The 54,803-nt window shown below is 71.8% G+C and carries 56 protein-coding genes, 1 tRNA gene and 1 riboswitch (2 of these 58 cut by a window edge); of the genes, 27 read left to right on the top strand and 30 right to left on the bottom strand.

All coding sequences use genetic code 11. The features are described from left to right. From ispD to ACZ4NB_RS16250, 6 genes are all read left to right on the top strand, one after another. A protein-coding gene (gene ispD, locus ACZ4NB_RS16275; RefSeq protein ID WP_467661976.1) for a 2-C-methyl-D-erythritol 4-phosphate cytidylyltransferase crosses the window boundary here: on the top strand, positions 1-684 show its 3' portion. It extends 63 nt beyond the left edge of the window; only the last 684 of its 747 coding nucleotides appear in the window; the start codon falls outside the window, past its left edge; its stop codon occupies positions 682-684. Continuing rightward, entirely contained in the window at positions 677-1,198 is a 522-nt protein-coding gene (gene ispF / locus ACZ4NB_RS16270; RefSeq protein WP_467662172.1) for a 2-C-methyl-D-erythritol 2,4-cyclodiphosphate synthase, read from the top strand. The genes ispD and ispF overlap by 8 nt, the downstream gene beginning before the upstream one ends. 151 nt (positions 1,199-1,349) lie before the next feature. Then, positions 1,350-1,754, top strand: a complete 405-nt coding sequence (locus ACZ4NB_RS16265; RefSeq protein ID WP_467661974.1) for a PPOX class F420-dependent oxidoreductase — start codon at positions 1,350-1,352, stop codon at positions 1,752-1,754. Between the two features lie 110 nt (positions 1,755-1,864). Continuing rightward, on the top strand, positions 1,865-3,256 hold the full coding sequence (gene cysS / locus ACZ4NB_RS16260) for a cysteine--tRNA ligase (RefSeq protein ID WP_467661972.1): 1,392 nt from the start codon (positions 1,865-1,867) through the stop codon (positions 3,254-3,256). A gap of 128 nt (positions 3,257-3,384) precedes the next feature. Then, positions 3,385-4,338, top strand: coding sequence for a 23S rRNA (guanosine(2251)-2'-O)-methyltransferase RlmB (gene rlmB / locus ACZ4NB_RS16255; RefSeq protein WP_467661970.1), 954 nt, complete (start codon positions 3,385-3,387; stop codon positions 4,336-4,338). Between the two features lie 193 nt (positions 4,339-4,531). Continuing rightward, entirely contained in the window at positions 4,532-6,151 is a 1,620-nt protein-coding gene (locus ACZ4NB_RS16250; protein WP_467661968.1) for a DoxX family protein, read from the top strand. Positions 6,152-6,834: 683 nt separating this feature from the next. Here ACZ4NB_RS16250 and ACZ4NB_RS16245 read toward each other — a convergent pair. The 3 genes from ACZ4NB_RS16245 to ACZ4NB_RS16235 all read right to left on the bottom strand — a co-directional run bounded on the left by ACZ4NB_RS16245 (position 6,835) and on the right by ACZ4NB_RS16235 (position 9,556). Then, positions 6,835-7,563, bottom strand: a complete 729-nt coding sequence (locus ACZ4NB_RS16245; RefSeq protein WP_467661966.1) for a nucleotidyltransferase family protein — start codon at positions 7,561-7,563, stop codon at positions 6,835-6,837. A 30-nt stretch (positions 7,564-7,593) separates the two neighbouring features. Then, positions 7,594-8,010, bottom strand: a complete 417-nt coding sequence (locus ACZ4NB_RS16240; RefSeq protein ID WP_393488341.1) for a hypothetical protein — start codon at positions 8,008-8,010, stop codon at positions 7,594-7,596. A 409-nt stretch (positions 8,011-8,419) separates the two neighbouring features. After that, positions 8,420-9,556, bottom strand: coding sequence for an ABC transporter ATP-binding protein (locus ACZ4NB_RS16235; protein ID WP_467661964.1), 1,137 nt, complete (start codon positions 9,554-9,556; stop codon positions 8,420-8,422). Between the two features lie 179 nt (positions 9,557-9,735). On the opposite strand from ACZ4NB_RS16235, the gene ACZ4NB_RS16230 reads away from it, so the two are divergent. Beyond that, positions 9,736-9,809, top strand: a tRNA-Thr gene (locus ACZ4NB_RS16230). On the opposite strand, the gene ACZ4NB_RS16225 is transcribed toward ACZ4NB_RS16230, so the two are convergent. Further along, entirely contained in the window at positions 9,810-10,322 is a 513-nt protein-coding gene (locus tag ACZ4NB_RS16225; protein ID WP_467661962.1) for a tyrosine-type recombinase/integrase, read from the bottom strand. Positions 10,323-10,349: 27 nt separating this feature from the next. On the opposite strand from ACZ4NB_RS16225, the gene ACZ4NB_RS16220 reads away from it, so the two are divergent. Next, entirely contained in the window at positions 10,350-10,529 is a 180-nt protein-coding gene (locus ACZ4NB_RS16220) for a DUF3631 domain-containing protein (protein ID WP_467661960.1), read from the top strand. A gap of 585 nt (positions 10,530-11,114) precedes the next feature. Here ACZ4NB_RS16220 and ACZ4NB_RS16215 read toward each other — a convergent pair. The 3 genes from ACZ4NB_RS16215 to ACZ4NB_RS16205 form a co-directional block, all read right to left on the bottom strand. Then, positions 11,115-11,549, bottom strand: coding sequence for a DUF2267 domain-containing protein (locus tag ACZ4NB_RS16215; RefSeq protein WP_467661958.1), 435 nt, complete (start codon positions 11,547-11,549; stop codon positions 11,115-11,117). A gap of 78 nt (positions 11,550-11,627) precedes the next feature. Further along, entirely contained in the window at positions 11,628-12,023 is a 396-nt protein-coding gene (locus tag ACZ4NB_RS16210) for a DUF2267 domain-containing protein (RefSeq protein ID WP_467661956.1), read from the bottom strand. Positions 12,024-12,120: 97 nt separating this feature from the next. Beyond that, complete coding sequence (locus tag ACZ4NB_RS16205) at positions 12,121-12,552, bottom strand: Hsp20/alpha crystallin family protein (RefSeq protein WP_467661954.1); 432 nt, start codon at positions 12,550-12,552, stop codon at positions 12,121-12,123. Positions 12,553-12,679: 127 nt separating this feature from the next. Here ACZ4NB_RS16205 and ACZ4NB_RS16200 point away from each other — a divergent pair, with 127 nt between their 5' ends. Next, entirely contained in the window at positions 12,680-13,333 is a 654-nt protein-coding gene (locus tag ACZ4NB_RS16200; RefSeq protein WP_467661952.1) for a type III effector protein, read from the top strand. 875 nt (positions 13,334-14,208) lie between these two features. On the opposite strand, the gene ACZ4NB_RS16195 is transcribed toward ACZ4NB_RS16200, so the two are convergent. Then, on the bottom strand, positions 14,209-14,535 hold the full coding sequence (locus ACZ4NB_RS16195; protein WP_467661950.1) for a MerR family transcriptional regulator: 327 nt from the start codon (positions 14,533-14,535) through the stop codon (positions 14,209-14,211). A 778-nt stretch (positions 14,536-15,313) separates the two neighbouring features. On the opposite strand from ACZ4NB_RS16195, the gene ACZ4NB_RS16190 reads away from it, so the two are divergent. Continuing rightward, positions 15,314-15,523, top strand: coding sequence for a DUF5994 family protein (locus ACZ4NB_RS16190; RefSeq protein WP_467661948.1), 210 nt, complete (start codon positions 15,314-15,316; stop codon positions 15,521-15,523). 233 nt (positions 15,524-15,756) lie between these two features. Next, complete coding sequence (locus ACZ4NB_RS16185; protein ID WP_467661946.1) at positions 15,757-16,017, top strand: hypothetical protein; 261 nt, start codon at positions 15,757-15,759, stop codon at positions 16,015-16,017. Positions 16,018-16,286: 269 nt separating this feature from the next. Here ACZ4NB_RS16185 and ACZ4NB_RS16180 read toward each other — a convergent pair whose 3' ends face one another. From ACZ4NB_RS16180 to ACZ4NB_RS16155, 6 genes are all read right to left on the bottom strand, one after another. Next, on the bottom strand, positions 16,287-16,595 hold the full coding sequence (locus ACZ4NB_RS16180) for an SCO5918 family protein (RefSeq protein WP_467661944.1): 309 nt from the start codon (positions 16,593-16,595) through the stop codon (positions 16,287-16,289). 60 nt (positions 16,596-16,655) lie between these two features. Next, on the bottom strand, positions 16,656-17,045 hold the full coding sequence (locus tag ACZ4NB_RS16175) for a CBS domain-containing protein (RefSeq protein WP_467661942.1): 390 nt from the start codon (positions 17,043-17,045) through the stop codon (positions 16,656-16,658). A 60-nt stretch (positions 17,046-17,105) separates the two neighbouring features. After that, complete coding sequence (locus tag ACZ4NB_RS16170; protein WP_467661940.1) at positions 17,106-18,620, bottom strand: DEAD/DEAH box helicase; 1,515 nt, start codon at positions 18,618-18,620, stop codon at positions 17,106-17,108. Positions 18,621-18,899: 279 nt separating this feature from the next. Then, positions 18,900-19,103, bottom strand: coding sequence for a cold-shock protein (locus ACZ4NB_RS16165; RefSeq protein ID WP_030809828.1), 204 nt, complete (start codon positions 19,101-19,103; stop codon positions 18,900-18,902). 622 nt (positions 19,104-19,725) lie between these two features. After that, complete coding sequence (locus ACZ4NB_RS16160; RefSeq protein WP_467661938.1) at positions 19,726-21,099, bottom strand: alkaline phosphatase; 1,374 nt, start codon at positions 21,097-21,099, stop codon at positions 19,726-19,728. 334 nt (positions 21,100-21,433) lie between these two features. After that, positions 21,434-21,907, bottom strand: a complete 474-nt coding sequence (locus ACZ4NB_RS16155) for a hypothetical protein (protein WP_467661936.1) — start codon at positions 21,905-21,907, stop codon at positions 21,434-21,436. 454 nt (positions 21,908-22,361) lie between these two features. Between ACZ4NB_RS16155 and ACZ4NB_RS16150 the strand changes: the two genes are divergently transcribed. Continuing rightward, positions 22,362-23,465, top strand: coding sequence for a M24 family metallopeptidase (locus ACZ4NB_RS16150; protein ID WP_467661934.1), 1,104 nt, complete (start codon positions 22,362-22,364; stop codon positions 23,463-23,465). Between the two features lie 107 nt (positions 23,466-23,572). Here the strand turns inward: ACZ4NB_RS16150 and ACZ4NB_RS16145 are convergent, their stop codons facing one another. After that, positions 23,573-24,586 (bottom strand): zinc-binding dehydrogenase, encoded by a 1,014-nt coding sequence (locus ACZ4NB_RS16145; protein WP_467661932.1) that lies wholly within the window; start codon positions 24,584-24,586, stop codon positions 23,573-23,575. 383 nt (positions 24,587-24,969) lie between these two features. Here ACZ4NB_RS16145 and ACZ4NB_RS16140 point away from each other — a divergent pair, with 383 nt between their 5' ends. Continuing rightward, positions 24,970-25,638 carry a pentapeptide repeat-containing protein gene (locus tag ACZ4NB_RS16140; RefSeq protein WP_467661930.1) on the top strand — a complete coding sequence of 223 codons (669 nt, stop codon included), beginning with the start codon at positions 24,970-24,972 and terminating at the stop codon, positions 25,636-25,638. Positions 25,639-25,719: 81 nt separating this feature from the next. Here the strand turns inward: ACZ4NB_RS16140 and ACZ4NB_RS16135 are convergent, their stop codons facing one another. The 3 genes from ACZ4NB_RS16135 to ACZ4NB_RS16125 form a co-directional block, all read right to left on the bottom strand. Then, complete coding sequence (locus ACZ4NB_RS16135; RefSeq protein ID WP_467661928.1) at positions 25,720-26,217, bottom strand: hypothetical protein; 498 nt, start codon at positions 26,215-26,217, stop codon at positions 25,720-25,722. 155 nt (positions 26,218-26,372) lie between these two features. Beyond that, positions 26,373-27,128 (bottom strand): response regulator, encoded by a 756-nt coding sequence (locus ACZ4NB_RS16130; RefSeq protein WP_467661926.1) that lies wholly within the window; start codon positions 27,126-27,128, stop codon positions 26,373-26,375. Beyond that, positions 27,125-28,336: a sensor histidine kinase gene (locus ACZ4NB_RS16125; RefSeq protein ID WP_467662171.1), complete on the bottom strand. Its 1,212-nt coding sequence runs from the start codon at positions 28,334-28,336 to the stop codon at positions 27,125-27,127. Before ACZ4NB_RS16125 ends, ACZ4NB_RS16130 begins: the two co-directional genes overlap by 4 nt. 351 nt (positions 28,337-28,687) lie before the next feature. Here ACZ4NB_RS16125 and ACZ4NB_RS16120 point away from each other — a divergent pair, with 351 nt between their 5' ends. Beyond that, positions 28,688-29,281: a GlcG/HbpS family heme-binding protein gene (locus ACZ4NB_RS16120; protein ID WP_467662169.1), complete on the top strand. Its 594-nt coding sequence runs from the start codon at positions 28,688-28,690 to the stop codon at positions 29,279-29,281. A 464-nt stretch (positions 29,282-29,745) separates the two neighbouring features. On the opposite strand, the gene map is transcribed toward ACZ4NB_RS16120, so the two are convergent. Then, positions 29,746-30,513: a type I methionyl aminopeptidase gene (map, locus tag ACZ4NB_RS16115; RefSeq protein ID WP_467661924.1), complete on the bottom strand. Its 768-nt coding sequence runs from the start codon at positions 30,511-30,513 to the stop codon at positions 29,746-29,748. A gap of 88 nt (positions 30,514-30,601) precedes the next feature. Between map and ACZ4NB_RS16110 the strand changes: the two genes are divergently transcribed. Next, entirely contained in the window at positions 30,602-30,874 is a 273-nt protein-coding gene (locus ACZ4NB_RS16110) for a helix-turn-helix domain-containing protein (RefSeq protein WP_467661922.1), read from the top strand. 244 nt (positions 30,875-31,118) lie between these two features. Here the strand turns inward: ACZ4NB_RS16110 and ACZ4NB_RS16105 are convergent, their stop codons facing one another. After that, positions 31,119-31,694, bottom strand: coding sequence for a TerD family protein (locus ACZ4NB_RS16105; protein WP_393488317.1), 576 nt, complete (start codon positions 31,692-31,694; stop codon positions 31,119-31,121). 205 nt (positions 31,695-31,899) lie between these two features. Between ACZ4NB_RS16105 and arfB the strand changes: the two genes are divergently transcribed. Next, positions 31,900-32,328: an alternative ribosome rescue aminoacyl-tRNA hydrolase ArfB gene (arfB, locus tag ACZ4NB_RS16100; protein ID WP_399148637.1), complete on the top strand. Its 429-nt coding sequence runs from the start codon at positions 31,900-31,902 to the stop codon at positions 32,326-32,328. Positions 32,329-32,497: 169 nt separating this feature from the next. Here the strand turns inward: arfB and ACZ4NB_RS16095 are convergent, their stop codons facing one another. Continuing rightward, positions 32,498-33,112, bottom strand: a complete 615-nt coding sequence (locus ACZ4NB_RS16095; RefSeq protein ID WP_467661920.1) for a flavin reductase family protein — start codon at positions 33,110-33,112, stop codon at positions 32,498-32,500. Positions 33,113-33,449: 337 nt separating this feature from the next. Between ACZ4NB_RS16095 and cdgB the strand changes: the two genes are divergently transcribed. The 3 genes from cdgB to ACZ4NB_RS16080 all read left to right on the top strand — a co-directional run bounded on the left by cdgB (position 33,450) and on the right by ACZ4NB_RS16080 (position 36,755). Then, entirely contained in the window at positions 33,450-35,114 is a 1,665-nt protein-coding gene (cdgB, locus tag ACZ4NB_RS16090; protein WP_467661918.1) for a diguanylate cyclase CdgB, read from the top strand. A gap of 266 nt (positions 35,115-35,380) precedes the next feature. Further along, on the top strand, positions 35,381-36,292 hold the full coding sequence (locus ACZ4NB_RS16085; protein WP_467661916.1) for a CBM35 domain-containing protein: 912 nt from the start codon (positions 35,381-35,383) through the stop codon (positions 36,290-36,292). 127 nt (positions 36,293-36,419) lie between these two features. After that, positions 36,420-36,755, top strand: a complete 336-nt coding sequence (locus ACZ4NB_RS16080) for a peptidase inhibitor family I36 protein (RefSeq protein WP_467661914.1) — start codon at positions 36,420-36,422, stop codon at positions 36,753-36,755. Between the two features lie 54 nt (positions 36,756-36,809). On the opposite strand, the gene ACZ4NB_RS16075 is transcribed toward ACZ4NB_RS16080, so the two are convergent. From ACZ4NB_RS16075 to ACZ4NB_RS16065, 3 genes are all read right to left on the bottom strand, one after another. Continuing rightward, positions 36,810-37,736, bottom strand: coding sequence for a 1-phosphofructokinase family hexose kinase (locus tag ACZ4NB_RS16075; protein WP_467661912.1), 927 nt, complete (start codon positions 37,734-37,736; stop codon positions 36,810-36,812). Between the two features lie 197 nt (positions 37,737-37,933). Then, positions 37,934-39,154: an N-acetylglucosamine-6-phosphate deacetylase gene (gene nagA, locus ACZ4NB_RS16070; RefSeq protein ID WP_467661910.1), complete on the bottom strand. Its 1,221-nt coding sequence runs from the start codon at positions 39,152-39,154 to the stop codon at positions 37,934-37,936. Continuing rightward, positions 39,154-40,110: an ROK family protein gene (locus ACZ4NB_RS16065; RefSeq protein WP_467661908.1), complete on the bottom strand. Its 957-nt coding sequence runs from the start codon at positions 40,108-40,110 to the stop codon at positions 39,154-39,156. Before ACZ4NB_RS16065 ends, nagA begins: the two co-directional genes overlap by 1 nt. A gap of 347 nt (positions 40,111-40,457) precedes the next feature. On the opposite strand from ACZ4NB_RS16065, the gene ACZ4NB_RS16060 reads away from it, so the two are divergent. The 3 genes from ACZ4NB_RS16060 (at position 40,458) to otsB (ending at position 43,289) form a co-directional block, all read left to right on the top strand. Further along, positions 40,458-41,726: an extracellular solute-binding protein gene (locus tag ACZ4NB_RS16060; RefSeq protein WP_467661906.1), complete on the top strand. Its 1,269-nt coding sequence runs from the start codon at positions 40,458-40,460 to the stop codon at positions 41,724-41,726. A 231-nt stretch (positions 41,727-41,957) separates the two neighbouring features. Beyond that, entirely contained in the window at positions 41,958-42,281 is a 324-nt protein-coding gene (locus tag ACZ4NB_RS16055; protein WP_467662167.1) for a DUF3263 domain-containing protein, read from the top strand. Between the two features lie 93 nt (positions 42,282-42,374). Continuing rightward, positions 42,375-43,289, top strand: a complete 915-nt coding sequence (gene otsB / locus ACZ4NB_RS16050) for a trehalose-phosphatase (protein ID WP_467661904.1) — start codon at positions 42,375-42,377, stop codon at positions 43,287-43,289. A gap of 211 nt (positions 43,290-43,500) precedes the next feature. Here otsB and ACZ4NB_RS16045 read toward each other — a convergent pair whose 3' ends face one another. The 3 genes from ACZ4NB_RS16045 to ACZ4NB_RS16035 all read right to left on the bottom strand — a co-directional run bounded on the left by ACZ4NB_RS16045 (position 43,501) and on the right by ACZ4NB_RS16035 (position 47,061). Continuing rightward, complete coding sequence (locus ACZ4NB_RS16045) at positions 43,501-44,370, bottom strand: polysaccharide deacetylase family protein (protein WP_467661902.1); 870 nt, start codon at positions 44,368-44,370, stop codon at positions 43,501-43,503. Positions 44,371-44,616: 246 nt separating this feature from the next. After that, positions 44,617-46,056: an alpha,alpha-trehalose-phosphate synthase (UDP-forming) gene (locus ACZ4NB_RS16040; RefSeq protein WP_467661900.1), complete on the bottom strand. Its 1,440-nt coding sequence runs from the start codon at positions 46,054-46,056 to the stop codon at positions 44,617-44,619. A 48-nt stretch (positions 46,057-46,104) separates the two neighbouring features. Beyond that, on the bottom strand, positions 46,105-47,061 hold the full coding sequence (locus ACZ4NB_RS16035) for a glucosyl-3-phosphoglycerate synthase (RefSeq protein WP_467661898.1): 957 nt from the start codon (positions 47,059-47,061) through the stop codon (positions 46,105-46,107). Positions 47,062-47,260: 199 nt separating this feature from the next. Next, positions 47,261-47,410: riboswitch (SAM riboswitch) on the top strand. Here ACZ4NB_RS16035 and thrC point away from each other — a divergent pair. The 4 genes from thrC to groL all read left to right on the top strand — a co-directional run bounded on the left by thrC (position 47,404) and on the right by groL (position 51,754). Then, entirely contained in the window at positions 47,404-48,720 is a 1,317-nt protein-coding gene (thrC, locus tag ACZ4NB_RS16030; protein ID WP_467661896.1) for a threonine synthase, read from the top strand. Its footprint overlaps the riboswitch before it by 7 nt. Before the next feature lie 58 nt (positions 48,721-48,778). Then, on the top strand, positions 48,779-49,057 hold the full coding sequence (locus ACZ4NB_RS16025; protein WP_016578817.1) for a MoaD/ThiS family protein: 279 nt from the start codon (positions 48,779-48,781) through the stop codon (positions 49,055-49,057). 481 nt (positions 49,058-49,538) lie between these two features. Then, the gene (locus tag ACZ4NB_RS16020) at positions 49,539-49,742 is read left to right on the top strand and encodes a cold-shock protein (RefSeq protein WP_010035953.1); all 204 of its coding nucleotides are present in this window, start codon (positions 49,539-49,541) and stop codon (positions 49,740-49,742) included. A 389-nt stretch (positions 49,743-50,131) separates the two neighbouring features. Further along, entirely contained in the window at positions 50,132-51,754 is a 1,623-nt protein-coding gene (gene groL, locus ACZ4NB_RS16015) for a chaperonin GroEL (RefSeq protein ID WP_384424997.1), read from the top strand. A gap of 155 nt (positions 51,755-51,909) precedes the next feature. On the opposite strand, the gene ACZ4NB_RS16010 is transcribed toward groL, so the two are convergent. Continuing rightward, the gene (locus ACZ4NB_RS16010) at positions 51,910-52,227 is read right to left on the bottom strand and encodes a hypothetical protein (protein ID WP_467661894.1); all 318 of its coding nucleotides are present in this window, start codon (positions 52,225-52,227) and stop codon (positions 51,910-51,912) included. Then, positions 52,224-52,649, bottom strand: a complete 426-nt coding sequence (locus ACZ4NB_RS16005) for a hypothetical protein (RefSeq protein WP_467661892.1) — start codon at positions 52,647-52,649, stop codon at positions 52,224-52,226. The genes ACZ4NB_RS16010 and ACZ4NB_RS16005 overlap by 4 nt, the downstream gene beginning before the upstream one ends. Positions 52,650-52,931: 282 nt before the next feature. On the opposite strand from ACZ4NB_RS16005, the gene ACZ4NB_RS16000 reads away from it, so the two are divergent. After that, the gene (locus tag ACZ4NB_RS16000) at positions 52,932-53,384 is read left to right on the top strand and encodes a hypothetical protein (RefSeq protein ID WP_467661890.1); all 453 of its coding nucleotides are present in this window, start codon (positions 52,932-52,934) and stop codon (positions 53,382-53,384) included. A gap of 5 nt (positions 53,385-53,389) precedes the next feature. Here the strand turns inward: ACZ4NB_RS16000 and ACZ4NB_RS15995 are convergent, their stop codons facing one another. Continuing rightward, positions 53,390-54,803, bottom strand: partial view of an ATP-binding protein gene (locus tag ACZ4NB_RS15995; RefSeq protein WP_467661888.1) — the 3' portion only. Its footprint extends 509 nt past the window's final position; only the last 1,414 of its 1,923 coding nucleotides appear in the window; its start codon lies off the right edge, out of view; it ends in the stop codon at positions 53,390-53,392.

The raw sequence follows: 54,803 nt of genomic DNA, 5'->3' as shown, positions 1-54,803 counted from the left end.
CGGCTCGGTCCCGGCACCCCCAAGGCGCTGCGGACGCTGGGCGGCACGCCCATGCTGGTGCACGCCGTGCGCGCGATGGCCGCCTCCCGCGCCGTCTCGCTGATCGTCGTGGTCGCCCCGCCCGACGGCGCCACCGAGGTCGACCGCCTGCTGCACGAGTACCCGCTCGCCGACCGCACCGACCTCGTGGTCGTCCCCGGCGGCCGAACCCGCCAGGAGTCCGTACGGCTCGGTCTGGCGGCGCTGCCGCAGGACGTCGACGTGGTGCTGGTGCACGACGCCGCCCGCCCGCTGGTCCCGGTCGACACCGTCGACGCGGTGATCGCGGCCGTCCGCGCCGGTGCGCCGGCCGTCGTGCCCGCACTGCCGCTCGCCGACACCGTCAAGCAGGTCGAGCCGCAGCCCCAGGGCGCCCCCGAGCCGGTCGTCGGCACCCCGGAGCGGGCGCTGCTGCGCGCGGTACAGACCCCGCAGGGCTTCGACCCGGCGACCCTGCTCAAGGCGCATGACACCGTCGTCGAGGGCGAGGGCGCCACCGACGATGCCGGGCTGGTCGAACGGCTCGGCACGCCCGTCGTGGTCGTCCCCGGCCACGAGGAGGCGTTCAAGGTGACCCGGCCGCTGGACCTGGTCCTGGCCGAGGCCGTACTCGCCCGTAGGAGGGCCACCGATGGCTATGTCTGAGCCGGCTTCCGAGCCGACCCCCGCCGGCGGGCCGGCCGGCATCCCCCTCGTCGGCATCGGCACCGACGTGCACGCCTTCGAGCGGGGCCGCGAGCTGTGGTGCGCCGGGCTGCTGTGGGAGGGCGAGGAGTACGGCCTGGCCGGCCACAGCGACGGCGACGTGGCCGCGCACGCCGCCTGCGACGCGCTCTTCTCGGCGGCCGGCGTCGGCGACCTGGGCGCGCACTTCGGCACCGGCCGCCCCGAGTGGTCCGGCGCCTCCGGGGTGACGCTGCTGGCCGAGGCCGCGCGGATCGTCCGGGCCGAGGGTTTCGCGATCGGCAATGTCGCGGTGCAGGTCATCGGCGTGCGCCCGAAGGTCGGCAAGCGGCGCGACGAGGCGCAGAAGGCGCTGTCGGCGGCCGTCGGCGCACCGGTGTCGGTCTCCGGGACGACCTCGGACGGGCTGGGCCTGACCGGCCGCGCCGAGGGGCTGGCGGCGGTCGCCACCGCGATCGTCTTCCGTACCGCCTGAGCGCCTACGGCCCCGGTGCGGCCCGCAGCGGCGGGCGCGGCGCCCGGCTTTCCCACCCGTACGGCGCGGGAATGCCGGGCGCGGCACGGGCGTTGAGGGAGGATCGCGGTATTCGCGTCCCCCGTCGACGGCCCGCAAGGAAGGACCCCCCGTGACCGCCACACTGTCCGACGACCTCCACAAGCTCCTCGACGCGCCGGTGTTCGTGACCCTGGCGACGATCCAGCCCGACGGCAGTCCGCAGGTCTCGCCAGTGTGGGTGAAGCGGGACGGCGACGATCTGCTGATCTCGACGACGGTCGGCCGCCGCAAGGAGGCCAACATCCGCCGCGACCCGCGCGTCTCGGTCGTCGTCCAGCCCTTCGACGCCCCGTACACCTACGCGGAGATCCGCGGCACCGCCACCCTCACCACCGACGGCGGCCCGGAGCTGATCGACGAGCTGTCCCGCAAGTACACCGGAAAGCCCTACGCGGACTTCAACCCGGCATCGGCCGACGACGACCCGCGGGTGGTCGTCCGGATCACCCCGCGCAAGGTGATCGGCAGTATCTGACCGGCGCCCTCCGGGTGGTGGGATCCGGCAAATCAGACGGTTTCGGCCGATCCGCGACCCCGTGGCCGATGCGTCGCGGGGCACTGCCCGGTTCCGACTACCCTGGTTCCGTGACGATTCGCCTGTACGACACCAGCGCCCGGCAGATTCGCGACTTCACCCCGCTCACGCCGGGCTGCGTCTCGATCTACCTCTGTGGTGCGACCGTGCAGGCCGCCCCGCACATCGGGCACATCAGGTCGGGGCTGAACTTCGACATCATGCGCCGCTGGTTCGAGTACCGCGGCTACGACGTGACGTTCGTGCGCAATGTCACGGACATCGACGACAAGATCATCGCGAAGTCGGAGGAGCAGGGCCGCCCCTGGTGGTCGATCGGCTACGAGAACGAGGTCGCCTTCAACACGGCGTACGACTCCCTCGGCTGCCTGCGCCCGACCTACGAACCGCGCGCCACCGGCCACATCCCCGAGATGATCGAGATGATGCGCGGCCTGATCGAGCGCGGCCACGCCTACGCCGCCGACGGCAACGTCTACTTCGACGTCAGGTCCTTCCCCGGCTATCTCCAGCTGTCCAACCAGGAGTTGGACAACCTGCGCCAGCCGTCCGGCGAGGGCGAGACCGGCAAGCGGGACCCGCGCGACTTCGCCATGTGGAAGGCCGCCAAGGAGGGCGAGCCCAGCTGGGAGACCCCCTGGGGCCGCGGCCGCCCCGGCTGGCATCTGGAGTGCTCGGCGATGGCCCACAAGTACCTGGGCTCCGCCTTCGACATCCACGGCGGCGGCGTCGACCTGGTCTTCCCGCACCACGAGAACGAGATCGCCCAGGCCAAGGCGTTCGGCGACGACTTCGCCGCGTACTGGGCGCACAACGCCTGGGTGACCATGAGCGGCGAGAAGATGTCCAAGTCGCTGGGCAACTCCGTGCTCGTCTCCGAGATGGTCCGGCGCTGGCGCCCGATCGTCCTGCGCTACTACCTGGGCACCCCGCACTACCGCTCGATGATCGAGTACAGCGAGGAAGCGCTGCGCGAGGCCGAGTCCGCGTTCGCGCGGATCGAGGGCTTCGTCCAGCGCGTCGTCGAGAAGGCCGGCGTCGTCGAGCCCGCGCCCGAGGTGCCGCTCGCCTTCGCCGAGGCGATGGACGACGATCTGGGCGTCCCGCAGGCGCTGGCGATCGTGCACACCACCGTCCGGCAGGGCAACGCCGCGCTGACCGCCGACGACAAGGAGTCCGCGGTGGCCCGGCTGGCCGAGCTGCGGGCGATGCTCGGCGTGCTGGGCCTGGACCCGCTCGACGAGCGCTGGGCCGGTGGCACGGACCGCGGCGAGGACCTGCACGGCGTCGTGGACTCCCTCGTGCGCCTCGTCCTCGAACAGCGCCAGGCCGCCCGCTCCCGCAAGGACTACGCCACCGCGGACGCCATCCGCGACCAGCTCCAGCAGTCGGGACTGTCGATCGAGGACACCCCGTCGGGCCCGCGCTGGTCGCTGTCCTGACCCCCGTCGCGCCCGTGGGCGGCCACCCGGATTCGCCCTTCCCGGTGGCCGCGGGCGACACTCATTCCATACGTACGTACCCACTCCACGTCGCGAGACGTCGAGAGCAGTGAAGAAACAGGTGACCCATGGCCGGCAACAGCCAGCGCAGGAACCGCCGCACGTCCAACAAGAAGGGCGCGCAGGTCGGCAGCGGCGGTAAGCGGCGCCGGTCCCTGGAGGGCAAGGGCCCGACTCCGCCCGCCTCCGCTCGTAAGGGACACGTCAAGAACCGGATGGCCAACGCCAAGGCCAAGCAGGCCGCGGCCCGCCGCCCGGCCCCGCGGCGCGGCGGCGCCAAGGGCACCGCGGAGCTGGTCGTCGGCCGCAACCCGGTCGTCGAGGCGCTGCGCGAGGGCGTGCCCGCCACGACCCTGTACGTCCAGCAGTTCATCGACACCGACGAGCGGGTGCGCGAGGCGCTCCAGCTCGCCAACGAGCGCGGGCTGAACCTCATGGAGGCGCCCCGTCCCGAGCTGGACCGCATGACCAACGGCCTCAACCACCAGGGCTTGGTCGCGCAGATCCCCCCGTACGAGTACGCCCACCCCGAGGACCTGGCGGCCGCCGCCTTCGACGCCGGCGAGGACCCGCTGATCGTCGCCCTGGACGGGGTCACCGACCCGCGCAACCTGGGCGCCGTCGTCCGCTCCGTCTCCGCCTTCGGCGGCCACGGCGTGGTCGTGCCCGAGCGCCGCGCGGCCGGAATGACCGCCGGCGCCTGGAAGACCTCGGCGGGCACCGCGGCCCGTACGCCGGTCGCCCGCGCCACCAACCTCACCCGCGCCCTGGAGTCGTACCAGAAGGCCGGTCTGACGGTCGTCGGCCTGGCCGCGGACGGCGAGCTGGAGCTGCAGGACGTCGAGGCGCTGGACGGCCCGGTCGTCATCGTCGTCGGCAGCGAGGGCAAGGGCCTGTCGCGGCTGGTCGGCGAGACCTGCGATCTGCGCGTGCGGATCCCGATGCCGGGCGGCGCGGAGTCGCTGAACGCCGGTGTCGCGGCCGGTGTCGTGCTGTGGGAGGCGGCGCGGCGGCGCGCCTGATCGGCGATGCCCCGGGGCGGCCGGTGCGGGTGCGCGACACCCGCGCCACACCTCGGGGCAAAACCTGACCCTCCGTACGCCCTGCCCGTATCCCGTGATCTTTTGACGGGTCTCGGACAGATCGGCCCGGTCAAGGCAGTGTCTTAAACGCGGGTCACTCGGTTAGATGAGCGTGGACACCAGAACACCCCGCATGCCTACGGGGGGACGCTCGCCGGGCTTCGATGACGAGCCGGGCCTGAGCTCGGTCAAGGTGCCGTGCGATCCCGCGCAGGTCATCGTCAACCACGCCAGCTTCCGCGTACAGCTCGGCGCGCCCGCGCCGGGCCACGTCACGGCCGACGCCGCGCGCATCCCCGCCACCCGGGGCCCGGCCACCGGCGGCAGACGCCGGGCGCCGGTGGTGTGGAGCGGCCGCACCGAACCGGGCGGCGCGGCCGGCGCCACCACCCAACTCCTGCACGCGGTGCGCAACGCGGGCATCGGCCTCGACGGCGGCCAGAGCGAGGACGTCGGCACGACCCAGGTCCTGCCCCGGGTCCGCCTCGACGACCCGCCCCCCGCCCAGACCGTGATCGGCCAGCGCGGCCCCGCCGAACCCGACACCGCCCTGCTGCGCGGCGTACGCCCCGTTGGCAGCGCATACGGCGACAACTACGGCAGCCACCCCCCTCGCGACACCTACGGCGACCGCGATCACGACGGCTACGACGACGACCGCTTCGACGACGACCGCTTCGGGGCCCGCGAACCGTACGACACCGGGGGCAGGCGGCGCGGCACCGAAACCGTGCGGCACGCGTACTACCCGGGCCGGCGGATGAACCTCGGCGTCGTCCTGCTGCCGCTGCGGATCTTCCTCGGACTGATCTCCGTCTACGCCGGCATGGGCAAGCTCTGCGACCCCGTCTACTTCGACGGCGGCGAGCGCGGCTCGATGGTCAAGTGGCTGTTGTCGCTCGACCCGTGGGCGCTGGCCGTACCGCTGCGCGACTTCGCCGTCTCGCACCCCGTCGGCGCCGGCCTGACCGTGGCCTTCCTCCAGGTCGTCGTCGGCGTCCTGACCATCTGCGGACTGTGGCAGCGGGTGGCCGCGTCGATCGGCGCGCTGCTCTCCGCGGCGCTGCTGATGACCGTCAGCTGGCGCACGCTGCCCGCCTACGACGCCCCCGACATCATCTACCTCGCCGCGTGGAGCCCGCTGATCATCGCGGGCGCCCCCGTCTACTCCATGGACGCCCGGCTGGCCGGCGAGGCATGGCGGCGGCTCGGCCCCCGCGTCGAGGTCGCCGACCTGCGGCGCCGGGTACTGCGCCGCGGCGCGATGATGACCACGGTGGTGGCCGGACTGACCCTGCTGATCGGCTCGCTGCTCGGCGGCGCCGTACGGTCCGCGACGGTCGCGACCGTGCCGCGGCCCGGTGAGCCCGCGATCAACAACCTGCCCGGCTCGCCGCTGCCCCGCCCCGGCAAGAGCGCCACCCGCCCCGGCCAGCGCCACCCGGGCGGCGCCGTACGCCCCGGCACCCCCTCCGCGGGCGCCTCGCACAAGGCCCGCAGGCCCGGCGCACCCTCCGCGTCGGCCCCCGGCGCCGGCCGCTCCACGGGCAGCACCACCGGCCTCTCCCAGCAGCCCGGCGCCACCACCAGCGCCCCGCGGCAGACGGTCCCGACCCGCGCCCCCGCCCCGACGCGGGCCCCGAGCACCGCGGGCGGCACCGGCGGCGGCACGACCGGCACCGGCAACGGCGGCTCCACCGACTCCGGCGACTCCGGGGGCCGGGGGAGCACGTTGGGGGGACTGCTGGGGTGAAGCGGGGGAGCGGGGCTGGGCGGGTTGGTTGATCCGGGCGGTCTGGGCGGTCCAGGCGGTCGTTCGGTCCGGGCGGTCGGGCGGTCCGGTCAGGCTGTTCGGTCCGGTCGGTTCGTTTGGCTGTCCCGGTGCTCCGCCGTTCTGGCGCTCTGCCGTTCCGGCGCTTCGCTGCTTCGTTGCTCCGCCGCTCCGAATTTCTCCCCTCCGCTTTTTCCCCTCTGCCGTTTTCCCCTCCGCCCACCCCCCAAAGGGGGGTGGGCGGGTCCTTGTGCGGGGGCCCTTGTGCGGGGGTGCTTGTGCGCGGGTCGTGGTGCGGGGGTGTTTGTGCGGGCGTGCTTGTGGGCGCGTCCTTGTGTGTGGGGCCTGCTTGCGGGCCCCCGGCCGTAGGCGCAGGGGCGTCTGCGGGCGGAGAGGGCGCGTAGGGCGGCTGGGACGGCCTCGATGACGTACGGGGCCGTGGAGGCCGGGGAAGGCGAGGACAGGGCGTCTGAGGCGCGTACGGCCCCTCAGGCGCCGCCGTAGCACCCGCCTCCCCCGCCGGACGGACTCGACAACGATGCCGATGCCGATGCCGACACCGGCACCGACGCGGACGACGCCGTACGAGGCCCAGTGCGACGACGACGCGGACGATGGCTCAAGAGGGTGTCGGCCCGACGACATGGACGACGGCCCGCGCGCCCTCAACGCGCCTGCGTGCCCAGCTCCTTGGCCGCCTCGGTGAGGTCCTTGGCCGTGTCGATGGCGCGCCAGTAGGCGCCCTGCGGGAGCGGGAAACCCGCCAGCCGGCGTTCGCGGGCGAGGCGGGGGAAGGTCGTGCGCTCGTGGTCGCCGCGGTCGGGGAGCAGGTCCGTGAAGGCGGCCGAGAAGACGTAGACGCCGGCGTTGACCAGATAGGGCGAGGGCGGCGACTCGATGAAGTCCAGCACGTGCCCGAACGCGTCGGTCTCGACGACGCCCCAGGGGATGCGGGGGCGGGCCAGCGCAAGGGTGGCGTCGGCATCGCGTTCGTCATGGAACGCGGCCATTTCGCGGAGCGGGAAGCGGGTCCAGATGTCGCCGTTGGTGGCGTACCAGGGCTCGTCCGGGCGGGGCAGCGAGCCGGCCGCGTGCTTCAGGCCCCCGCCGCGACCCAGCGGCTCGGTCTCGACAACGGTGGTGACGCGCAGGGGCAGTTGGGCCTGTGACAGCCAGTCCTGCAGCACCTCGGCGAGGTGGCCGCAGGAGACGACCGCGTCCGTGACGCCCTCCTCGGCCAGCCAGTTCAGCTGATGGCCGATGATCGGGGTTCCGGTGCCGGGAATCTCGACCATCGGCTTGGGGCGGTCATCGGTATACGGGCGGAGACGTGAGCCCTGGCCGCCGGCCAGGACCACGGCCTGCGTGGGGTACGGATGCTGGGCGCCTGTCATGGTTCGCACCTTAGGCGGTGCGAGTGGTGGTCACTGGGCGGCGGCGACGCCGGTGGCGAAGGAGGTGTCGCAGACCGGGCGGGAGAAAGCCTGGGCGCGGTGCGCGGCACCGTACTTGGCCACCGCGGCACGACCGAGGTCGCGGGCGATGGAGGCGCACGCCTTGGCCAGCGAGGGGCGCTTGGTGGTCGCCTCCTGGAGGTGGGTCAGGGCGACCCCGGGGTTCTTCTCCTGGAGCTCGACCAGCAGGCGCTTGCGGAGCACGTCCGCGGGGGCGCTGGGGCTGGCCTTGGTGGAGGCCGTCCCGGAGGAAGCGGTCAGCACCTGCGAGTCGGTGGCCGTCGACGCCCAGGGGACGCGGGTGACCGCGAGGGTCCCGGACAGCACGAGGACGACGGGAAGGACGAGAGCGAGAGTTCTGCCGATGCGGCGGGCTGCGGAGTTCACGGTCGAGATGGTAGCGAGGAGTGATGATTTGGCGACATTTGGTCACCGTATCGGGGGACGTAATGGCCCGTCGGTGCGGTTGTGATGTTGACGCACTGGTACGAAAAGCCCCGTTATGCCCCTATGGGTGACGCTGTCGGATCGTCGTCGGATCCCCGTGGAACGGCTCGGTACGGCCGCGCCGGAAACGCGTCAGCGGCGGCGGTCCAGGGCTACCCCGAACCACCGCCGCTCTAACGCGCCTGCCCGCTGCGTCGGTTACACCGGACCGCGGCGCCCGTTAACTGCGGCGCCCGTTGCACCGACCTTCTGCGCGGGTTGCCCTGGTTGCCCCGGATACAACGGTTACATCGGCTATGCGGCTTCCATTGCCGCCGACGGGGCCCGGTGCGCCCGTCCTCGTCCCGCGTCAGTCGCTGAGGCGCTCGCCCGACGACGTCGAGAACACATGTGTCTCGCCGGGGCGCGGCACGACGTGCAGCCGGCTGCCCTTGTCCGGGACCTGGCGGCCGTTGACCCGTACGACCAGGTCCTTGACCTCGCCGCCGACCTCCGCGGTGCCGTACACGTAGCCGTCGGCGCCCAGCTCCTCGACGACGTTGACCGTGACGGCCAGGCCGGCCGGCGCGTCCGCGGACTCCTTGGACAGCGACTTCGCCGCGGCGCCGTTCTGCTCGACGATGTCGAAGTGCTCGGGGCGCACGCCCACCGTCACCGTGCGGTCCCCCTTGTCGGCGGCCGCGCTCAGCGCCTCCCGGTTGACCGGCACCACGCTGTTGCCGAACTTCACCCCGCCGTCGGTGATCGGCACCTCGACCAGGTTCATGGCGGGAGACCCGATGAAGCCCGCGACGAAGAGGTTAGCCGGGCGGTCGTACATGTTGCGCGGCGAGTCGACCTGCTGGAGCAGGCCGTCCTTGAGGACGGCGACCCGGTCGCCCATCGTCATGGCCTCGACCTGGTCGTGGGTGACGTAGACCGTCGTGATCCCGAGGCGGCGCTGCAGACCGGCGATCTGCGTACGCGTCTGCACGCGCAGCTTCGCGTCCAGGTTGGACAGCGGCTCGTCCATCAGGAACACCTGCGGCTCCCGGACGATCGCCCGGCCCATCGCGACGCGCTGGCGCTGGCCGCCGGACAGTGCCTTGGGCTTGCGCCCCAGGTACTCCGTGAGGTCCAGGATCTTGGCCGCGTCCTCGACCTTCTGCCGGATCTCGGCCTTCGGAACGCCGGCGATCTTGAGCGCGAAGCCCATGTTGTCGGCGACCGTCATGTGCGGGTAGAGCGCGTAGTTCTGGAACACCATGGCGATGTCCCGGTCCTTGGGCGGAAGGTGGGTGACATCGCGGTCCCCGATGCGGATGGCGCCCGCGTCTACGTCCTCCAGCCCCGCGAGCATCCGCAGCGAGGTGGACTTGCCACATCCGGAGGGGCCGACCAGGACGAGGAATTCGCCGTCTTCGATGGCGATGTCCAGTTTGTCGACGGCGGGCTTGTCGGAACCCGGGTAGATACGGGTTGCCTGGTCATACGTGACCGTAGCCATGGTGAGAGTCCCTTCACCGGCAGGAACGTGCCGGACGATCCGAGTAAAAGGAGTGGTGTAGTCCACTTGTGCGGACTGTCCCGTGACGCTACCTCCGACCGGCCCGGATGTCAGTACCCTGGCTCTCACCAAATGCGGAGCCCGACACCCGGCCCGCCTGGGTACACTTCTTCCCGCACGCCTCCTTAGCTCAGCTGGCCAGAGCACCGCTCTTGTAAAGCGAAGGTCGTCGGTTCGAATCCGACAGGGGGCTCTACGCGCACCGCGCTGACCTGGGGTTTCTCCCCGGGGAGGTGCTTCGTTCGGCCTCGGACTCCTCGTCCGGGGCCGTTTGCGTGCGCGGGGCGTGAGCGGATGGGGCACCAGGGCCCGGCTGGGCTGCGGACTCTTCCGTACGGTCCGCCACGGCTTCGGCTCCGGATTCCTCGTCCGCTTCGAGGTCGGCCTCGGTCTCGGCGGGCTGCTCCGTGCGGCGTGCGCGGAGGACGAGGCGGGCGGCGGCCTCGGCGATCGCCAGGTCGGTTTCCGGCAGCAAGCTCGTGTACGTGTCCGCCCTGATGGCGATCGAGGAGTGGCCGAGCACCTCCTGGATGTCTTTCAGGTCGGCTCCGGCCGCGCGGGCGAGGGTCGCCGCCCCGTGGCGCAGGTCGTGGAGCCGGATCAGCGGGAGGTCGATCTCCTCGCACAGTTCGATGAAACGGCGGGTGGCGTGGGCGGGGTGGAGCATCTCGCCGTGCTCCTGGGTGAAGACGCGTCCGGTCTCCACCCAAGCGCTGTCCCGCTTCTCGCAGTCTTGGGTTCGTCCTCCTATGGCATCAGCTCGGCCAACCGCCGCTTCCCCGACGGCATCCAGGCCAAGGGCTTCGGCCGCAACCCATTCCTCGACACCTGGGCCCGCAAGAGCCCCGAGCCGAAGCCTTCCGCGGGGCTCGCCCCGCAGGCAGCCGAGCCGCGCCCCGGCACCGCAGCCTGACTCGACTCGTCGCACTCGTCCCCGCGCAGGTCAGCGCGGGGACGAGCGAGCGACCCGCAACGAGTCAACTCGAACCGGTGCTGGCCGGCCCCGCGCGCCGTGCCCCCGGCCAGCAGACGAAACGCCGCTTGTCCCACGACCTCCGGGCCGCGGTACCCGAGCGCGCGGAGCGCATTCTGACCGACCCCGCCTGGGACGCACGCGCCACCGTCCTCGGCGAGGCAGAAACCGCCGGGCACAACGCGTCCGTCGTCCTCGACCAGGCAGTGGGCCAGCGCACCCTGGACGACGCCCGTAACCCAGCCCGCGCACTGACCTGGCGCATCCGCCGCCTCGGCGAACGCCATGCCCCAGCCCACGGGCACCAGCCTCCAACGCCCGTAGTGTCTGCTAACGCCCCATTGCTCCGGCTCCAGCCCGCACCGCTGCGGCAGTTCGTTCGTCGCAGCCGTCCCAAGGACGGAGGCGCTGATCACGCTGGGGCAGACGGCCTTCGGCCGGTGCGGCTCGTAGGAGCCCTGTCAACCGCCCGCCCCACCAAGGCCGGTCATCACCGCGCTTCGGCGCAGGGAGGGCACGGGCCGGCTATGCGGCTCGGGTGAGTTCGGCGCGGCCGAACAGCAGCGCGTAGCCGGAGGGGAGTTGGCGCAGGATGCGGGTGAGGAGGTCGGGGCCGGCCAGGGCTGCGACGGCGGCGAGGACGGAGCCGGTGTCCCAGCGGGTGGTGGCCGGGGTGGCGCCGGTGCGGGTGGCGAGGTCCTTGACGAAGGCCCAGCCGGTGAGGGGCTGGGGGTCGGGGATCTGTGCGGTGAGGATGCGTGCGGCTTCGAGGGGCAGGCGTGCGGCCAGTTCGACGCGTTCGTCGCCCGTCAGCTGGCGTCCGAGCCCTGCGAGGACCAGGCGGACGGCTTCCTCGGCCCGTTCCCGGGTGGGGTAGGCGCCTTCGTAGCGGACCTTCTCCAGCAGCTGCGGGTAGGTCATCGCGGGCGGGTGCTGGAGCGGTGCACGCCGGTCGGACATCACTGCGGTGTTCGCCTTTCTGTCGATGAGGTCTTGAGGTCTTGTGGTGCCGGTGTGCGGCACCGGCCGTGTGGGTGGTCAGGTGGGCTGGGGGTGGCCGAAGAGGAGGTCGTAGCCCGCGGGGAGCTGGAGCAGGATCTGGCCGAGCAGGTCCTCGTCGGCCGCGTCGGCGACCGTGCTGAGGACGGCGCCGACGTCCCAGGCCGCGGTCTGTTCGGTGGCTCCCTCGATCCAGGCCGCCGTCGCCCTGACGAACCGCTCCGGTGACAGCGGTTCGGCGCTTTGCAGCGGGTTGAGGAGGATCAGGGCGAAGCCTTCAGGCAGGCGCGCCGCCAGCTGGGCGCGCACCTCGCCAACCAGGTGTGCGCCCAGCAGTGCGAGCACCACGCGGGCCGCGCGGTCTGCTTCCTGCCGGCTGTCGTACTCGCCGCGTTCCTTGACACGGTCGAGGAACGCTTCCCATCGCAGGGGCACGTCGGCCGCCCCCTTCTGCAATCCAGTGGGTGTGGAGGACGGGCGAAGGGGAGATCGGTGCCCGTCCTCCGCTGCTGATCGGCCCGGGCCGCCCGGCTCAGCCGGAGATCTCCTTGCGGGATGCCTCCCCGCCGACGGCGATCTTGCGGGGCTTGGCCCGTTCGGCGATCGGGATGCGCAGGGTGAGCACCCCGGCGTCGTAGTCGGCCTTGATGTGCTCGGTGTCCAGCGTGTCGGCCAGCACGATCTGGCGGGAGAAAACGCCCAGTGGCCGCTCCGACAGCTCCATCTGCACGTCGCCGGCCTTCGCCACGGGCCGCCGCTCGGCCTTGACGGTCAGCATGTTCCGCTCGACATCGATATCGATCGCGTCCGAGCTGACGCCGGGGAGGTCGAAGGCCACGACGTACTCGTCACCCTCGCGGTAGGCATCCATCGCCATCGCGGCAGGCCGCGACCAGGTTCCCTGGCCCATCAGCTGCTGAGCCAGCCGGTCGAGCTCACGGAAAGGGTCAGTGCGCATCAACATCGCGAAACACCTCCAGCAGGTTCGGGCAGTTACTGCCAATGCGCCTCACTGAAACTGTTGTAACATGTCATCCAATGGATGACAAACATGGCGTCGTCGACAGGATGACGGTCCGAGGGTGGTGCCCATGACAGCAGCTGACCAGCCGGTCTCTTCCGGCGCCGACGCCCGGAGCCCGGCTTCGTTTCTCGCCGCCGCGGCGGCCCTGGAAGCCACGGACGATGCCCTGCGCGCCGCCCAGCGCAAGGCCCCCGATGCTCCCCACGCCGACCCCGGCCCGGAGCAGGCCCTGGCCTCCCTCCTCCTGCTGCGGCAGGTCCGCGAGCAGCTCGCCGGATGGGAAACCGGCCTGATCGAAACGGCCCGCCACGCAGGCGCCAGCTGGGCCGACCTCGCCCACCCCCTCGGCGTCGCCAGCCGCCAGGCCGCCGAACGCCGCTACCTGCGCAACCGGCCCGGCCCCGCCGGAACCACCGGCGAACAGCGCGTCCAGGCCACCCGCGAACGCCGCGCCGCCGAACGCACCGCCGTCACCTGGGCCCGCCGCAACGCCGCCGACCTGCGCCGCATCGCCGGCCAGATCACCGCCCTCACCGACCTCCCCACAGCGGCCCGTCTCCCGCTCAGCCAGCTCCACGCGGCCCTCGGTCACGACGACCCCGCCGCCCTCGTCCACCCTCTGAACGCCACCCGCCCCCACCTGGCCACCACCCACCCCGACCTCGCCGCCCAACTCGACGCCCTCACGAACTCCGCCACGCCCCCAGCCACCCCCGGCTGACCAATGCACAGCGGTATGCACCCGGTCGGACCACACACAGCAGGCCCCGGCCGGTCCGCGGGGGCCTGCTGCATCCCGAGATCAATTGAACGGGTGGGTGGTGGATCGCGGGTTCTGCGCGCGTGGGGGTGGCTGCACTGGCGTGCAGCGCGGGGGCGCGCACCAGGGGCAGTCGTATGCTCCGGCCCCTGCCGGCTCGCCGCCCCCATGGGCTTTCGCCGTGATGGGCGGCCGATCTTGCCCGGTTCTCGGTGCCTCGCCGGAGAATGAGGCATACGACCAGACGCAGAGGGTGAAGGTCGGGCGGCCGTTTCCGCCCGCGGCCTGGGCGGCGCCGACCACGGCAGTGCTCAGGGATGCCATGGAGACGATGACGCCGAGGACGAGCACGCCCGTCTCCCACGGGACTCACGCGTCCTGTGGGGCGGATGAGTAGGGCGGCGGTGCTGCAGACGAGGGAGATGACGGCGCAGAGCGAGGCCACGTAGAGGGGCCACGACCTGTTGTCGAGAGCGACGCACACGAACGTGCTGTTGAGCCCCAAGGCGGTCATGATGCCGGCTACCGCCACGAGGGCACCGGCCAGATCTTGGCCACGTCGTCCAGACGCTTTTCCCGGCGCAGCCTGGATATCTCCGGTGGTCGGGGGCGGGGATCCCGTTGGTTTCGAAGGCTCTTTCGCACCGCCCATTGCGCGCTTCCCGATGGTGGAGCCCTGCCGGAGTCGGCCGAGCGACGCAAGGCTCCTGAACCTCGGTGCGGCGGACGAGCCTGGTCCACGGTGCCGGCCCGGCCGCCGGGACAACGTCTGCCGTCGCGGGTCAGGTCGCGGCCGCAGCGCTGCCCAGCTCGGGCGGATCGGTCTCGAAACGCCGTTACGACGTGGCGCCGCCGGTGCGCAGTTCTTCGTTGATGCGCTGGGCTTCTTCGAGCTGGTCTTCGAGAATGACGATGCGGCAGGCGGCCTCGACGGCGGTGCCGGAGTCGACGAGTTCGCGGGCGCGGGCGGCGATGCGCAGCTGGTAGCGGGAGTAGCGGCGGTGGCCGCCTTCGGAGCGCAGCGGGGTGATCAGGCGGTGCTCGCCAAGGGCGCGGAGGAAGGCGGGGGTGGTGCCGAGCATCTCGGCGGCCCGGCCCATGGTGTAGGCGGGGTAATCGTCGTCGTCGAACTTGTCGGCGGGGCGGGAACTGCGAGGGGGCATAGACCTCTTCTTTCGGGGACGCGTCGAGGGGCCCGAGTGCCGTACTGGCACCCGGGCCCCGAGCTTTCAACACCATCTACCGGCTGACTGCGCCGGCTCTCTTGTTCCGCCGGTCCGCCTGGGAGGGCGGAAGTGCGGGGATCGTGAATACGTGACCGGGGACCACCTTCCCATCCGGGGCCTGCGGTACCCGAGCGGTGTTCTTCCTCGCCCGGGCGATCCTGATGGCGTCTGCTCCTTACCTTGTTCGGTTGCTCGGTTGTACTGCTGGGTGTCGCGGGTACTGCATGCGGCCCCTAGGGCCGCTCGGCCCGGCAGTCAGTGAAGGAACCCACCATTTCCGGCCCCGCCACTCCACTGCCGTTCCGCATCCTGCCTGACCTGCTCGCACGGCAGTTCATCTCTGCCGCGCCCTCTTCGACTTCTTGGGTACGAGGAAACACTAACCCCCGCACGCACCCATGTCTACTCTCAGTGTGACAGATTTTCTCAACAGTCAGTGAGTGGGCTTCTGTCTCAAGCACCCCCGGAAGATTGCCATCCGGGTGGAAGACCGGCCCGGCGGCACAAATGGAGACCGGCGGCACGACCGACCCAAGCGGGGCGGGAGCATGCGCCCGCGGCGTCGCCCGCTCACCAACGCCCCGCCCCACGGAGGCGGCCACTACACCCTCGAACTCGGCGCAACCGCCGATGCAGCGAACGTCGCCTTCAGCGACCTCAACCCGGCGCCCCCGCGCGAACGCACCCCTGACTCAACGGCGGCACCGGATGGCACATGATCCGCCGTCTCACCGACAACGTCACCCCCCGGCCCCGGGCTCCGGTCGGGAAACTCCCGCCCGTTGATGGGCACGTGGTGTGCATCGGCTGGTTCAAGGCCGAGCAAGACCCCGACAAGCTGTTGCTGCTCTCCTGCACCGTCGGCCGCTGGGACCTGCTGGTGATTCCGCCGCAGACGGATCCGGCCATCGACGTGATTCCGTAGGCCGACGCGAAGCATGAGCACATTCTGAGAACGTTCGCCTGAGCATGGCCCGCGCCGCCATGGGCACCACCCCTGCAGGCTGCCGGCAAAGGGTCGGCGATGGCCGGAGGTGAACGCCGGCCCCGGACAGGGGCCCGGGCCGGTCGGAAGCGTTCGCGGAGCAACTTCTGGGGACCTTGCCGGACCGGGGGAACGAGTCTCCGCCGCATCCGCTCGGTCCGCTGGTCGCGGAAGTGGTGGGCAGGCTCGGCGGCCGCGAGATCGGGATCCTGCTGCAGGACCACGGGCAGCTGGTGCCGGTGCCCGGCGAGGGGCTGGTGACCGGTGAGCCGCAGCCGATCAGCGATTCCGACGCAGGCCGGGCCTTCCTGGACGGGCGCCGCGTCGAGGTGGAGCAGGCCGACGGTGTGCGGGTCTACCTGCCGCTGGACGATGCGGCTCTTCTTCTGACCGAGTGGCGCGGCGCCACGGGCGGCCACCAAAGCTCCCCATAGGGGAGCAGGTCGGCCTCGCACCGCCGGGCCTGCATTGTCAGGCATGGCCCTTGTAGCCGAGGTATGGGAGAGCCGGAACGGCTTCGGCCGTCTTCCGCTCTCTTCTCACCGGCCGCTGAGGCACCTCGTGTGAAGTCCCGGCCTTCCCGAGACGGGTGGTATCTGGCGCTTCGCCATAGGGGGCGCCGGCGCCTGGACGTAGGAGCCTTGCGCTCTTCCGCCGCTGAGTTGGCAGCTGCGGGGCGGATTCCTTGCCCACAGCGGTCCGGTCAGGCTCGGGTCGGGTGCCCCAGCAAGGCCGACGCCGTCTCCAGTGGTGTGAGACCGGTCGGTGGCACGAGCGCGGCAGCCGGGCGGCACACGAAGCCGAGGCGGCTCAGGGCTCGGGTCACTTCACCTGCGGAGAAGTCACGGCGATCCTGCCGGGTGATGATCTCCCCGACCTGCTTGACGGGGTAATGGCGGCGACCGATGAGCACGGACTCACCCGTGATGGGTTCGGCTTTGATGCCCTTCATCGCGTCCTGAACCTCGGTCTTGGTCAGGTCGAAAGGGAAGCGGGCGATGACCACGCGCATAGTGCCTCGACAGGGTCGTAGAGAGGCCGGAAACGGATCGCCGGCCCGGACGGGGAGGAGTCAACGGGCGAGGACGACGACGCCCAGGGCGTGCCCGTCCTCACCGATCACGGGTGAGGCCCGCAGCGCGCGTTGACGCATGGCGCGTTCCGCGTCGTGCGCAGACATCACGGGTGAAGTGAAGGGCCCACGGTCGTAGACGAGTTCCCGCAACCGGGTCTCCTCGGTGTACCAGGAGCCTTGGCGGTGGGCCGTGATCTGGGAACGGGTGATCAGGCCCGTACACCGCCCGTCCTCGTCACGGACGAGGAGATAGTCGGCACCGGCCCCGATGAGGACGGACAGAGCCACGTCGACGATCATGTCGTCGCCGACCTGTGGTCCCGTCGACGACATGACGTCGCCGGCTGCGCTGCCGGAGCAGTCCGCCTGGGGGTAGCTCTGCAACATCAACGAAAGCCTCCGGGACGATGGTGATCCGATGAGCCGAGCGTGTTCGTCCTGACCGGCCTAGGCGGCCGGGGCCGAGGAGGTCTGCCGCGCAGTAGGTGTCCCGGTCCGGGCTGATCCGGCGGCACGACGGGCCTGGGCGGGGCGGCTGCGGCGGCCTCGCGTGGAGGAGCCGCTGCGCCTGGCACGTTCGACAACTGGTGCGGCGATGGTGACCGGGGTGCCGGAGGGTGCCTGGGCGCCGGTGATGCGGCTCAGTTCGGCCTCGCCGGAGCGGACCTGGGTGGTCTGCGGGGTGATGCCCGCGTCCGCCATCAGGCGGTCCATGGTGCGGCGCTGGTTGGGCAGGACGAGGGTGACGACGCTGCCGGACTCGCCGGCGCGCGCGGTACGGCCACCGCGGTGCAGGTAGTCCTTGTGGTCGCTGGGCGGGTCGACGTTGACGACGAGATCGAGGTTGTCGACGTGGATGCCGCGGGCGGCGACGTTGGTGGCCACCAGGACGGTGACATGGCCGGTCTTGAACTGGGCCAGGGTGCGGGTGCGCTGGGACTGGGACTTGCCACCGTGCAGGGCCGCGGCGCGGACACCGCTGTTCAGCAGATGCTTGGTGAGGTTGTCCACGGCGTGCTTGGTATCCAGGAACATGATCGAGCGCCCTTCGCGGGCGGCGATCTCGGTGGTGGTGGCGTGCTTGTCGGCGCCGTGGACGTGCAGCACGTGGTGCTCCATCGTCGTGACCGCGCCCGCCGAAGGATCGACGGAGTGGACCACCGGGTCCGTCAGGTAGCGCCGGACCAGGAGGTCCACGTTGCGGTCCAGGGTGGCCGAGAAGAGCATCCGCTGCCCCTCGGGCCGAACCTGGTCGAGCAGCGCGGTGACCTGGGGCATGAAGCCCATGTCGGCCATCTGGTCGGCCTCGTCCAGCACGGTGACGCCGACCTGGTTCAGCCGGCAGTCACCGCGCTCGATGAGGTCCTTGAGCCGTCCCGGCGTGGCGACGACCACCTCGACCCCGCCGCGCAGTGCGCTGGACTGGCGGCCGATCGACATTCCGCCGACGACGGTGGCCAGCCGCAGCTTGAGCGGCCGGGCGTAGGGGGTGAGGGCGTCGGTGACCTGCTGGGCCAGTTCCCGGGTGGGGACCAGGACCAGTCCCAGCGGCTGGCGGGGCTCGGCGCGCTGCCCGGCGGTACGGGCCAGCAGGGCCAGACCGAAGGCCAGCGTCTTGCCCGATCCGGTGCGACCGCGGCCGAGAACATCGCGCCCGGCCAACGAGTTCGGCAGCGTGGCGGCCTGGATGGGGAACGGGGCGGACATGCCTTCCGCGCTGAGGGCCGCCAGCAGCGCCGACGGCATGTCCAGCTCGGCGAACGTCGCGGCCGGGGGCAGGGCGGGAGTGTGGGTGACGGGCAGGGCGAACTCTCCCTGCAGGGTCGCGCGACGCCGTCCGGGGCCTCCGGAACGGCCCGTGCCCGAGCGGTTCGACCCACCGGAGCGGTAGCCGCCGCGGCCTGAGCCGGACGAGCCGCCAGAGCGGGAGTAGCGGTCATTCGTGCGAGCTGTGCGGTTCATGGAGAACCTTCCTCGATGCGGTACGTCGAGGAATTCCCGGCGGCAATGAGCCGCACACAGAGAATCGCAAGAACGAACCGATGAAATGAGATGAAACGAAGCGGGTCGGAAACATGTCGACCCTGCATGCCGAAGCGGGATCGGCGCCGCAAAGAAGCCCAACTGGCTGCTCGCACGCCATGCGTGCGGCCGTTGCGGGCCCGCGGGAAACAGCGAAAAAGCAACGAGCTGGGGCCCGCACCCAAGGTGCGGGCCCCAGCTACGGTGTACGCGTCAGCGTCAGGCGGGAACGATGTTCTCGGCCTGCGGGCCCTTCTGGCCCTGCGTGACGTCGAAGCTCACCTTCTGGCCCTCCTGCAGCTCACGGAAGCCCTGGGCGGCGATGTTCGAGTAGTGGGCGAAGACGTCGGCGCCGCCACCCTCCTGCTCGATGAAGCCGAAGCCCTTTTCCGCGTTGAACCACTTCACGGTGCCAGTAGCCATGTCATATCTCCTTCGGGGCAGTGCCCGGAGCCCACACCGTGTGAGCTCCGTATCGCTGCGTTGATTGCCCGTCCGGAAATAAGCACCGGAAATACGAAAGCGCTCTGCCCTGTACGACAGGGAGCACGCTTGAAGTCTTGGGAACCACAACTGCAACTGAGATCGACGGTAGCACGGTACTGGCAGCCATGCGCGGCACATGATCCCGGCGCTTTCGAGAGAGTAAAAAACCCCTACCGCGCCAGTGGTCATTTCTGTAGTTGCGGCATGAGATATTCGGAATCGGCGCTCGCCTGTATTCGACCGGAAATACGTCGAACTGCTGGACCGCCGCCCTGGCTCCGCAGGCGCGGGCCGGACACCATGGCCATCGGCGTTCTGCGGCTCCGGCTTCGGCGCGGAGGCACGTGAGAGCGGGCTGCTGAACAACCACGGGCGGCTTGGGGACGCGGTCGGGCGGTCCGCGCTCGGAGGCACTGGACGTGTCGTGCTCTCAGGTGAGGAGTCAGGTCACCGTACGGAATGGCGGTTCGCGGCACGCGGGCGTTCACGCCGTATGACGGCACGAGGGGAGGGCCGATGGATCCCGGCCCTCCCCTCGACAAACGTCTGTCGGCAGGCTTCAGCGGAGCTGCAGTGCCTTGCGGAGGGTGGTGAAGAGGTCGGTCTGGTTGGTGACGCCCAGGACGCGGTAGGCCTGCGGGCCCTGCGCGGCGATGCGCACCTGGGTGCCGGTGTGCTCCTGGGACTGGCCCGGCGTGTTGGTCGAGTAGTTGACCTTCAGCCGGCCGCCCTCATCGGTGACGAGGGTGGAGGACAGGCCGGGCGGGTTCGCCTCCAGCGGCACCATCTGGCTGGTGTGGCCGTGGTCGGCGGTGGTGACCACGAGCGTGTCGGGGTGCTTGGCGGCGTAGTCGCGGGCCACCTTCACGGCCCGGTCGAAGGCCGCGGTCTCGCCGATCTGGCCGCAGGGGTCGGCGGCGTGGTCCTGCTTGTCGATCGAGGCGCCCTCGATCTGGAGGAAGAAGCCCTTGTCCCGGTCCTGCCCGCGCTTCGACTTCTGCTTGTCCTCCAGCAGTTGGATCGCCTTGGTGGCCTGCTCGTCCAGGGCCGGGGTGCCGGCCGGGCGCTTCGGGTTGCCGGTGGTGCAGCGCTGCGGGTCGGTGCCGCCGACGGCCGCGGGCTTGCCGGTCCACTCGACGGGGACGTTGCCCGGCGCGAAGAGCCCGAGGACCGGCTTGCCGCCCTTGACGCCCTGGAGGCCCTGCTTGTCGGTGACGATCTCGTAGCCGAGCTTGCGCGCCTGCTCCGCCACCGTCATGCCCTTGTACGGGCCTTCGGTGATCTTCTGGTCGAAGCGCTGCTTTCCGCCGCCCAGCAGCACGTCCACCTTGTGGTTGACGCTCTGCTCGGCGATCGAACCGGGGCCGCCCTCGGCGATCGTGTCCGCCGCGCACTTGGCCATGTCCGCCGGACCCTGGCAGCTGCGGTCGGTGACGTGGGAGGCGAGCACGGCCGGGGTGGCGTCGGTCAGTTCGGCGGTGGTGACCGAGCCGGTCGCGTAACCGCCCTTCTGCGCCAGTTCGAGGATCGTCGGCAGCGCCTTGTCGGTGTCCGGCGTCTTGGAGATGCGGCCGTTGACCGTCTTGTGCCCGGTGGCCCAACCGCTGCCGCTGGCGGCGGAGTCGGTGACGTAGTCCGGCTTGCCGTTCTTGTCGACCGCGTACGTCGTGTACGCGCCGGTCAGCGGGAACTTGTCCATGTTGAGCCGGCCCGCGGCACCCACGGTGTAGTTCCGCGCCAGCGTGATCTCCGAGTCGCCCATCCCGTCGCCGATCAGCAGGATGACGTTCTTCGCCTTGCCGCCCTGGATCGCGCGCGCCGCCTGGTCCTTGGGGCCGAACGCGGCCGCTCCCGCGGGGATGGCCACACCGGTGGCGAGCAGCACGGCGGCGCCGGTTATGGCGCGGCGGCGGGACAGGCGCAGTCTTCGCATGAGATCTCCTCGTCTACGACCGGCTGTCGCCGGACGCTGGCAGCTCACCAGGAGTGGGTGAACGGTGTATGGCGTACCGGTGGCGCAGGGTCCACGGGCGGGTGCCGCGCGGAGGGGGGGAGTTCACGGGGGCGAGAACGGGAGGGAGTTGGGGCGGCGGTCGTGGGGTGTCCGACGCGCGGCTCGGCCGCCTCGGGCCTAGCGAAGCTTCGTCGATGAGTCGTCGCCGATGAGGCTTCGTCAGTGGGGCTCCGTTGGAGGGTTCGTCAGCGGGGCTTCGTCAGGGGGTCCGTCAGTGGGGCTCCGTTGGGGGACTCCGTCATGGGGGGCGTCGTCAGCGGGGCCACTTCTCCGGGGTGCTGCTGGTGGTCACGTGGCAGATGGCGGGCTTGCCGGGGGCGGGGGACTTGGCCGTGGCGACGACGCGGACGCCGTCGAGCAGGATGCGGCAGGAGACGGTGCCGTTCCCGGTCGGGGTGACCTCCACGCGAGCCTCCTGGCCGGTGTTGACGAGGACTTCCGTGCTCCAGGGCAGCTTGGTCGGGCCGAGCCGTACGTTCTTGTGGTCGGCCTTGGAACGGTCCGGGTTGTGGCGGTAGTTCAGCGTGGCGGCCTGGGGCTCGCCGCGGGAGGACGTGGCCTCGTACGTGAGGGACCAGGCGTTCTCGCCCCGCCACTTCTTGATCTCGGACACGTTGTTCTTGGCCCACAGCATCCCGCCGAGGATGAGGGCCGCGACCGCCACGAAGATGATCACGAAAAGCGCGTCGCTCCGGGAGCGGCGGGACGGCTGGTGCGGTGGTGCCATGGTGACCTCGGCCCGTTTCTGTGCCTTGTCCGTGCTGGGCGGTCCGTGCTGCGTGCGGTTCGTGCTGCGCGGTCGGCCGCGTGGCGCTGTCTGCGCTGTGGCACGCGGCTTCTTCGCTCTCCGGGTCACCGTACTCAGAGTGAACACGCCGAGTAGTCGACCCGCCGACCGATCTCCGCCTCCCCCTCTGGTCGCACCCGCCAGGCGCGGAGGGCGCCTCAAGGATGACCGGCGAAGGCCGGGAGTCAGGGTCGGATGAGGGATGGGTGTGGGGGATGGATGTGGGGGAGCGGGTGTGAGGGCTGGGAGGGGGACTCGGGGGCGGGCGGGGTGCGGGGACGGGACCGAAGAGGCGTTTCTGGGGGCACTGGTGGGGTGAAGGCGGCTGGGGACGTTCTTTTCTGACGGGACGTCCGGCGGGCGGCGGCGTAAGTTCACCGGCATGGTGAATTCGATGACCCAAGAGGACTACGAGCGGCGCATGGAGCGGGCGGGGCAGGCCGCCGCCGAGGCGGGGCTGGCCGGGCTGGTGGTGACGCCGGGGCCGGATCTGACCTGGCTGTGCGGTTACCAGCCGCCCGCGGTCACGGAGCGGCTGACCGCCCTGGTGATCGCGCCGGGGCGGCCCTCGCGGCTGCTGGTGCCCGTATTGGAGCGGCCGGACGCGGAGCACTCCACCGCGAGCGGGGCGATGGAGGTGTCCGGGTGGAGCGACGGCTCGGACCCGTACGCGGAGATCGCCAAGTGGATCGATCCCCAAGGGCGTTACGGAGTGTCCGATGAGACCTGGGCGATGCATCTGCTGGGGCTGCAGCGGTCGCTTCCGGGGAGCGCGTACGCCGCGCTGACCGAGGTGCTGCCGATGCTGCGCGCCGTCAAGGACGCCCACGAGGTGGCGCGGCTGGCCGCGGCCGGGGCCGCCGCGGACGCGACGTACGAGGACATCCTGGGGGTGCGCTTCGCCGGGCGGCGGGAGTCCGAGGTGGCCGGCGACCTCTCGCGGCTGCTGATCGAGCACGGGCACAGCCAGGTGGACTTCACGGTCGTCGGGTCGGGCCCCAACGGCGCCAATCCGCACCATGAGGCGGGGGAGCGGGTCATCGAGGACGGCGACATGGTCGTGCTCGACTTCGGCGGCCTGAAGGACGGATACGGCTCGGACACCACGCGGACCGTGCACGTCGGCGAGCCGGGCGCCGAGGAGCGCAAGGTGCACGACATCGTGCGGGAGGCGCAGCAGGCGGCCTTCGAGGCGGTACGGCCGGGCGTCGCCTGCCAGGACATCGACCGGGTGGCCCGGCGGGTGATCAAGGCGGCGGGGTACGGCGAGTACTTCATCCACCGGACCGGGCACGGCATCGGGGTGACCACGCATGAGCCGCCGTACATGGTGGAGGGCGAGCATCTGCCGCTCGTACCGGGGATGTGCTTCTCGATCGAGCCGGGCATCTATCTGCCGGGGAGGTTCGGGGTGCGGATCGAGGACATCGTGACGTGCACGGACACCGGCGGGCGGCGACTGAACGAGACGGCGCGGGAGATGGCGGTGGTGCGCTAGCCGCGGTGCGCTACCCGCCGTGGGCTAGCGGGGACGGGGGAGGAACGGGTCTGAGGCCCGATTCCCGGGGCGCCGCCCGCCAGGTCCGGTCGCCGGCGGCGGCGCCACTATGGCACCAGGACCACCTTCCCGATCGTCCCGCGGGTCTCCAGGGCGCGGTGGGCGGCCGCGGCCTCCGACAGGGGAAAGGCATGGACCGCCGGTGCGAGCCGGCCGGCCGCGGCCTCCGCCAGCGCGGCGGTCTCCAGGGTGCGGATCGGGTTGTCGCCGCCGGCACGGGCCAGCATGGGCGGTCCGAGAACCTGCTCGGAGGTGATCCCCCGGGCCGCCAGCTCGCCGTCCGTGAACTCCAGCGGGCCGCCGGTGAGAGGGCCCTGTGAGGACCAGCCGAAGACCAGATGGCGGCCGCCCTCCGCGAGGAGCCCGACGGCCGCGCGCCCGGGGGCGCCGCCGACCGAGTCGAAGACGACGGTGGCGCCGGGTGCACCACGTTCGTCGAGGAAGGCGCGGACCAGCGACGGCCAGTCGGCGTCCGTGTAGTCGACGGCGAGATCGGCGCCCAGTTCGCGGACCCACGCCGCCTTGATGGTGCCGCCGGCCAGCCCGATGACCGTCGCGCCGGCGTTCCTGGCGTGCTGGACGAGCAGTGAGCCGATGCCCCCGGCGGCCGCGGTGACCAGGACGATGTCGTAGGCGGTGAGGTCGGCGAAGAGCAGGATGCCCATGGTGGTGCGGCCGGTGCCGATCATGGCGACAGCCTGGGCGGCGGTCAGCTTCTCGGGGATCGGGTGCAGCCGGTCGGCGGCCACGACGGCCAGTTCCGCGTAGCCGCCGGGGGCCGCGCCGAGATGGGCGACGACGCGCCGACCGAGCCAGGCGGGGTCGGTGCCCTCGCCGAGCGCGTCGACCGTGCCGGCGATCTCCCGGCCGGGCACGGTCGGGAGCTGGGGGAGCGGTACCGGCCCGCCCTCCTGGCCCTCGCGCAGGGCCGTGTCCAGGAGGTGGACGCCGGCCGCGGCCACTGCGACGCGGACCTCACCGGGGCCCGGCAAGGGGTCCTCGACGGTCTCGTGGGTGAGGTTCTCGGCGGGGCCGAAGGCGTGCAGCCGTATCGCGTGCATGGCGCTGTCTCCTTGGCGGTTGGGGCGTGGGCGGTGGCCCTGCCCGGCGGACGAACGCCAACACTCTGTTACCTCAAGCCCTGTTGAGGTCAACCCCCATCCGCGGGGCAGTCCGGCCGGTCCGAGGCGTGTGCCTGGGTGGCCCGTTGCCTGTGCCGAGCGCGCGAGCGACGTCCGACATCCACTGTTTTCGCAGGTCAGGGCGGATTGTCAGTGGGGTGGTCCACGATGAATGGGCAGGCGCGGAACGAGAAGGCGGGACCGGGACGGGGACGGAACAGCGGCGGCGCGAGGACGGAACGCGGACGGCGCGGCGGCGGTGCGCAGACGGCACGAGGACACGGCACGAGGACACGGCACGAGGACGGAAAGAAGGTGATCGCGTGACGGGGCGCGGTAAGGGGACGGTACGGGCGGTGCGGCGGCCGGAGGTGCGGTTGCCGGAGCTGGTGGCGTACGACGGCGGGGAGCTGGAGGTCGAAGGGGACTACGACGGGCTGGAGTTCGCGGACGCCGACTGGGCGGGGCAGTCGGCGCGCGGCGCGCGGTTCATGGACTGCGCGGTGCGGCGCTGCGGACTCGACGAGACGGTGCTCAGCCGGGCGCGGTTCATCGACAGCGTGCTGAGCGGTGTGCGCGGGGTGGGGACGGACCTGTCCGGGGCGTCGCTGCGCGATGTGGAGGTGTCGGACGCCCGGCTCGGCGGGGTGCAGCTGCACGGTGCGGTGCTGGAGCGGGTCGTGGTGCGCGGCGGGAAGATCGACTTCCCGAATCTGCGGAGCGCCAAGCTGCGGGACGTCGCCTTCGAGGGCTGCGTGCTGATCGAGGCGGACTTCGCGGGGGCGGAGCTGGAGCGGGTCTCGTTCGACGACTGCACCCTGGCGCGGGCGGACTTCTCCGAGGCACGGATGAAGGACGTCGATCTGCGCGGCGCGGCCGCGGTGGACATCGCGCGGGGGATCGACCGGCTGTCGGGCGCGGTGATCAGCGCGACCCAGCTGATGGATCTGGCACCGGCGTTCGCGGCGCAGATAGGCGTACGGGTGGAGTGAGTACGGGGGAGTTCGACGGGGCCCGCGACGTGACGAGGACGCGACGCCGCCCGAGGCGCCGCCGACTCGCCGGGCGCGGGGTCAGACCCGGGGGAAGCGGGCCTGGAGGTCCCAGATGGCGGGGTTGTCGCCGAGGCCGTCGTGCATGTCGGTGAGGTCGGCGATCAGGTCGTGCAGAAAGTCGCGGGCCTCGCGGCGCAGCGCGGAGTGGTTGAAGGTGAGCGGGGCCTCGTCGGCCGGCATCCAGTCCGCGTCGACGTCCACCCACCCGAAGCGGCGCTCGAAGAGCATCCGGTCGGCGGATTCGGTGAAGTCCAGCTCCGCGTGGATCGGGCGGGCGGAGCGGCTGCCGCGGGGGTCGGTGTCGAGTTGCTCGACGATATCGCAGAGCGCCCAGGCGAAGTCGAGGACCGGCACCCAGCCCCAGGCCGTGGACAGCTCGCGGTCCGTCTTCGTGTCGGCGATGTAGACGTCGCCGCAGAAGAGGTCGTGGCGCAGCGTGTGCACGTCCGCGGTCCGGTAGTCCGTCTGCGGCGGATCCGGGAAGCGGCGGGAGAGGGAGTAGCCGAGGTCGATCACGTAGTGATGGTGTCACGCCGGTGCGGCGGGCCCTCGCCCGCACCGGAGCGGAGGGGGGTTGCGGGGGATGAGGGCGCCGCACAAGGGAGGGGGATGAGGATGAGGACGACGCACGGGGGAGGGGAGTGAGGATGAGCGAGGGGGCCGCCGGTGTCTCAGGGCAGCAGTCGCTGTTCCTTGGCGACGGAGACGGCGCCGGCGCGGGTGTCCACGCCGAGCTTGTCGTAGATGCGGCCCAGGTGCGTCTTGACCGTGGCCTCGCTGATGAAGAGGGCGCGGGCGATCTCGCGGTTGCTCAGCCCGCGCGCGAGCTGGCCGAGGATGTCCAGTTCCCGGTCGGTGAGGGTGGGGCGCGGACTGCGCATCTGGGCCAGGACACGATGGGCGACCGGCGCCGAGAGCGTGCTGCGGCCGGCGGCCGCGGCGCGGATCGCGGAGAACAGCTCCTCCGGCCGCTCGGCCTTGAGCAGATAGCCGGTGGCGCCGGCCTCGATGGCACGGGTGATGTCGGCGTCGGTGTCGTAGGTGGTCAGCACGAGGACATGGGGGGTGCCGTGGCCGGCGGGGGATGAGCCGACGGCGGAGGGCGAGCCGGAACCGGAGGGTGAGCCGGGTGCGGAGAGCGAGCCGGGTGAGCCGGGGGCGGAGGGCGCGGCCCCGGCGCGGGCGATGCGGCGGGTGGCCTCGATGCCGTCGATACCGGAGCCGAGCTGGAGATCCATCAGGACCACGTCGGGGCGCAGCGCGGCGGCCAGCGCCACGGCCTCCTCGCCGTCGCCGGCCTCGCCGATGACCTCGATGCCGTGGGCGCTGCTGAGCAGGGCGAGCAGCCCGGCGCGCACGACGGCGTGGTCGTCGCAGAGCAGGACGCGTACGGGGGTGTGCTCGGGTGCGCCGGCGGATGGGGTCATGGGGCGTTCTCCAGGGGGACGGCGGCGGACAGGACGGTGCCCTCGCCCGGTGCGGATTCAATGGTGAGGGTGCCGCCGAGCTGCCGCATCCGGGCGTACATGGCGGGCAGGCCGTGCCCCCGTACGCGCCCGGAGGCGGCGGGGGAGGCGGGGGCGTACGGGGCCGGCGGCGGGGTGAAGCCGCGGCCGTCGTCGGCGATGTCGAGGACGATCTGGTCGCCGAGGTAGCTGAGGGTCAGGGTGACGGTGGTCGCGGCGGCGTGCTCGCGGACGTTGGCCAGGGCGCCCTGGGCGATGCGCAGCAGCGCGGACTGCACCCGGTCGGGAAGCGGAGCGGGCGTGCCGTCCTGATGGAACCGTACGGCCGGTCCACGGGCGGCGGGCCCGCCATCCGCCTCCGCCCCGCCCACCCCCGACTCGCCCGTCCGCGCGGCGAGTTCGCGCAGCGCCTGCGGCAGTGAGGCGCCGTCGGCCAGGTCGGCGGGGGCGAGGTCGTGCACGAAGCGGCGGGCCTCGGCGAGGTTGCGGGCCGTGATCTCGGTGGCCGTACGGACATGGTCGCGGGCGGTGGCGGGTTCGGAGTCCCAGACGCGGTCGGCGGCCTGCAGCAGCATCTGCTGGCTGGACAGCCCCTGGGCGAGGGTGTCGTGGATCTCCATCGACAGCCGCTGCCGCTCGGCGAGCGTGCCCTCGCGCCGCTCCGTGGCGGCCAGTTCGCGGCGGGTGCGCAGCAGATCGTCGATCAGCGCCCGCTGGCGTTCGGCCTGCCGCTCCATATGGATGAACACGGCGGTGGCGAGCGCGGCGACGGCAGGCGGGGCGAGCAGCAGATTCGGGTCGAAGCCGGTGGACAGCCGCAGTTGGGCGGCGACGACGAACGCGGTGAGCAGTCCCACCAGCAGCGACGCGGCACCGGCCGGCAGGGTCTGCAGGCCGGTGTAGAACAGCGGCACCGCACACCAGGCGAAACTCGGCGCGAGCAGGACCAGGACGACCCAGGCCGCCACCACCGCACCCAGCCACAGCAGCCGGCGGGCGGTGGGCCGCCGCTCGTCGTGCGTACGGGAGCCGAGTGCCGGGCCGAGGACGTACAGCAGCGCGAGGGCGAGGCTGAGGGCGATGATCCAGGGGGTGCGGGGCTCACCGGGGTGCCGGATCAGGAAGCGGGCGAGCGAGGCGGCCAGCAGCAGGAAGAACGCGATATGCATGACCGGGCCCAGCCAGCGGGCGTCCGGATGGGGCTCTCGCGGCGGGTCCGCTGCCGGGGGCTGCGGGGCGCTGTGCACGTGGATCTCCTCGTCGGGGCCGTGGCGACTTCGTGGCCATGGTGACCTTGTGGTCAACGTGGCATCGGTGGCCATAGCGACCTTGGTGGCCATAGTGACCTTGGTGGTCGTGGTGACCTCGTAGTCCTAGCCCGCGCGGCGAGCCTCCCGCATCAACCGATCGGCCGACCCCCGTATCCCCCATCATGCCCGGCGATCCCGGCCGGACCACCGATCCGCCCGCCCCCGCGTCCGCCCGACGATGAGGACATGACTGACAACGCCACCACCCAGATGACCGACGCTCCCGCCTCCTCCAAGGCCCCGGCCGGCAAGAAGCTGTCCCCGCGCGCCCGTATCGCCACCGGTGCCGTCGCGCTCGCCCTGCTCGGCGCGGGCACCTTCGGCGCCGTCTCCGCGACCGCCGCCCCCGCGCGGGCCACCGCCACCACCGCTGCCGCCGCCACCGTCGACGAGAGCCTCACCCGCACCAGCACCCACCTCACGCTCGGCGCCGCCACCCGGGCCGCCCGGGCCGCCGTGGACGCCGCGAAGAAGGGCGGCCATGCCGTCTCGGTCGCCGTCGTGGACCGCAACGGCGACACCATCGTCGAGCTGCGGGGCGACGGCGCCGGGCCGCAGTCGTACGAGTCGGCCGCGCGCAAGGCGTTCACCGCGGTCTCCTGGAACGCCCCGACCTCGGAGCTGGTCAAGCGGCTGGAGCAGGCACCCACGCTCAAGGACATCCCCGGCACGCTCTTCCTCGCCGGCGGCACCCCGGTCCAGGCCGAGGGCGCCCCGATCGCGGGCATCGGCGTCGCGGGCGCCCCGAGCGGAGCCCTCGACGAGCAGTACGCCAAGGCCGGCGCGGACGCGCTCGCCAAGTAGCGGCAGCCACCCGGGGACGCCCGGAGACGCCCCGTAGGGCGGGGTCGAACGCTTCCCGTAGGGGTTGCGAGCGCCCCCTGCGGGGCCACAACGGGCCGGGGCGGGGGAGGTATTCCCGACGAGGTGGGGCGGGCCGGGCCGGGCCGCGCAGGGCCGCGCAGGGCCTGGCCAGGGTCCGCAGTCGAGGCCCGGAGCCGAGACCCGGAGCCGAGGGGCCGGGCTTGGAGCCCAGTCCAGGTCCAAGCTCAGGCCCAGGTCCAAGCTCAGGCCCAGGCCCAGGCCCAGGCCCAGGCCCAGGCCCAGGCCCAGGTCCAAGCTCAGGCCCAGGCCCAAGCTCAGGACCAGGCCCCGGCCCAAGCTCAGGGCCAGAACCCGGCCCCAGGCCGTGTCGAGGGCCTGGGCTCCGGTCCGAGGCCGCAGCTGGAGCTGGAACCGCGGCCGTAGCTGGAGCTGGAACCGCGCCCCTACGGCAGCGTCAGCACCCGCGGTCCCTCGTGCGTCACCGCCACCGTGTGCTCGAAGTGGGCGGCGCGGCTGCCGTCCACCGTGCGCAGCGTCCAGCCGTCGCCGTCCGCGCGGTAGTCGTTCGTGCCGCCGGACAGGAACATCGGCTCGATGGCGATGACCAGGCCGTGGCGCAGGACGAGGCCCCGGCCCGGGCGGCCGTCGTTGGGGACCGCCGGGTCCTCGTGCATCCGGCGGCCGATGCCGTGGCCGCCGAAGTCCTCGGGAATGCCGTAGCCGGCGGCGCGCCCGACGCTGCCGATCGCATGCGCGACATCGCCGATCCGGGCGCCGACCACGGCCGCCGCGATGCCCGCCTCCAGCGCCCGCCGGGTGGTGTCCATCAGCCTCCGGTCCTCGGGGCGCTCGGCGCCGACCGTGAAGCTGACGGCCGCGTCGCCCGCCCAGCCATCCACGATGGCGCCGCAGTCGATGCTCACCAGGTCGCCGTCGCGCAGCCGCGAGGCGTCCGGGATGCCGTGCACGATCGCGTCGTTGACGGAGGCGCAGATCACGGCCGGGAACGGGGTGGGGGCGAAGGACGGGCGGTAGCCGAGGAACGGCGAGGTGGCGCCGGCCTCGTGCAGGACCGTACGGGCGACCTCGTCCAGCTCCCGCAGCCGCACCCCGGGGGCGGCGGCCGCGCGCACCGCGGCCAGTGCGTCGGCGACCACCCGGCCGGTCACCCGCATCGCGTCGAGTGCGGCATCCGTCTTGATTTCCACCATCCGTACGACCTCCCCAGCGCCGGCGCCGCCATCGACGCAGGCGTTATTTCTTTACCGGTATTTCTTTACCGGTATTAGTATCACGGGCATGGTGCGAACTCCACTGACCCCCTGGGAACGTGAACGCGGTGAACGGCTCGGCGCGCTGCTGCGTACGGCGCGCGGCGCGCGCAGCATGGTCGAGGTCGCGGCGGCGGCGGGGCTGTCCGCCGAGACGCTGCGGAAGATCGAGACCGGCCGGGCGCCCACGCCGGCGTTCTTCACCGTCGCCGCGCTGGCCGGCACGCTCGGACTGTCGCTGGACGAGGTGGCCGTGCTGGCCACACCTCCCGAAGCGGACCCCGAGGATGCGGTCGCCTGACCCGCCCCCCGGAAACGCACGAAGGGTCCGCCCCCGGGAACGCACGAAGGGCCGGTCCCCCCAAGGGGACCGGCCCTGCAAGCCCTCGTGCGCCTACGTGCCGATGGCGCCTACGTTCCTATGGACGCCTGGGCGCCTATAACGCTCACGCGCCCGCGTCCAGAACACTCACGCTCACGCACACGCACCCATAATGCTCACGCTCAGGCGCGTCTCGGCCGCTCGCGCTGTTGCCTCGGCTGCCTCAGACGTTCACGCCGAAGTCCTGCGCGATGCCGACGAGGCCCGACGCGTAACCCTGGCCCACGGCGCGGAACTTCCACTCCGCGCCGTTGCGGTACAGCTCGCCGAAGACCATGGCGGTCTCGGTGGCCGCGTCCTCGCTGAGGTCGTAGCGGGCGATCTCGGCGCCGCCGGCCTGGTTGATGATGCGGATGAAGGCGTTCCGCACCTGGCCGAAGTTCTGGCTGCGGTTCTCGGCGTCGTAGATCGAGACCGGGAAGACGATCTTGTCGATGTCGGCCGGCAGGCCCGCCAGGTTGACGTTGATCTGCTCGTCGTCGCCCTCGCCCTGGCCGGTGACGTTGTCGCCCGTGTGGACGATCGACTGGTCCGGCGTGGACTTGTTGTTGAAGAAGACGAAGTGCTGGTCCGAGAAGACCTTGCCGCTCGGGTTGACCGCGATCGCGCTGGCGTCGAGGTCGAAGTCCGTGCCGGTGGTGGTGCGGACGTCCCAGCCGAGGCCGACCGTGACGGCGGTCAGGCCCGGTGCCTCCTTGGTGAGGGAGACGTTGCCGCCCTTGGACAGGCTTACAGCCATGGGGATGTCCCTTTCCTTGTCAACGCGTCGATTCGTCGGGCTCCGTACTGCGCACGAAGCTACCGTCACTCACCACAACGCCGTGAGGGGACCACGAGGTTCCAGCTGTCTTTACTCTCTTTGCCGAATCCTGATGCCGAACGCCCCTGCGGGCTGCCCGTAAAGAGGGTGACGAGGCCCCTCGGCCCGGGGGATCATAGGACGCATGTCCGGGCCCTATGTCATCCGCGGTTCGGTCGTCCTTCCAGAGGCCGAGCTCGTATGGCGTTTCTCGCGGTCCTCCGGTCCGGGCGGCCAGCACGTCAACACCAGCGACAGCCAGGTCGAGCTGCGCTTCGACCTGGTCAAGACGCAGGCGCTGCCGCCGGTGTGGAAGGAGCGCGCCCTGGAGCGGCTGGCCGGCCGGCTGATCGACGGCGTGCTGTCCGTACGTGCCTCCGAGCACCGCTCCCAGTGGCGCAACCGCGAGACCGCGGCCGTCCGGCTCGCCGCGCTGCTGGCGCAGGCCACCGCGCCACCGCCCGCGCCGCGCCGCAAGTCGCGGATCCCACGGGGCATCAACGAGCGCCGGCTGCGCGAGAAGAAGCAGCGCGGCGACACCAAGCGCGGCCGCTCGGGCCGTGACTGGGGCTGAGCCACCGGGCGAACCCGAAGTCGGACCACCGGGCGAACCCGGAGTCGGACCACCGGGCGGACCGGGAATCGGACCACCGGGCGAACCCGGAGTCGGACACCGGCCCCCGGAGCACCCCGCTCCCAGCCGGCCGGCCGGCCGGCCCGCCCCGCCCGGCCCCGCGTCCCGCTCACCCCAACTGCCGGTACTTCCCCCGGAAGTACGTCAGCGGCCCGTCGTCCTCATTGGGGACCGACGTCGCCAGCACGCGCCCGATGACCAGTGTGTGATCGCCGGCCACCACCCGCTGCTCGGTGCGGCACTCCAGCGTCGCCAGCGCGCCGCCGACGAGCGGGGCGCCGGACGCTTCGCCCCTTACGTGTGCGATGTCCTCGAAGAGCAGTCGGTCGCTGATGCGGCCCTTCATCGCGAATCGTCCGGCAATCTGCCGCTGGTGCCCCGACAGCACCGACACGGCCCACAGCGGCTGCACCGCCAGCAGGTCGTCCATCCGTGAGTCGTTGCGAACGCTCACCATCACCAGGGGCGGGTCGAGGGAGACGGACAGGAACGCCGTGGCGGTCATGCCGACGTCCTCGCCGCGCGGCCCGTCGTCCGGGTCGTGGGCGGTGATCAGCACCACGCCGGCGGCGAGGCGGGACAGGGCGGCACGGAACTCGTCGTCACTCACCCCAACAGAATGCGGGATCGGCGCGCCGCCCGGCACGGATGTCGGGGCGACGGCGGGTGTGGCAGGGGCCGCGGGCCCGGTGGCAGGTGCATCGGCGGGGGTTTTCGTGAACACGCCATGAACGCTAACGTCCCCCCGCGCCGGACCGCATCGGGCCCGGGGACCACTCGCGTCCTAGGTCCGACGACGGAGTCTTCCGGGGTGCGGGCGCCCGGAAGTCCGTGAAGCCCGGAATTTGCGTTCAGAAAGTGTAGAAATAGTGAACGCGGACTCGAATAATGGGGGCGCCGAAGATCGCCAAAGGCCGCTCACGCTCTGTGACTTGAGTCACAGCGGGCGCTAATTGTTGACCCTGTGTACCGAGTGAACAGCTCACTGTGATTCAGTGAGCGAGGAATCGGACGACGAAGAATCGTGGAGTTTGCTGTCGAGGTCTCAGGGAGAGCGAGCGATGGAGACCGAGTCGGAGCCATACGTCCGTCTTGCGACCCTGCGGCAGCTGCACCAAGTGGTCGCCGAGCTGAACACCGCACGCAGCCTTGCGGACACCTTGCAGACCGTCGCCGACGGCGCGCTCAACGGCCTCGGCTACGAGCTGTCCGCGGTCAACCTCGTCCGCCCCGACGGTGACCTCGTCGTCGCCGCCGTCGCCGGCAGCGCGGGCGCCGAAGCCCTGATGGCCGGACGGGTCGGCTCCCGGGCCTCCTGGGACCGCCGACTGTCCATGGGCGAGCGCTGGGGCGACCTGTGCTTCATCCCGTACACCGAGGGCTGGGTGCTGGACGACGACGACGTCCCCCAGTGGCACACCGCCGGCCCCGCACCCCGCTTCCCCGACGAGTGGCACCCCATGGACCGCCTCTTCGCGCCCATGTACACCGCCGGCAACGGCGGCGGCGAACTGCTCGGAGTGATCTCCGTCGACCGCCCGCGCAACGGCCGCCGCCCCGGCCCCTGGGGCCAGGAAGCCCTCCAGATGTACGCCTTCCAGTCCGCCATCGCCATCAGCAACGCCCGGCTCCGGGCGAACATGCAGCGCGCCCTGGTCCGGCTGGAGCGCGAGCAGCAGGCCCTGCGCGCCAGCGAGGAAAGCTTCCGGCAGGCCTTCGAGTACGCACCCAGCGGCATGGCCGTCGCCGAAATGGGCGGCGACCAGCACGGACGGCTGCTGCGCACCAACGACGCACTGTGCCGGCTGCTCGGCCGCACCGCCTCCGGCCTGCGCCGCTGCTCCTTCTCCGACCTCGTCCACCCCGAGGACATCGGCACCCTGCTGCGCACCTCCGCCGAAGGCGGCCGCGCCGAACTGCGACTCGCCCGCCGCGACGGCACCTACGTCTGGGTCTCGCTGCGCAACTCCGTCGTCGCCGACACCGCCGACGGCCCCCGCTACCTCCTCACCCACGTCGAGGACATCGAGGAGCGCAAGCGCCACGAGCTCCAGCTCGCCCACCGCGCCAGCCACGACTCGCTGACCGGGCTGCCCAACAGCGCCGAACTGCGCGCCCGGCTCGGCGCCCGGCTGTGCTCGCGCCCACCGGGCTCGATGGCCGACGCCTACGCCTCCGTCGGCCACCCCAGCGACCCGCACGGCTTCCGCGCCGACGGCAACGAGCCCTTCGACGGCATCGACGGCTTCGAAGGCAAGGCCCCCGTCCCCCTCGACCACCACATCCACCTCATCGCCCCCGCCGACGGACCGGCCGACGACGGCTCCAAGGGACTCGCCGTCCTCTTCTGCGACCTCGACGGCTTCAAGTCGATCAACGACCGCTTCGGGCACAACACCGGCGACGCCGTCCTCATCGAGGTCGCCCGCCGGCTGACCAGCGGCGTCCGCGACGGCGACACCGTCGCCCGGCTCGGCGGCGACGAGTTCGTGGTGCTCGCCGACGGCCTGGGCACCGCCGACGCCGCCGACCTCGCGGTCCGCCTGCGCAACGCCATCATCCCGCCCATCCGCGTCGAGGGCCGGGCCGTCCGCGTCGGCGCCAGCTTCGGCATCGGCTGGGCCGCCTGCGGAATGACGGCCGAGGAAGTACTGGAATCCGCCGACCAGCGGATGTACGTCGAAAAACGCTCCCGCTCCAAGGCCAACCGGCGGGCCGCCGGCTGACCCGGCCGCCCGCCGCGGCCGCACGGATGCCGCGCATCTCACATCCGCCGCCCGCCGGCCACCGCACCAGCAGCTCACCGATCTGTTCACCGATCTGTAGCGATCTTGTGGCCCTCCGAAGCCGGTGTGGCCCGGCCATGACGGGGTAGGCTGCGCCGATGCGGCGCGGCGCCGCCGGGGGCCCCGAAGACACAGCGCGCAGAGACCTCTGCGCACGCGTACCAACGCGTACACGACGCGCACAGATCGCTTGGGAGTGACACGGAATGACGGCCGGCAACAACGGCGCGGACACGCCGGAGAACGACGACCCGTTCGCCTACCTCTACCGCTCGGAAGGCGGCCAGGACGGCGCACCGGGCTCGGCGGGCGACGGCGCGGCGGCCCGGCAGCCGGGGGTTCCGCGCACGTCCTACAACCAGGTGCGCGCCGTGGGCCAGCGCCAGTACGGCCAGCAGGCCCAGCAGCAGGTCACCTACGGGCAGCAGAACGCCAGCTACGCCGCGCCCGAGACCCTCCCCGGCGGCGAACGCACCCGCACCGCCCCGGCCCCCGTCCGCGGCGGCCACGAACCGCGCCGCCGCAACGGCCTGCTCGTCGGCGCCGTCGCCGTCGTCGCGGTGGTGTGCATAGGCATCGGCGTCGCGATGCTCACCAACAACGCCGGCGACAAGAAATCCGGCAACGCCGGCAAGCCGGGACCCACGGCCGCCGAGAGCGTCAAGCCCGACAAGCCCACCAGCAAGCCCAAGCCCGGCGAACTCCCCAAGGAGGACGCCGGCAGCCTGCGGCTCGACGGCGGCGCGACGACCGCCAAGGACGTCGAGGGCGCCCGCTCAGGGGGCGGCTTGTACGTCGGCGGTTTCAACCAGGTCGGGGCGAAGGTCAAGTGGACCGTGGATGTGCCAGACGACGGCGATTTTCGGCTGTATGTGCGCTACAGCGTCCCAGGAGAGGACGCCAACGCCACGCTCTTGGTCAACGGTAAGTCGAACAGCCAGCCGCTGGGTTTGAAGAACTTCATCCACTCCCCGCAGGGCGACTGGAAGAAGGGCTGGCAGTCCACTTGGGCCCCGATCACCCTGAACAAGGGCACCAACACTGTCGAGATCGCCTGCGGACCGGGCAATCAGTGCAACGCCATCCTGGATCAGGTGTGGCTGGCGGGCGCCAAGTAGTAGCCGGAGATCACTACTTCCGCACGTCGGCTGAAAAGGCCCGTTGTCCCGTGTATCGCGTCGCCGATGCCATCTTGATCAAGTGGAATGGAGTGGCGCCAGCCCACTTAGCCTGAGGAGATCACCGATGAAGATGCGTTCGATAGCCCTGACCGGTGCCGCATTACTGGCTACGCTGCCGCTCACCGCAGGAACAGCCGACGCCGCTCCCAGGTGCTCGACGACCTTGCTCTGCGGTTGGACACAGCCGAACTTCGGAGGTCGTGCGCTGAACTTGAACAACCCCACGCCGGGGTGCGACGGATTTAGCGGCGGCGACGCCCGGTCGGTGTCCAACCAGACGAGGCACCGGGTGACCTTTTACAGCGACACCGGATGCTACGGCAAGCGCTTCGATCTGACCTTCGGCCACTACTCGGCCAAGACCCCGTGGCCGGTCAAGAGCGTCGCCGTCTGGGGATGACGCCGTCGCGGCCGGGCTTCCGCACCGAGACGGCATGCCCGGCCGCCCCACCCTTCACGCCACCGCCGGACGATCCGTCACCACCACGCCCGCCAGCAGCTCTTCATAGGTCGAGGCGTCGAACTCGCCCGCCGCCGGGGCCCGTACGGTCGCGGCCGACAGCGCCACCGCCCGCGTCAGACGGTCCGGCCACGGCAACTCCTCCACCAGACCGGACAGCAGACCGGCCACCGCCGAATCACCGGCGCCGGTGGGATTGCCCGCGAACCGCCGCGGCGGCGCGGCCTGCCAGACGCCGTCCGCGGTGACCGCCAGCATGCCGTCCGCACCCAGCGAGGCCGCCACCGCATGCGCGCCGCGGCGCCGGGCGTCACGGGCCGCCCGCAGCGGCTCGGTGCTGCCGGTCAGCGCCGCCAGCTCATCGGCGTTGGGCTTGGCCAGATCCGGCCGGGCCGCCAGCCCCCGGCGCAGCGGCTCACCACTGGTGTCCAGGAGCACCGGCACGCCCGCGGTCCGCGCGGCACGGGTGAGACGGGCATAGACATCGACCGGGACACCCGGCGGGAGACTGCCGCACAGCGCCACCGCCCGCGCCTCGCCCAGCAGTTCGCGATAGGTGCCCAGGAAGGCGGCCCACTCGGCCGGCGAGACCGTCGGCCCCGGCTCGTTGAGCTGGGTGGTGTCCCCGGTCGCCGCGTCGACGACGGCGACGGTGCGGCGGGTGGCGCCGCCGACCGGGACCAGCGCGTCGGTGACCTCCGTCTCCGCCAGCAGCGCCCGCAGCGCCTCCCCCGTCCCGCCGCCCGCGAAGCCGGTGGCGACCGTACGGTGGCCGAGCGCGGCCAGCACACGGGCGACGTTCAGGCCCTTGCCACCGGGGCGCTCGGACACCTCGGTGACGCGATGGGTGCTGTGCGGACGGAGCCGGGGCACGCGGTAGGTGATGTCCAGGGCGGCGTTCAGCGTGACCGTGAGGATCATGGTCCCCCCTCCGGGCAGTCATGGCCGGGCGGCCGTGAGCGGGCGACCGCACTCGGCGGTGGCATGCGGACAAGTGCGCGAGCGATCATGCCATCGCCGACGGGGGTTGGCCCAGACCCGGGGTAACCCCCGTGCGGTCACCGACTACCAGCGAGGGGCGGCACCCTGCGTAGCCGCCCTGGTGCCGCCGCGGAGCCTCACACCCCCCGCGGGCGCACCACCCACTCGCCCCGCCGCATGACACCCACCACGTCGTACGCCGCATCGAGCACCACCAGATCGGCGTCCTTGCCGGCCTCCAGCGAACCGGCCCGGTCACCGATGCCCAGCAGCCGGGCCGGGTTCGCCGACAGCGCCTGCACCGCCTGCTCCACCGTCAGACCGTCGACGGTGACCGCCCGCCGGAACGCCCGGTCCAAGGTGAGCGTGGAACCCGCGATCGAACCCGCCGTGGGACCCTCGCTGATCCGCGCCACACCGTCCCTGACCTCCACCCGCATCGGGCCCAGCGGATACATCCCGTCGCTCATCCCCGCCGCGCCCATGGCGTCCGTGATGAACGCGACCCGCCCGGCCCCCGCGTCGCGGAAGGCCAGTTGGAGCATCGCGGGGTGCAGATGGGTGCCGTCGTTGATGAGCTCGACGGTGATCCGCTCGTCCTCCAGGAGCGCGGCGACCGGACCCGGCGCCCGGTGGCCGAGCGGCGGCATCGCGTTGAACAGGTGGGTGGCGACCGTGGCGCCCGCGTCGACGGCCTGCCGGGTCGCCTCGTAGGAGGAGTCGGTGTGGCCGATCGCGGCGATCACCCCGGCCTCGGCGAGCAGCCGCACCGAATCCAGACCGCCGGGCAGCTCGGGCGCGACGGTCATCATCACCGCCGTGCCGCGCGCGGCGTCGACCAGCCGCCGCACCTCGGCCGGATCCGGATCGCGCAGCAGCCCCGGCTGGTGGGCGCCGCAGCGGTGCGGGGAGATGAACGGGCCCTCGAAGTGGATACCGGCCAGCTCGCCCTGCTCGACAAGCTCGGCCAGCACCCCCGCCTGCCGGGCGAGTTCACCCAGCTCACCGGTGACGGTGGAGGCCAGCATCGAGGTGGTGCCGTGCCGCCGGTGCGTCTCGATCACCGTCAGGCACTCGTCGGGGTCGGCGGACGAGAAGGAACCACCGCCTCCGCCGTGGACGTGCATATCGACGAAACCGGGGACGACGAGGTGCCCCGAAAGGTCCACGACGTCCGCGCCGCCCGCCTCCCACTCGGCGTCCCGGTCGCTGCCGCGGCTGTGGACACCGGCGATCCGGCCGCCCTCGACGAGGATCCGGCCGCTGTCGACCACACCGGACGGCCGGGCGATCCGGGCACCGGCCAGGGTGGTGCGGGACGTGCCCGCAGCCGGCTGCGCGGACTGTTGCTGTGCCATCAGGCGGTTACCTCCGTGGAGAGAAGATCCCAGGCGAGGAGCCCCGCGCCCAGGCACCCGGCGGCGTCCCCCAGGGCCGCCGGAACGATCGAGGGAAGCCGCTGGAACGTCACGCGCCGGCGGACCGCTTCCCGCAGAGGGACGAACAGCGTGTCGCCCGCCTCGGCGAGCCCGCCCCCGATGATCACCGTCCGCGGGTCGAGCAGGGTGAGCCCGGTCACCAGACCGTCGGCCAGCGCGTCCACCGCGTCCTGCCACACGGCACGGGCACGGGCGTCACCGGACTCCACGGCCTTCGCCGCGTCCGCCGCACTCGCCCCCGGATCACCGCAGACCGCCGCCCAGTCCCGGCCCACCGCGGCCGCCGACGCCAGCGTCTCCAGGCAGCCGCGCTGCCCGCAGCCGCAGACCCGCCCCCCGGGCCGTACGACGATGTGGCCGATCTCGCCCGCGCTGCCGTGCGCACCGGCCTCGATCCGGCCGCCGATGCCGATGGCGCCCGCGATGCCGGTGCCCAGCGGGACGAACAGGAAGCGGTCGGCGTCCCGGCCGGCGCCGATCCGGCCCTCGGCCAGCCCGCCGGTGCGCACATCGTGGCCGAGGGCCACCGGCACCTCGCCGAGCCGCTCTGACAGCAGTGCCCGCAGCGGTACGTCCCGCCAGCCGAGGTTCGCGGCGTAGACGGCCGTGCCGGACCGCTCGTCGACGATGCCGGGGACGGCGACGCCGGCGGCCTCGGCGGTGGCGCCGAAGCGTGCCGTGCCGATGTCGCGCAGCTCGGCGGCGAAGCCGAGGATGGCCTCGACGACCGCCTCGGGGCCGTGCTCGCGGCCGGTGGGGCGCCGCGCCTCGTACAGCAGGGCGGGCGGCGCCCCCTTCGACGGTGCGGTGTCCACCCCCACGAGGGCGGCCTTCATGCCGGTGCCGCCCACATCAAGGGCGATGACGTGTCTCACGGGAACAGTTTCGCGCGATCCGCCCTGAAAGGTCTAGTCCACTCACCGGGGATCGCGAAGAGAACCGCGGCAGTCCGGCGGCGCGAGCGGTGGCGGGAGCGGCGGTCGTAGCGGTGGCCGGAACAGCGGTGGGAACGGCCGAGGAAACGGCAACGGAAAGACCGTGGGAACAGCGGGGGAAAGACTGTGGGAACCCGATACCGGAGCCGGACGGCCGGTGGTGTAGACCTTGAGGGGAACGCGGGAAGATTTCGCTGTTCACGCCGGTCGAGGGCGATCCCCCAGGCGGCGTTGCCACACACCCGGCAAGCACATCATTTCGGGCACGGACAAGGGCGGTAACAGCGGTGCAGCGGCGGTACTTGAGCTTGGCGGCGGCGACGGTCGCCACCACCATGGCGCTGACTCTCACCGGCTGCGGCAGCGGCTCGGGCGACGGCGACGTCACCCTCAAGCTGATCGCGGCGGACTACGGGGACAGCGAGGCCAACAGCTCCCAGAACTACTGGGACGAGCTCGCCCGCGCCTTCGAGAAGAAGAACCCCGGCATCAAGGTCGACGTCGACGTCTACAGCTGGACCGACGTCGACAAGAAGGTCGAGGACCTCGTCAAGGACGGCCACGCGCCGGACCTCGCCCAGATCGGCGCGTACGCCGACTACGCCGCCGCCGACAAGCTCTACCGCGCCGACCAGCTGCTGTCCGTCTCCACCGAGGCCGACTTCGCCCCCTCCCTCGCGGAGGCCGGCGAATACCAGCGCGTCCAGTACGGCCTGCCCTTCGGCGCCAGCACCCGGCGGCTGTTCTACAACAAGAAGCTGTTCGCCAAGGCCGGCATCGCCAACCCGCCGCAGTCCTGGAGCGACATAGCCCGCGACGCCCAGCTGCTGAAGGCGCACGGCGTGAAGATGCCCTACGCGCTGCCGCTCGGCCCCGAGGAGACCCAGGCCGAGACGCTGATGTGGATGCTCAGCGGGGGCGGCGGCTACACCGACAGCATCGGCAAGTACACCATCGATTCGCCGGAGAACATCAAGACCTTCAACTGGCTGAAGGACGACCTCGTCGGCAAGGGCCTGACCGGCACCGACCCCGCCCAGCTCAACCGCGAGGACGCCTTCCAGGGCTTCGCCGACGGCGAGGTCGGCATGCTCAACGGCCACCCCACCCTGATGAAGCAGGCCGAGGCCAAGGGCATCGACTACGGCACCGTCGAACTGCCCGGCGTCAACGGCAAGGCCAAGGCCACCATGGGCGTCGCCGACTGGATGATGGCCTTCAAGCAGAACGGCCACCGCGCGCAGGTCGGCAAGTTCCTCGACTTCGTCTACAGCGACAAGAACGTCGTGAAGTTCTCCGGCGAGTACGGTCTGCTGCCGGTCACCACCTCCGCCTCCGAGGCGATGCTCGCCGACGACAAGTACGCCAAGCTGCACGGCTTCCTCAAGCAGCTGGCCACCGCCGAGTTCTACCCGGCGAACAAGACCTCCTGGCCCCTGGTCTCCAAGACCGTCAAGGCCAAGATGGGCGCCGCCGTCGGCCCGAAGGGCAACCCCGCCGGCGTCCTCACCGACATCCAGAACACGGCGGACGCGGCGGACAACGCGGCGGGGTGACGGGTGACGGGTGATCGGTGGCGGGCGACAAGCGCTGCGGAGGCAGGAGGCGGGGGCGCTGTCCGACCATGCGCTTATCGTGGAAACGTGATGACGAGCGGTACGGGGGACACCACGGCGGACAGCGGTACGACGGCCGGCGGTACGGAGGACATGCGCGGGGCGAGCGGAGCAGACGGGCCGGAAGCCGACGACGCAGAAGCCGGCGGCGCGGCGGGCCGCGCGGATCGCGTGGATCGTGCGGATGCCGCGGACGGTGCGGACGCCGACGACGGTGCGGCCGCCGACGACCGTGCGGCCGCCGGGCAATCCGTAGGCGACGAAGGCGCATCGGGGCTCTCCGCCCGGGACGAGGCCGTGCTCGCCGTGGAGCGCCGCTCGTGGCCGGGCCCCGGCCCCAAGGAACGAGCCATCCGTGAGCGGCTCGGCATATCCCCGACCCGCTACTACCAGCTCCTCAACGCACTGCTGGACGACCCCCGTGCGCTGGCCCACGACCCCGTCACCATCAACCGCCTGCGCCGCGTACGCGAAGCCCGCCGCGCCCGCCGCTGACGACGCGGGGCGCGGCCGGGCGATCTCCAATCCACCGGCGCGATGCGCCCGTACACCCACCGTGCGCCGGTCCCGCGCCGGTAGGGTCGGCGCATGGGCAGCTCCCCGAACGCCGCGCCGCACTCAGAGCCGTCACCCGAACCCGAGCGTGCGCCCGGCTCCGTGCCGACACCGCACACGCCTGCCGGCCGCGACGGCCTCGCCGCGCTGCTGGCCCACCCCGAACGCGCCGTCATCGCCCTGGACTTCGACGGCACCCTCGCCGACATCGTCCCCGACCCGGAGAAGGCCCGCGCCCATGGCGGCGCCGTCGCAGCCCTCGGTCGCCTCGTGCCCCGGCTGCGCGCGGCCGCGGTGATCACCGGCCGTCCGGCCGCCGTCGCGGTCCGCCTCGGCGGTTTCGACTCCGTACCCGGCCTGGACCACCTCACCGTCCTGGGCCACTACGGCGTCGAGCGCTGGGAGGCGGCCACCGGCACCGTCCACGCTCCCGCCCCGCACCCCGGCGTCGCCGCCATACAGGCCGAACTCCCCGGCGTACTGGACGCCTCCGGTGTCTGGCACGGCACCTGGGTCGAGACCGCCATCGAGCGCAAGGGCGGTCAGGCCATCGCCGTCCACACCCGCCGCGCCGACGATCCCCAGGGCGTCTTCGACCGACTGCGCGCCCCGCTCGCCGCGCTCGCCGAACGGCACGGCCTGATCGTCGAGCCGGGGCGTTTTGTCCTGGAGCTGCGGCCCCCGGGCATGGACAAGGGCGTGGCCCTCGCCGAATGGGTCCGTGAAACCGGCGCGTCGACCGTCCTCTACGCCGGCGACGACCTCGGCGACCTCGCGGCCTTCGCCGCCGTCGACAAGCTCCGCTCCGACGGCCTGGCAGGCGTCCTGGTCTGCAGCGGCAGCGCCGAGGTGACCGAACTCGCCGACCGCGCCGACCTGGTGGTCGACGGCCCTGCCGGGGTGGTGGAACTGCTCGGTGCTCTGGCGGATCGCCTCGCCGTGAACTGAGCGTTCAGTCTGAGGGTTCGGCCTGAGGGTTTGGACCGGGTGTTTGGACTGAGCGTTTGGACTGGGTGTCGGGGTGAGCGTTCGGCCTGAGGGTTCGGGCTGGGTGTCTCGACCGACGGTTCGGCCTCGGGGTTCGGGGCCGTCGTGCGCGGTCCGTCATGCGGGGCAGGCGACCGCCCCGTCTACGACGCCCCGCTTACGACGCCCCCGCCTACGACGCCGGCGCCCCCGTCCCCCCATAGTGTGCGGCGATCTCGTCGCTGGTGGTCAGCCATACGCCGGGGTGGTTGGCGATGTGGGTGAGGGCCTGGTCCAGGTACTTGTGGCGGAACGGCTGGCCGATGACGAACGGGTGCAGGGCCAGGGACATCACCCGGCCGCTGTCCGCCGCGTCCTCGTGGAGCTGGTCTAGCTGGTCCTTGACGATCTGCACGAAGTCCGGCCCGGTCAGGCCCTTGCTGACGAACAGGCCGATGTCGTTGAGCTCGACGGAGTACGGCACGCTCAGCATCCCTGGCACGTTCAGCCGGTACGGCTGGTCGTCGTTGGTCCAGTCCAGTACGTAGTCCAGCCCGAGTTCGGCGAGCAGCTCCGGAGTGCGGAAGGTCTCGGTGAGCGCCGGCCCCATCCAGCCGCGCGGCCGTCGGCCGGTGGTCCGCTCGATGCTGGTGATCACCTCCGTCAGGTAGGCGCGTTCCTCGTCGGGGGTCATGTCGGCCTGGAAGGTGGAGTTGTTCTTGCCGTGGGCGAGCCACACCCAGTCGCGGGCCCGGCCCGCTTCGACGATCTGCGGATAGCGTTCACCGGCGTCGGAGTTGAGCAGCACGCTGGCGCGGATCCGGTGGCGGTCGAGGCTCTCGATCAGCCGCCAGATGCCGACCCGGGGGCCGTAGTCGCGCCAGCCGTAGTTCAGCGGGTCCGGGGTCAGTTCGGCGGTGCCCGGGAAGGTGCTCGTCGACGGGCGGTCGATCCGGTAGTGCTCGATGTTCAGGCCCACGTAGAAGGCGACGCGGGCGCCGCCGGGCCATCGGATCGGTGCGCGATCGACTATCGGGCTGTAGTCGTAGAGCTCGTTTTCCATGGGCCGGTCATCAGGCCGGTCGTCGGGCCGGTCATCGGGCCGGTCATCCAGGAACTGGTCGTTCATCGCTCTTGCCCTGCCTCTTTCGGGTGCGTACTGGTGGCGTTGCTTCCTGGTACGCAGCCTCGAACCTTCACATTGATGTGAAGCTCAAGAGGGGGAGGGGTGACGCCGGTCACAGGCCCTGGTGGGTCGTCTGGAGGGAGGCCCCGCGGCGGCCGGCTGGGAGCCCGCCCGCCCCCCGCCTCAGCCCCCCAGCGCCCGCAGTTGCTTGAGGAACCACTGGGCCGGTGGCAGTGCGGTGGCGGCCGCGGCCAGGCGGGCCGTTCGCTCGCCGCGTTCCCCGGGGTCCATCGAGAGCGCCTCGTGCAGCGCCCGCGCCGTACCGTTGACGTCGTACGGGTTGACGGTCAGGGCGTGGCCGCCCAGCTCCTCGTGCGCGCCGGCCTCCCGCGACAGCACCAGTGCGCAGCCCTGCTCGGACACCACCGGGATCTCCTTGGCGACGAGGTTCATCCCGTCCCGGATCGGGTTCACCAGTGCCACGTCCGCCAGCCGGTAGGCGGCCAGCGACCGCGCGAAGTCGTCCTTCACATGCAGGACGACCGGGCGCCAAGTGTCCGTGCCGTACTCGGCGTTGATCTCCTCGGAGAGCCGGCCGACCGCCGCCGTGTACTCCCGGTAGACGGCCAGGTCCTGGCGCGAGGGGTAGGCGAAGGCGAGGTGCACGACGCGTTCGCGCCAGGACGGCTCCTCCGCCAGCAGCTGCCGGTAGGCCAGCAGGCCGCGGACGATGTTCTTCGACAGCTCGGTGCGGTCCACTCGGACGATGGTCTTGCGCGCCGTCCCGTCGGGCCCGGTGCCGACCTGCTCGCGCAGGGTGGCCAGCCGCTCCTCGACGTCCGCCCGCCGCGACCGCTCCAGCAGGAAGTCGGCGTCCGCCCCGAGCCCGTACGCGCCGATCCGGGTGCCCCCGGTGCCGCCGGTGACCTCGGCGCAGCACGCGGTGAACGCGTCCGCCCAGCGGTGGGTGAGGAACCCCAGCTGGTCGGCGCCCAGCATGCCCTGGAGCAGCTGCCGCGCGATCTCGTCCGGCAGCATCCGGAAGTAGTCCGGCGGCGCCCACGGCGTGTGGGAGAAGTGCGCGATGCGCACGTCGGGCCGCAGCGCCCGCAGCATCCCCGGCACCAGCGCCAGGTGGTAGTCCTGCACCAGCACGGCCGCCCCCTCGGCGGCCTCGTCGGCCAGTGCGCGGGCGAAGGCGCGGTTGTAGGTCTCGTACGCGCCCCACTGCTGCCGGAACCCGGCGTCGAAGGCCGGCTCCAGCGGCGTCTGGTAGAGCATGTGGTGGACGAACCACAGCACCGAGTTCGCGATGCCGTTGTAGGCGTCGGCGTGCACCTGGGACGGGATGTCCAGCATGCGGACGCGCTGTCCGCCGGTGTCCTCCGGCGCCAGGGCGCCCCCGGTCCGGCGTACGGCCTCGCGGTCCCCGTCACCGAGTGCCGCGCACACCCACACCGCGTCGGTGTCGGGGCCGATGGCCGACAGTCCGGACACCAGCCCGCCCCCGCCCCGCTTGGCGCCGAGCGCCCCGTCCTCCCCCACCGTGTACGACACCGGCCCGCGATTGGACGCGACGAGAACCTCGGCACCTGCCCGGACCGCACTGCGCTCGGAGACCATGTCGCGACATTAACCCGCCGCAGAACCGCGCAAACGTACGGACACGGGTCAGGCCGCCCGCCGCGCCGCGTACTCCGGTATTTCGGCCATGGGCGGCCGCTCCTCGGTGTCCACGTCCGTGGTGCGGGGGACGAAGCCCTCCTCGCGGCGGTCGAATTGGGTGAGCCGGGGACGCACCAGGTGGCCGCGGGCGAGGCGGAGCTGGGCGGTGCGGTAGATGGCGGCCGCCATCCGGCCGAGGGCCTGGCCGCCCTGGTGGCGGTGCCTGCGTACGCCGACGTCCACCTGGGCGAGCGCGTCGAGGCCGACGGTGTGCAGGGCGTCGACGAGCAGGCCGAGCTCGACGCCGTAGCCGACCGGGAAGGGCAGGCGCTCCAGCAGCGAGCGCCGGGCCGCGTACTCGCCGCCCAGCGGCTGGACGAAGCCGGCCAGCTGCGGCCAGTGGAGGTTCAGCAGCGGGCGGGCGACCAGTTCGGTGACCCGTCCGCCCTGCTCGCCGGGGCGGCCGCCGGTCTCCAGGGGGCGGTCGTACATCGCCTTGACGAAGTGGATGTCGGGGTCGGTCAGCAGCGGGCCGACGATGCCGGAGACGAAGGTGGCGGAGAACTCCCGCAGGTCGGCGTCGACGAAGCAGATGATGTCGCCGTTGGTGACCAGCAGTGAGCGCCACAGGACCTCGCCCTTGCCGGGCAGCGCGGGCAGCCGGGGCAGGACGGTGTCGCGGTGGACGACCCGGGCGCCGGCCGCGGCCGCGACCTCGGCCGTGCGGTCGCTGGACCCGGAGTCCAGCACCACCAGCTCGTCGACCAGGGGGACGGCGCCGCACATCAGCTCGGCGCGGATCGCGGCCACGATCGCGCCGACCGTGGCCTCCTCGTTCAGCGCGGGCAGCACGACGCTGACCGTACGGCCCGTCTGGCGCTTGGCCTCCAGCAGCTGCTCCAGCGGACGGTCCGCGGCGGACCAGGAGCGGCTGCTCAGCCAGCGCTCCACCTCTTCCAGCACGTCTACGACTCCTCGGTGGCCGCCGGTGCCGCGACCGGTCGGCAATCCCTCGTGTGGGCCATTTCTGTGATCCATCTCGCGGTTCGGACGACTATCTCAACTGTCAGTGCCTTCGGTTACAGTCTTGAACAACGCGGATGACCGTCGCATGTCGGGGTCGCCGCGCCACAAACGCCTGGGTTTCGGCCCAGCGCCATACCGCTCATCCAGAGGGGCAGAGGGATACGGCCCGTTGAAGCCCCGGCAACCCTCCAGCCGGTCTCCGTCGCGATCATCGCGCGCGAGGCTCCCGGCTAGGGAAGGTGCCAAATCCGTCTCATGGCGAGATGCGCCATGAGGAAGATGAGGAGAAAGGGCCTCGCCTCCATGGCTGTGTACAGCACCGAAGTCACCGAAAACGCCTCTTCCGTCGCTCTGGGTCCCGCCGTCGCGCTGTCCTGCCGCGAGTGCGGTGAGCGCTTCGACCTCGGGCCGCTCTTCGCCTGTTCGACGTGTTTCGGGCCGCTGGAGGTGGCGTACGAGCTGCCGAGCGGCGACCCCGAGGCGCTGCGCAAGCAGATCGAGGCCGGTCCGGACAACATCTGGCGCTACGCCCCGCTGCTGCCCGTCCCCGCCGACGTGGCGGACAAGCCGAATCTGAACCCCGGCGGCACCAAGCTCGTCAAGGCCGACCGGCTCGCCGCCGAGCTGGGCGTCACCGGCGCCCTCTACGTCAAGGACGACTCCGGCAACCCGACGCACTCCTTCAAGGACCGGGTCGTCGCGATCGCCGTCGAGGCCGCCCGCGCCTTCGGCTTCACGACGCTGTCCTGCTCCTCCACGGGCAACCTCGCCGGCGCGGTCGGCGCCGCGGCCCGCCGCGCCGGCTTCAAGTCCTGCGTGTTCATCCCGCACGACCTGGAGGCCGGCAAGGTCGTCATGGCCGCGGTCTACGGCGGCGACCTGGTCGGCATCGAGGGCAACTACGACGACGTCAACCGCTTCTGCTCGGAACTCATCGGCGATCCGCTGGGCGAGGGCTGGGGCTTCGTCAACGTCAACCTCCGCCCCTATTACGGCGAGGGCTCCAAGACGCTGGCGTACGAGATCTGCGAGCAGCTGGGCTGGCGGCTCCCGGACCAGATCGTCATCCCCGTCGCGTCCGGCTCGCAGCTGACGAAGATCGACAAGGGGCTCAAGGAGCTGATCGCCCTCGGGCTGGTCGAGGACCGGCCGTACCGGATCTTCGGTGCCCAGGCGGAGGGCTGCTCGCCGGTGTCGACGGCCTTCAAGGCCGGGCACGACGTGGTGCGCCCGCAGAAGCCGAACACCATCGCCAAGTCGCTGGCGATCGGCAATCCGGCCGACGGTCCGTATGTGCTCGACATCGCGCGCCGTACGGGCGGTGCGGTGGAGCACGTCAACGACGAGCAGGTCGTGGACGCGATCAAGCTGCTGGCCCGGACGGAGGGGATCTTCGCGGAGACCGCGGGCGGGGTGACCGTCGGCGTCACCAGGAAGCTGATCGAGGACGGTGTGCTCGACCCGTCCCTGACCACCGTCGTCCTCAACACGGGTGACGGCCTCAAGACGCTTGACGCCGTCGCGCCGACCTCCGGGCCCACGGCCACGATCCGCCCGAGTCTGGACGCGTTCCGCGACGCCGGCCTGGCAGGCTGACGCCACGGCTCCACGCACCCGTACCCGTACTCCCCAACCTGTCCGGAAGGCAGAACCCATGAGCGTCAAGGTCCGCATCCCCACCATCCTCCGTACGTACACCGGTGGTGAGGCCGAGGTCACCGCCGAGGGCGCGACCCTCTCCGAGGTGATCGCCGACCTGGAGAAGAACCACCAGGGCATCGCGGCCCGTGTACTGGACGACGCCGGCAAGCTGCGCCGCTTCGTGAACGTCTACGTCAACGACGACGATGTGCGCTTCGAGCAGGGCTTGGAGACGCCGACGCCGGACGGTGCGGGCGTCTCCATCATCCCGGCGGTCGCCGGCGGCTGCTGAGAACTCGCCCGGTGGCCGTGGATCGGTCTCCACCGATGGGCCACCAGGGGGCGCTAATTTGCGCCATCTCTTCACCTACTTGACCGGAATTGCCCCGTCCGTTGAAATCGGACGGGGCAATTCCGCTTAGTGAAAGGGGATACCATTGTGGTGATCCCCGTTCCGGATAACTCCGCGCACGTGCCGAACGCATAGGAAACCGCGGAGAGTTGTGCTCAAAGTGTGTGCGGCATTTGTCGCTTACGTGCGCTATGCCCGGCCCGACTTGCCCCGGAGAAACGGGATTTCATCGCATATTGCCGATTCTCCGGCGCCAGAATTCTCGTCCGATTGACCTGTTGCGCTGGGCATCGGTGCAGATACATTCAGCGGCGGTCGACGCGTTCCGGCGCACACCCCACGGGCCATTTCGCGGGGTGAGGTCTGACCCGGGTCCGCGGAGTGCGGTCCTGCGCAAGGGCCAGTAATAGGGGAGTTAGGCATGGCTCAGGGCACCGTCAAGTGGTTCAACGCGGAGAAGGGGTACGGCTTCATCGCGGTCGACGGTGGTGCGGATGTATTCGTCCACTACAGCGCGATTCAGATGGACGGCTACCGCACCCTTGAGGAGGGCCAGCGGGTCGAGTTCGAGATCTCGCAGGGCCAGAAGGGGCCGCAGGCGGACATGGTCAGGGTGAGCGCCTGAGGCGCGGGCCGACTGCAGCGTAGAGAGGGCCCGTACCCCGTCGAGGGGTACGGGCCTTCTGCCTGCCCTCCCGGCGACGGGGCCTGAGCCCCCGTCGCCTGCCGCCGCTCCGCACCGCGCGGTGCCCTGCCGGTGCCCGCCGGACGGCTCGCGCCCGCCCGCCGCACACCCGCCGCCCCTCGGTGACCCGTCCAGGTGGCTTGCACTCGCCCTGCCCGAGTGCTAATCATTGGCGTTAGCACTCTCCGAGTGAGAGTGACAGAACTTGGATCGGGCCGGTGAGGTCCGGACGCCGGGTGGGGCAAGGAACCACACGGCGCACGGACCGTCCGTCGCGGGCACGGGTGCCGATCCGGAGAAATCCACCCCGTCCGGGAGGACCACTTCACATGGCCAAGATCATCGCGTTCGACGAGGAGGCACGGCGCGGTCTCGAGCGCGGGATGAACCAGCTCGCCGACGCCGTCAAGGTCACCCTCGGCCCCAAGGGCCGCAACGTCGTCCTCGAGAAGAAGTGGGGCGCCCCCACGATCACCAACGATGGTGTCTCCATCGCCAAGGAGATCGAGCTCGAGGACCCGTACGAGAAGATCGGCGCCGAGCTGGTCAAGGAGGTCGCGAAGAAGACGGACGACGTCGCCGGTGACGGCACGACGACCGCGACCGTCCTGGCCCAGGCCCTGGTCCGCGAGGGCCTGCGCAACGTCGCCGCCGGTGCCAACCCGATGGCCCTCAAGCGCGGTATCGAGAAGGCCGTCGAGGCCGTCTCCGCCGCCCTGCTGGAGCAGGCCAAGGACGTGGAGACCAAGGAGCAGATCGCTTCGACCGCCTCCATCTCCGCCGCCGACACCCAGATCGGCGAGCTGATCGCCGAGGCCATGGACAAGGTCGGCAAGGAAGGCGTCATCACCGTCGAGGAGTCCCAGACCTTCGGTCTGGAGCTGGAGCTCACCGAGGGTATGCGCTTCGACAAGGGCTACATCTCGGCGTACTTCGCCACCGACATGGAGCGTATGGAGGCGTCGCTCGACGACCCGTACATCCTGATCGTCAACTCCAAGATCGGCAACGTGAAGGACCTGCTGCCGCTCCTGGAGAAGGTCATGCAGTCCGGCAAGCCGCTGCTGATCATCGCCGAGGACGTCGAGGGCGAGGCCCTGTCGACCCTGGTCGTCAACAAGATCCGCGGCACCTTCAAGTCCGTCGCCGTCAAGGCCCCGGGCTTCGGTGACCGCCGCAAGGCCATGCTCGGCGACATCGCCATCCTCACCGGTGGCACCGTCATCTCCGAGGAGGTCGGCCTCAAGCTGGAGAACGCCGGTCTCGACCTGCTCGGCCGCGCCCGCAAGGTCGTCATCACCAAGGACGAGACCACCATCGTCGACGGTGCCGGCGACAGCGACCAGGTCCAGGGCCGCGTCAACCAGATCCGCGCCGAGATCGAGAACTCGGACAGCGACTACGACCGCGAGAAGCTGCAGGAGCGCCTGGCGAAGCTCGCCGGCGGTGTTGCGGTCATCAAGGCCGGTGCCGCGACCGAGGTCGAGCTCAAGGAGCGCAAGCACCGCATCGAGGACGCCGTTCGCAACGCGAAGGCGGCCGTCGAGGAGGGCATCGTCGCCGGCGGTGGCGTCGCCCTGCTCCAGGCCTCCCAGGTCTTCGAGAAGCTGGAGCTGGACGGCGACGAGGCCACCGGTGCCGCCGCTGTGAAGCTGGCCCTGGAGGCCCCGCTGAAGCAGATCTCCGTCAACGCCGGCCTTGAGGGCGGCGTCGTCGTGGAGAAGGTGCGCAACCTGACCCCGGGTCACGGCCTGAACGCCGCGACCGGCGAGTACGTCGACCTGGTCGCCGAGGGCATCATCGACCCGGCCAAGGTCACCCGCTCCGCGCTGCAGAACGCCGCCTCCATCGCGGCGCTGTTCCTCACCACCGAGGCCGTCATCGCCGACAAGCCGGAGAAGGCCGCCGCGGCCGCTCCGGGCGGCATGCCGGGCGGTGACATGGACTTCTGATCCCTCACGGATCGGAACGCTGATCCTCCCGGATCACACGTCCGCACATACGTCGGGGCGGCACCCTCCTCCCAGGGGGTGCCGCCCCGACGGCGTTGCGGTACGGGTGCGCGGGCCTGCCGTCCGGTCAGGTGGGGGCCCCGCTCACCGGCCCCTCACCGGGCGTCCTCGGCCACGTCGGCATCGGCGCCGTCCGCCGCCTTCTCGGCGTCCCGGACCTTCTTCGCCATCTCGGCCTCCTCGGCCTCCTCGGCGGCTGAGCCGGCTGAGCTGGACGAGTCGGACGAGCTGGATCGGCTGGACGAGCCGGACGAGCTGGATGAGCCGGATGGGCTGGACGATCCCTGTGGTGCCGGGGACGACGAGGACGCCCGGCCGGAGTCCTGCGAACAGCCGGTGGCCGCCAGCATCGGTACCGCCACCGCCACCGCCGCCGTCAGCAGCAGCGCGATCCGCCGGGACCGTCGCCTCATGAGCCGCTGCCGCCCTTGGCGTCGTCCTCCTTCGCGCACCAGGCCGAGACGGCCTTGAGGTCACGCAGCCTGCGGGTGAGGTCGGGCTTCAGCTCCTTACGGTGGGTGAGCCGGTCCTGGAGGAACGTGGCCACCGCGTCGTGGTTCCTGGCGCGGGCCTTCTCCACCCGCTCCGCCATCCGCGCGATCGAACCGCGGGTGTGCGCATCGCCGTCGAGCCGGTCGAGCGCCTTGCCGATGCGCTTCTCGATCCGCGGCACCCGCGAGCAGAGGCCCTTGCCCCCGCCGCCGGACCGCGAGGTCGTCGCCGTGGGCGCCGGGCTGTCGTCCGCCGCGTTCGCCGGCCCCGCCGTGGCCAGCAGGGAACCGGTGAGGGCGAAGGCGGCCAGAACTCCTGCCACGGCGCTCTTGGGACGCTGCATGGTGGTGCTCCCTTCCAGGAACGAATCGGTTTCCACAGATGGTCGGACCCGGCCGCATCCGGCCTCATCGGGAGGCGCAGCGGCCGCGGGCCCAGAACGTAGGGGCCTTCTTTGTGGGGACCTTGTGACCCGGTCGGCGGCACAAGGAATCCACAAGGAGAGTCCTTACGCTCCGGGCCAGTCGAGCGTCAGCGCCCGCCCGCTTCAGCGGCGGCGCCGGCGCCGGCGCACGCAACGAGTCGTCGAACCCCGGGAGACACAGTGGACCGCGGTGGTTGCCTCATGCCGGACGAGCCCTCCCGTACGGGTACGGGCTCCGCCACCCTCACCGCCCTCGGGCCCCATGCCCTGCGGCTGCCCCTGAGCGGCTGGCTGCTGCGCCTCGCGCGGGGCTCCGAGGGCCGCCCGGCGCTGGAGGTGCACAACGGGGCCGGACTGGTCGACGTGTCCGTGGTGAGCACGCTGTGCTTCTCCCCGCTCAGGGGCGGCCGGCACGGCGGCCGGGCGGCGACGCGCTGGTCGCTGGCGTGGGGGCAGCTGCCGCCCGGTGCCGACGTCGTCGAGGCGTCCTTCCGGGGCTGGCGGCGCAGCCTGTGCGTCCAGGCGCTCACGCTCGGCGACGCGTTCTGGGTCGCCGAGGTCGGCGAGCGGTTCCGCTCGGTGACGTGCTCCGCGGGCACGACCCGGACGACCACGCGGGTGGCCAGGGAGCCCCGGCACCAGCAGGGGTGGTGAGGGGCTCAGGCTTTGGGAGGCGGTACGGGGGCCGGCGCGGATTCCGGAACGCGGCCTGGCACGGGGTCCGGCGCGGATTCCGGAACGCGGCCTGGCACGGAGGCCGGCGCGGACTGCCGTACGGGCTCGGGCGCGAGCCCCCTCCCGTCCGGGCCCTCGCTCAACCAGGTGCGGCGCAGCGGCAGTTGCAGGGTGCGGGTGTCGGCCTCCACGTCGACGGGCCTCGGCAGCCGCACCTCGAACCGGGCGCCGGGCCCCGTAGGCCGCCCCATGACCTCCACGGTGCCGCGGTGCAGGGCGATCTGCTGTGCCACCAGGGTCAGTCCCAGCCCCGAACCGGGGCTGCCCGTACGCCGGTGGAACCGCTGGAAGACCTGTCGGCGCTCCTCCGGCGCGATGCCCGGACCCTCGTCGTCCACGGTGAGCACGGCGACCGGTTCCGCCGGCGGGCCGCCCGGCCGCAGCACCACCTCGACCCGTGCCGCCGCACCCGGCCGGCTCCCGTGGACCACCGCGTTGCGCAGCAGGTTCTCGACCGCCATCCGCAACCCCGGCTCCCAGGCGCTCAACCTCAGCCCGGGGGCGAGGCGCAGCGTCAGCCGGGCACCGGGATGGTGCCGCTCCACCTCGTCCACCGCCACCGCGACCAGTTCGGACAGGTCCACCGGCCCGAAGGCGTCGGCCTGTACCAGGTCGCCCTGGGCGAGCGCCCGGAGCGCGATCAGCGTGCTCATGAGCCGCTGCTGTCCGGCGTGCAGGTCGGCCAGGACCTCCGCGCGGTCGGCCGGGTCGAGGTCGGGGTGGTCGGCGAGGACGTCCAGGTTGGTCTGCATGCCCATCAGCGGGGTGCGCAGTTCGTGTGAGGCGGTCGCGGAGAAGGCCCGCGCGGTGGCCAGCGCCTCCTGGGTCCGCGCGGCCTGCTCGTCGTACCGGGCCAGGACGGTCTGCAGGGTGCGGGACAGGTCGTCCACCTCGGTGATCCGCGACGGGGTGTGCTCCAGGCGGGCCGTACTGGTGCCGGGGTCCAGGCCGCCGGCGCGGTGCTGGAGCCGGCGCAGCGGCCGGGTGGCGCGTTCGGCGATGGCCCAGGAGAGCAGCCCGGTCAGCGGTGCGGTGATCAGCGCCACCACGAGGATGCGCTGCTGTACGGCGTCGATCTCGGTGGTCCCGGCCGACCCGCGGGAGAACACCCACAGCACGCCGCGCGGGCCGGACCGTGCGCCGGCGCCGCTCACCTGGACCGACAGCGCGCGCCAGGCGTGCCCGTGGGCCCGTACGGTCACCGGGTGCTCGGCTGCGGCGGCCGGCAGCCGTACGCCGGCGTCCGGCCGGGGGCCGGCCTCGGCCACCACCCGGTACGGGGGCCGCACGGCCGTGGCGGCCTGTCCGCCCTGGGCCGCGCCCTGCCCGCGCGCGGTG

Source organism: Streptomyces sp. NPDC026575, assembly GCF_055567415.1.
This window is presented reverse-complemented; position numbering and strand designations above follow the sequence as displayed.

Coding starts and splice junctions, on each gene's coding strand:
- groL (WP_384424997.1), top strand. CDS start 50,132: ATGGCCAAGATCATCGCGTTCGACGAGGAGGCACGGCGCGGTCTCGAG.
- thrC (WP_467661896.1), top strand. CDS start 47,404: ATGAGGAGAAAGGGCCTCGCCTCCATGGCTGTGTACAGCACCGAAGTC.
- ACZ4NB_RS16175 (WP_467661942.1), bottom strand. CDS start 17,045: ATGTTGCAGAGCTACCCCCAGGCGGACTGCTCCGGCAGCGCAGCCGGC.
- ACZ4NB_RS16075 (WP_467661912.1), bottom strand. CDS start 37,736: ATGATCCTCACGGTCACGCTGAACGCCGCCCTGGACATCACCTACCGC.
- otsB (WP_467661904.1), top strand. CDS start 42,375: ATGGGCAGCTCCCCGAACGCCGCGCCGCACTCAGAGCCGTCACCCGAA.
- ACZ4NB_RS16165 (WP_030809828.1), bottom strand. CDS start 19,103: ATGGCTACTGGCACCGTGAAGTGGTTCAACGCGGAAAAGGGCTTCGGC.
- ACZ4NB_RS16215 (WP_467661958.1), bottom strand. CDS start 11,549: ATGTCCGACCGGCGTGCACCGCTCCAGCACCCGCCCGCGATGACCTAC.
- ACZ4NB_RS16105 (WP_393488317.1), bottom strand. CDS start 31,694: ATGGCTGTAAGCCTGTCCAAGGGCGGCAACGTCTCCCTCACCAAGGAG.
- arfB (WP_399148637.1), top strand. CDS start 31,900: ATGTCCGGGCCCTATGTCATCCGCGGTTCGGTCGTCCTTCCAGAGGCC.
- ACZ4NB_RS16195 (WP_467661950.1), bottom strand. CDS start 14,535: ATGCCCCCTCGCAGTTCCCGCCCCGCCGACAAGTTCGACGACGACGAT.
- ACZ4NB_RS16040 (WP_467661900.1), bottom strand. CDS start 46,056: ATGGTCTCCGAGCGCAGTGCGGTCCGGGCAGGTGCCGAGGTTCTCGTC.
- ACZ4NB_RS16155 (WP_467661936.1), bottom strand. CDS start 21,907: ATGGCACCACCGCACCAGCCGTCCCGCCGCTCCCGGAGCGACGCGCTT.
- ACZ4NB_RS16025 (WP_016578817.1), top strand. CDS start 48,779: ATGAGCGTCAAGGTCCGCATCCCCACCATCCTCCGTACGTACACCGGT.
- ACZ4NB_RS16120 (WP_467662169.1), top strand. CDS start 28,688: ATGACCGACGCTCCCGCCTCCTCCAAGGCCCCGGCCGGCAAGAAGCTG.
- ACZ4NB_RS16005 (WP_467661892.1), bottom strand. CDS start 52,649: ATGCAGCGTCCCAAGAGCGCCGTGGCAGGAGTTCTGGCCGCCTTCGCC.
- cdgB (WP_467661918.1), top strand. CDS start 33,450: ATGGAGACCGAGTCGGAGCCATACGTCCGTCTTGCGACCCTGCGGCAG.
- ACZ4NB_RS16085 (WP_467661916.1), top strand. CDS start 35,381: ATGACGGCCGGCAACAACGGCGCGGACACGCCGGAGAACGACGACCCG.
- ispF (WP_467662172.1), top strand. CDS start 677: ATGTCTGAGCCGGCTTCCGAGCCGACCCCCGCCGGCGGGCCGGCCGGC.
- nagA (WP_467661910.1), bottom strand. CDS start 39,154: ATGGCACAGCAACAGTCCGCGCAGCCGGCTGCGGGCACGTCCCGCACC.
- ACZ4NB_RS16200 (WP_467661952.1), top strand. CDS start 12,680: ATGACAGCAGCTGACCAGCCGGTCTCTTCCGGCGCCGACGCCCGGAGC.
- ACZ4NB_RS16125 (WP_467662171.1), bottom strand. CDS start 28,336: ATGCATATCGCGTTCTTCCTGCTGCTGGCCGCCTCGCTCGCCCGCTTC.
- ACZ4NB_RS16020 (WP_010035953.1), top strand. CDS start 49,539: ATGGCTCAGGGCACCGTCAAGTGGTTCAACGCGGAGAAGGGGTACGGC.
- rlmB (WP_467661970.1), top strand. CDS start 3,385: ATGGCCGGCAACAGCCAGCGCAGGAACCGCCGCACGTCCAACAAGAAG.
- ACZ4NB_RS16180 (WP_467661944.1), bottom strand. CDS start 16,595: ATGCGCGTGGTCATCGCCCGCTTCCCTTTCGACCTGACCAAGACCGAG.
- ACZ4NB_RS16145 (WP_467661932.1), bottom strand. CDS start 24,586: ATGCACGCGATACGGCTGCACGCCTTCGGCCCCGCCGAGAACCTCACC.
- ACZ4NB_RS16245 (WP_467661966.1), bottom strand. CDS start 7,563: ATGACAGGCGCCCAGCATCCGTACCCCACGCAGGCCGTGGTCCTGGCC.
- ACZ4NB_RS16150 (WP_467661934.1), top strand. CDS start 22,362: ATGACCCAAGAGGACTACGAGCGGCGCATGGAGCGGGCGGGGCAGGCC.
- map (WP_467661924.1), bottom strand. CDS start 30,513: ATGGTGGAAATCAAGACGGATGCCGCACTCGACGCGATGCGGGTGACC.
- ACZ4NB_RS16130 (WP_467661926.1), bottom strand. CDS start 27,128: ATGACCCCATCCGCCGGCGCACCCGAGCACACCCCCGTACGCGTCCTG.
- ACZ4NB_RS16010 (WP_467661894.1), bottom strand. CDS start 52,227: ATGAGGCGACGGTCCCGGCGGATCGCGCTGCTGCTGACGGCGGCGGTG.
- ACZ4NB_RS16235 (WP_467661964.1), bottom strand. CDS start 9,556: ATGGCTACGGTCACGTATGACCAGGCAACCCGTATCTACCCGGGTTCC.
- ACZ4NB_RS16080 (WP_467661914.1), top strand. CDS start 36,420: ATGAAGATGCGTTCGATAGCCCTGACCGGTGCCGCATTACTGGCTACG.
- ACZ4NB_RS16190 (WP_467661948.1), top strand. CDS start 15,314: ATGATCCGCCGTCTCACCGACAACGTCACCCCCCGGCCCCGGGCTCCG.
- ACZ4NB_RS16160 (WP_467661938.1), bottom strand. CDS start 21,099: ATGCGAAGACTGCGCCTGTCCCGCCGCCGCGCCATAACCGGCGCCGCC.
- ACZ4NB_RS16205 (WP_467661954.1), bottom strand. CDS start 12,552: ATGTTGATGCGCACTGACCCTTTCCGTGAGCTCGACCGGCTGGCTCAG.
- ACZ4NB_RS16250 (WP_467661968.1), top strand. CDS start 4,532: ATGCCTACGGGGGGACGCTCGCCGGGCTTCGATGACGAGCCGGGCCTG.
- ACZ4NB_RS16110 (WP_467661922.1), top strand. CDS start 30,602: ATGGTGCGAACTCCACTGACCCCCTGGGAACGTGAACGCGGTGAACGG.
- ACZ4NB_RS16045 (WP_467661902.1), bottom strand. CDS start 44,370: ATGGAAAACGAGCTCTACGACTACAGCCCGATAGTCGATCGCGCACCG.
- ACZ4NB_RS16000 (WP_467661890.1), top strand. CDS start 52,932: ATGCCGGACGAGCCCTCCCGTACGGGTACGGGCTCCGCCACCCTCACC.
- ACZ4NB_RS16170 (WP_467661940.1), bottom strand. CDS start 18,620: ATGAACCGCACAGCTCGCACGAATGACCGCTACTCCCGCTCTGGCGGC.